Raw genomic sequence first — 57,671 nt, forward strand, 5'->3', positions numbered from 1 at the left:
TCGGTTTTATTTCTGATTTCCCTTATGGTTCCCTGTATCACTCTCATGTGTCTTACAGCTTCAACCACATTACCAGTACCTGCTTCACCTTTTGTCCTTATCATGGCAGCCCCTTCATCTATTCTTCTTAGTGCTTCGCCAAGGTTTCTTGCCCCGCAGACAAAAGGAATTGTAAATTTCTTTTTATCAACATGATATTTTTCATCGGCAGGTGTTAGAACTTCACTTTCATCAATCATATCGACACCAAGGGATTCTAATACCTGTGCTTCAACAAAGTGGCCGATTCTAACTTTTGCCATAACTGGTATTGAAACTGCGTCCATTATCTCAATAACCTTTGAAGGATCTGCCATCCTGGCGACTCCACCTGCAGCCCTTATATCAGCTGGGACTTTTTCTAGAGCCATTACTGCTACTGCACCTGCATTTTCTGCGATTTCGGCCTGTTCAGCGTTGACGACGTCCATTATGACTCCGCCTTTGGTCATTTTTGCAAATCCTTTCTTTAAAACTTCTGTTCCATGTAACATCGATTTTTCCTCCAAATGATTTTGTTAAATTAAATTTTTTTCCTAAATGCAAGAGTTAAAAAGCACCATTACTTAAAAACATTGTTTAGGTTAACATTATATAACAATTGTTATATTATAAATCTTTTTATAGATTATTTATTAATTTGATTTCAAAGATTAAATAGTTTAACGGAATCCTTTTTTGGATACTTAAAAATTACAAGTGTACCTGATCTAAATATTAATCCATTTTAAATCTTTAGGAATTAGTTCTCAGTTGCAACTATAAACTGGAGTCCCATCTTGATTTTATGATAAAAAAATTTCTAAACAGATGGAACTCATAACTGCACACAACTGCTGGTGACACAATTTTTTTCAAATTTTATATGTTTATTTTTTGACATAATATATTGATATTTAGTACTACAAATTTTTTGCAATGACTACGTTAAACAGTTAGTTCGTTATAGTTCAGTTTAACGAAGTATCTAAGCACATAATTTTCAAAATTTAATAGAATAAAATAAATTTAAAATTACCAAAAATCACTCACCAGAGATACATGTAGCCAGTAATTTACTTTAATTTTTTCAATTTTTATAATAATTATAAATTTCATCAGGTAAAAACTACCTTTTCATATTAAAGCTACATAAACTAGCATTTTTTTTATTTTGCAAATTAATAGATCAATTTCAATGTTACCCCCTATTAATAGTTAGATTTTTTGATATTGCCGTAAACTTAAAGTATTACTAATTATAATATAATTAATATATCGAATTAATTGATTTATATATAAAAAAGGAGATCTAACATGAAAATAGCAGATGAATTAAAGGGTAAAGAAGTTATAGATGCAGCCGGGAATAAAATAGGCGAAATAAGTGATGCAGAATGGAGCCCTCAAACCAACAGGGTTGAATCGCTGATTGTTACAGAAGGAGGGGCTTCTGCTAAACTGGGAATGGGCAAAAAAATAGAAATACCCTACAGCGAAATTAAAACCATAGGCGAAAAAGTGCTCTTAAACGGTGTAAGTAAATCTGAAAGTGTAGAAGAACCTCCAAGCATAGAAGAAATCAAAAGAAGGGAAGAAGAAATATAAAATTTCCTACTAACCCCACTTCAATTATTCTTTTACAAATTACATACCCTAAACTCAAAAAAGAGATAAATATCCCCATTACTTATTTTTACAATCTTCCCCTTTATTTTTATAAATTGTATTCTATTCATTTCCATTACTAAAAAAATACAGACAATATAAACTAATTTATGGATCTATCACAGTTATGAGTTAAAATTTTAAACTTAACAAAATAAAACTATTCTAGGGGGGAGATACTAACGTTTCATTTATCTAAGCTCAGATAGATTTTTAATTTAATCATATTAACCTTTCATTTAAATGATCAAACAGGGTTAACTATATAAAAAAATAGTCTAACTTGATAGTAAACAAGATTACAGAATATACTTCAATTTCCAGTTAGAAAATAGCGAAATATCATTGGAAATAAAAATTATTTAAAATTTAATAAGTCTTGGTCTAAGTTTTAGAAAGTACAATTTGTAATTTATATAGTTAAATAAAATTTAGTAATTTTCTAAACATTCGTCCTTTAAAACCCGGGCATCCTCATTTGCAGGATTTATAAGTATTGCCCTGTTAAAACACTCTGCTGCTTTTTCAAACTCATCAAGCTCCATAAGGGCTACACCTTTATTGCTCCAGATAATATCATTTTTAGAATCTAGCTTTAAGGCTTCGTCGTAACAATTTAAAGCTTCATCAAACCTTCCAAGCTCTAAAAGGGCATTACCTTTACGATTCCATGTTGATGCATCAGGTTCCTCTTCAAAGCATAACTCCAACGCTTTATCATAAGCCGTAAGCGCTTCTTCAGTCCTTTCTAATTCTGTCAAAATATTTCCCTTTGCATTCCATACATCCGGATTTTCAGGTTCTATTTCTAGAATCTTATCATAGCACTTTAAAGCATCTTCAAATCTTCCAAGCATCTCCAAAATAAATCCTCTCCAGTACAACACAGCAGAATTAGCTTTATTTATCTTTAAAGCCTTTGTATTGCACTTTAATGCTTCTTCAGGCTTATTTGAATTTAAAAGTGCTATTGCCTTGTTGTTCCAGACGAACTCATTCTCAGGATCATTTGCTAATGCCTTATCATAGTTTTTGATGGCTTCATCGAACTTACCTAAACGTGACAGATTGTCCCCCCTCTTATTTAAGAGATAAACATCGTCAGGGTCGTGTCTTAAAGCTGCAGTATAACACATTACAGAATCATTGAATCTTCCAGAATCAAACAATATATCTGCTCTTTTGGTTATCAAAGCTTTTTCATCTATTTTTTCGCCTTCCCATTTATCAACAGGATATTTCTTAAACCTTATTACCTGGAACAGTGAATCATCATCTGTATCATCAGGATACATCTTTCTAAATTCTGCTTCCAGCTCTGCAGCATTCTCGAAACCCTCTTCTCTTGCAAGATTATCATCTTTAATGATATCTTTAAACTCCATAATCTCTACGCCGGTTACTTCAGCTTCAAATAGCTTTTTACGCTCTTTAGATACGAGATTCCAGTAGCAGTGAAGACGATCCCCTGGAGAAAGTGGCTTTTTCCATAGTTTCCTTATTGTGGTAGTTTTTTTACCTGTTATAAGTTCTAGATGACTGCTTCCAAATAATAATATAGGCATATACGACCTCCGCCTAATAAAAAATAATAATTAATTAATTTATAAATTCATTTCCAAATTCTGCTGTTTTTATTCTCACTCTTTTTAAGAATGGTTTTACAGTCTCACCAATTTCTTTAAGTTCATCCCTTGAAGGAACATGAGTACCATGTAGTTTTTCATCTAATACTCTTTTATCTCTGAATTGTTGAATTGTATATATATCCGTTGTTATACTTTTTGCAATTTCAATTACATCTTGAGGATCCATTAAGAAGGGTACGTAAGTTGTCCTGCACTCAAGATATATTCCGCTGCAAATTTCCATACTTTCTTTAACTTTATCCCCTATATCTGATCCTATAATCTCTTCGTACTTATCAAAAGGAGCCTTAATATCTAAAGCTACATAATCCAACAGATCTATAAGTTCAGAAAGTTTATCAGGAAAACATCCATTTGTATCCAGTTTAGTTTCTAATCCCTGGTTTTTACAGTATTTCAAGATTTTTTTCACATCATCATACTGTATAAGAGCTTCCCCTCCAGTTATTACAACGCTGTCTATAAAATCAATGGAACTTTCAATTTTTTCAATGATTTCATCAAGTTCTACTGATTTTCCATTGTCTATGAGTTCAGGATTATGGCAATATGGACACTTTAAGATACAACCTCCTGAAAAAATAACAAGGGAAATTTTTCCAGGAAATTCCAGAGAGGATACGATCATATCTCCTATCATCATTTAAATTCCGACCTCAAATATCATTGATTACCCAATTAAATCTTCAAGTATTTTAATAAACCGGGCATCTTCTTCCATTGTTCCGACACTTACCCTTACCCAGTACTCATCCAATCCTTTAAATGAAGCACAGTCTCTTACAATGACTCCCCTTTTTAAGAGCTCTTCTGCAAACTCACTAGAGGTCATTCCAGTTTTTTCAACACCTACAAGCAAATAATTTGATTTTGAAGGGTAAACCTCAAGTTTATCAAATTTAGACATGTTTTCATATAAGAATTCTCTGCTTTGAATTCCAATTTCTATTGATTTTTGTATATATTCTTTATCATCCAGTACTGCTGATGCTGACTCATAGGAAAGCTTTGTAAGGCTGAATACTGGTTTTACCCTGTGCATGTATTCTATAAATTCAGGATTTGAGATTGCATAACCTATTCTCATTCCAGAAAGTCCAAAGACCTTAGAGAATGTCCTGAGCAAGAGTAAGTTATCATAATCTTTTACCATGTCAACATTGTTAACTTCTGAAAACTCAAAATATGCTTCATCTGCAACCACAAGGGCATCTGTACTTTCAAGTACTCTTTTAATATCTTCTTTATCTATTAATGTTCCTGAAGGGTTATTTGGAGTGCATAAAAAGATTATTTTTGTTTTTTCAGATAAAGCGGCTATTATTGAATCCACATCAAGTTCGTTTTTTTCCATATCCCATTTGGCATATACTGGAACTCCACCGTGGATTTTTAAAGTAAACTCGTAGTACATATATGACGGTAAAGGGACTATAAATTCATCGCCGGGTTCTATTAATGTTTTCCCGAGTACATCCAGAATTTCATCTGCCCCATCTCCACCTATTATTATATTAGAACTGTCGACTCCAGAGTATAAAGCTAATTTCTCCTTTAAGGGTTCTAAATTTGTTTCAGGATACTGGCTTATTAAATGGAGACTATTTTTTATTGCTTCTATAGCTTTTTTAGACGGGCCAAGTGGATTCTCGTTTGATCCGAGTTTTATGATTGTTTCAGGATCGATATTATATTTTTGTGCTATTTCGGGGATTGATTTTCCCGGAACATAAGGGTCAAGTTTTTTTACAGTTTCTTTTACTTTAACCATAGTGATCACCAGTTACTGTATTTGTGTGTATTTTAAACATCATGCGATTCAATGACCGCTTTATAATCAATTATTCATTTTTTGCCAGTTGCGCGTACCTTACAGCATGATCCTTAATGCCTTCTATTTCTTCATCTGTAAGCTTTCGGACCGCTCTTGCAGGAGCACCGATAATTAAACTTCCTTCTTCAAATTCTTTTCCTTCTGTAACTAATGCTCCTGCCCCAACAATACAGTTTTTCATGATTTTTGCACCATTTAAAACAGTGGCATTCATTCCAATCAGGCAGTTATCTTCAATTTTACACCCGTGTAAAACTGCAGCATGCCCTACAGTCACATAATCTCCTAATTCAACCGGATAATTCTTTGATGAATGTACGACGCAATTGTCCTGAACATTAGAATATTTCCCAATAGTTATAGCTTCTATATCTCCTCTTAAAACAGCATTGTACCATATTGAAGATTCTGCATCGATTTTAACATTTCCAATTATTTTTGAACCTTCAAATGTCTTAACACTTTTATTTACAGTGCTCATTTGGTTCACCTACTTAAAAGTTAGTTAATTCACGGCAATTCCATTTTAAACCATGTTTAAACATGCAAAAACCACAGGTTTTTACGGTTAAATAATTGAAAGATTATTTAAACACAGTTAAATCCAATTTTGATAAATCTACTTATATTATTCCATGACAAATGATAAATCTAATTATCATATTTTATAATCTTATATTCCTGTTTTACTAAAACAAGTGTATTTGAAGGTATATCTTCATAAATTATAGTACCAGAACCTACTGCTGAATTTATGCCTACTTTAACTCCGGGATTGAAACTGGAATTTATACCTGTTTTAACGTTGTCTCCAAACACTGCACCAAGTTTTCTCACACCGCAGTCAAATTTTTCGCCTTTAATTTTCATCTTGATATTTTTATTATCAAAACGCAGGTTTGCAATGTTTGTACCTGCAGCAACATTACAGTTAGCTCCAATTACTGAATCACCAACATATGAAAGATGATTAACGTTAGTACCATCCATTATAATTGAATTTTTAATTTCAACTGCATTTCCAACATTTACATTGTTTCCAAGATAGGAATATTTTCTCAAATAGGAATTAGGCCCAATATCACAGCCTTCTCCAATAAAAACAGGCCCTAAAATGTAAGTTCCAGACCTAATGATACTGTTTTTTCCCAGAACTACTTTGCCGTGGATTGTGACTCCTTCTTCAATTTCACCCCGGATATCTTCTTCCATTTCACTTATGAAATGTTCATTGACATTTAGAAGTTCCCATGGTCTTCCAACATCAATCCATTTATTATTAGATTTAAGCCCTCGTACTATCTTATTTTCGCTCATCTGAATTTTAAGGGAATCTGTTATCTCATATTCTCCTCTTTCAGACTTTTCTGTCCTGTCTATTGCATCAAAAATTGTTTTATCAAAAAGGTATATCCCTGCATTTATAAGGTTACTTGGAGCCTCTCCAGGAGCTGGTTTTTCAATAATATTTTTAATTATGTCGTTTTCTATTTCTACAACTCCAAATGAAGATGGATCTTCAACTTCAGTAAGCATGAGAATTGATGAAGCTTCCTCTGACTCATATTTTGCTATTAAATCCACAATAAGCTCGGGATCAACTATTATATCCCCATTCAGAACTATAAACTCATCATTAATCATATCGCAGGCAGAATTTATGGCATGTGCGGTTCCGAGTCTTTTTTCCTGAGTGATGTAATCAATGTTAACTCCAAATGAAGAACCATCTTCAAAATAATCTTCAATTGCCTCTTTTTTATAGCCTACAACCATTATTATATCTTTAATACCAGCATCTCTCAGCGCTTCTAAATTATACTGGAGTATTGGTTTTCCCCCAACCTGCAGCATTGTTTTTGGTCTTGTTAATGTTAACGGGCGCATCCTTGTGCCTTCACCTGCTGTAAGCAATACTCCCTTCATAGTATTCCCTCTATAAATTCTCTGGATTTATTTCTAATTGATTGAGCTATTTCTACAGTTCTACCCTCTAAAGTAATCCTTATGTAAGATTCGGTACCAGAAGGCCTTATTAGAACCCAGCTTCCATCTTTCATGGAAATTCTAACTCCATCTATGAAATTGACATCATTTACATCTTCAAAATAATCTGGAAGTTCCTCTTTGACTTTTTCCATTATCAGTGTCTTTTGAATGTTTTCACATTCTATTTTATCCCTCACTGTTGGATAACTGGGTATTTCATTTAAAAGTTTAGAAAGAGGACCATATTTTTCCACAATTTCTATAACCTTAAGTGCAGAAAGTATTCCATCAGGACACATGCAGAAATCTGGATGGAGCCATGTACCAGAAGGTTCACCACCAAATGAAGCATTGCATTCCACTATTGCCTCTGCAACATGAACATCTCCCACTTTAGTACGTACTACTTCACCGCCGGATTCTTTCATACATTTATCCACACAGAATGACGCGTCAACAGTTGTAACTATTTTTCCACCAATTTTACTTGATACAAGGGCTAAAAGCTTATCAAAATCCGCCATCTTTCCCTCATCATCAATTGCAACCATCCTATCTGCATCACCGTCGTGTGCAATTCCAAGATCCGCTCCGGTAGCTTTAACAACTTTCATAAGTTCAGAAAGATTTGCCTCTGAGGGTTCTGGCATTCTACCCGGGAAAAATCCATCAGGTTGGCTGTTTAAAGTTAAAACTTCACAACCTGCCTTTCTAAGAACAATTGGAGATACAAAAGAACCTGCCCCATTTGCACAATCGACAACGACTTTAAGGCCTCCTTTAATATCTACATTGTTCAGTAAATCATCCATGTACCCTGAGATAATGCTGCTGTTATCTTTAATATCCCCTATATATTCCCATGAAACTTTAGAGAAAGTCTTTTCATGGACTATTTTTTCTATTGTTCTTTCCTGATCCTGGGTGTAAGCCATACCTTTTGGATTCCATAGTTTTATTCCGTTGTACTGGGAAGGATTATGAGATGCAGTTATCATGATTCCGATATCTGCATTGAGTTTCATTGCTGCATATCCGACCAACGGCGTTGGAACCATTCCAAGCCGAATTACATCGCAGCCGCATTGTAATATCCCTGCGATGATTGCATTTTCAACCATCTTATTTGAAGTCCGTGTATCATACCCTATAACAGCTTTACGCCCTTTTCCACCAACATATGTTGCTGCTGCCATTCCAACATCTGTTATTAAATTTAAAGTGATTTCACTGCCTATTTTACCTCTGATACCTGATGTACCAAATAGTCTTGGAATCATATCTGTCATATAATACACCATTTTTACTTAATTAGGCTCCAAATTTTTCAGACTTGTTCATGAAATCCATCAATATATTCATGATATCTGAGCCTCTTATTCTGCATAATCCGCCATATGCTGCTGCCCTTTCATTAAAACTGTTAACATTATCCACTTTAACTTCAGGTCCCTTTATGATAATAGGAACGGGATCTCCTGTGTGATCCATTACAGAAATTGGAGTTGAATGATCTGCTGTTAAAATGAAATAAATATCGTCTATTTTCATTATTTCCTCAATTACGGCGTCTATTTTTTCGATGAATTTCACCTTTTCTTCCATCTGCCCGTCGTGACCTGCTTCATCTGCGCCGTCTATATTAATTAATATAAATTCATAATCATCATTCTTTGCTACTTCAACAATACTTGCAGTCATATTTTCAAGGTTGGTATCAATTCCACCGGTAGCCCCTTCAACATCGATTAAATCCATACCGGTTATTTTTCCAATTCCTTTAATAAGCCCTGTTTCTGCTATGCATGCGGCTTTTACTCCATATTTTTCTCCAAATGGAACAATATGAGGAACTGCACCTACTCCTCGAGGTAAAACCACATTTGCAGGGTTTTCTCCGTCATTTATTCTTTTAAGATTCACAGGGTGATCTTTTAAAAGATCATATGAAGTTTTAACGAATTTATTTAATATTGCTGCTGTTTTTGCTGCTTCAGGAGAATCATCTAAAGGAACAACTTCTTTAGGAGGTTTTCCTTCATGTTTTGGATCGGCATCGGATACTTTATCAGATAATCCTGCTCCCCTAAGTACAAGTACAGCTCGGTGTCCTGTAGATTCTTTAAATATTATTTCTATATCTTCAAATCCTTCTAATTTTAAAGAATTTATAGATCCCGCAATTTCTTCTGTACCTTCTCTTATTCTCCCGGCTCTCCTATCTACAATAATACCATTTTCATCTTGGGTTGAAAAGTTACATCTAAAGGCTATATCTCCAGCTATAACATCTAGCCCTATTCCTGCTGCTTCAAATGGCCCCCTGCCAGTGTAAACTTCATAAGGGTCATACCCCAATATTGAAATGTGAGATGTATCACTCCCTGCCCTTATGCCCGGGCGTATCGGATCCATGATACCATTTATGCCTATTTCGGCTAATTTATCCATATTTGGAGTGTTTGCAGCTTCAAGTGGAGTTTTATATCCAAGATCTTTTATAGGACGATCTCCCATCCCGTCTATTATCATTATAATTCCTTTCACACTATCACCCAACTATGTAAACATTGTGCGTTATACCTATTAAACTATAAGAATTCCTAAAATTGCCCCTGATACAGTAGCTAAAAGATTAACATGTTCATTTGTAAGATAGTTCCTTGATTCAAGTACGGCTCCCAGAATACTGTCTACAAAACATCCGAAAGTACCAGATATAACTGCTATTTTAAGTGCGGTGAAAGGATCTGCAGATATTCCTAAAAGATATGCAATAATACCTATAATTCCTGCACCTATAATTCCTGCCGCAGTTCCCAGCGGAGAGATTCCCCCATCTGTTCCAGGCGGGACTTTTTTAAAAGTAGTTATAAGCCTAGGATGCTTATCTACAACTCCTATTTCACTTGCAAGTGTATCTGAAGTTGCAACTGCAATGGAACCTATAAAACCAGCATAATTTCCAAATGCCGCCATAACAAAAGGAACTATTCCATTAGAAATTACATTTTTTACGCTTCTTGTCCCTTCGTAAATACCCATTTCCTTCTTGTATTCATGTTTATATTTGGTAAATATCAAGCCAAGAATCAGAAAAGCAAAAATTAAAAGAAGCCAGTTAACTCCAGCAGTAAAAATAATAATTATACCCATGATAATCATGAAAATGGATCCTAAAAGATCGAGGGCTCCTTTAAGGTATATTAAAAGCCCTACGATTACGAGTAAGATCACATATTCTAAATATATCATTTATCTCCCAGATATTTTAGTAACTAAATTGATTATGCTGGTTCTTCAGCTACTTGAGTTTTAATTATTTCAACTCGTTTTAAAGGATATATTTTCTTTGTTTCGTGGTATATACTGGATGCCATTTTTCCAGTTATTACCCCTTCCACAAATTCTGGGAAAGTTTTTCCATCCACTGCCTGTTGAATAAGGTTGCCCATAGTTTCCCTTATAAATTTCTGCTGGGATGCTTTTGCCCTTTTTACGGTTATTGCAATGATATGCACATTAACTTTGTAACCGTCTTTTGTAGTTACTTCTGAAAGGGTATCTATTCTACTTGTTCCCCTTCTTATCATGCTTCTAACATAATCTGTTGTTACATGGTGTCCAACAAACTTGGTGTTTGCTGTGTCTCCAGCCACGTTGTTAATCTGGAAGTAAAGTTTAACGTACTGCTTGCTGAAATCACCAGTTAATTCTCTCATTGATGATTCAACTCTTCTTTTTAAGAGTATATCAGGATCTCGTGCAGGTGTGGTTCCTATTTCTGCCTCTCCAAAATCTTTAGGAGTCATAATTTTATACCATTGTTTTTCCTTCCACGTATCACGCACTCTTCGCCTTCTAGCTTTAGCCATATTATCACCTTTATAAATTTATTTAGAAAATACTGTCCCTAATAGACTTATAGAATAATTCCTTTGATTTATTAATAGATTATAAAAAAGGATTTCAATAAACTATTGGTAATAGATTAAATTAAAAATTCACTTAATATACAATCTCATTCCTAGTTTATAAATATATGGAAAATACGTAACGATTAAAACAGAGTTTTTATAGTAATTTTCCATTATTTTTAATTTTAAATTTATTTTTAAAAATCCGCCCAGGTTATACATTACTATTTAGCAGGGCTGCTATTTATACTTTAAAAATCTATGATTTTTAAGGTTCGAAAATCGAAGATTTTCTCAACTTTAAAAAATCTGTCAAAAATCACAGATTTTTGCATGCCACGAAAATTTTCAATTTTCACTGGCTTCGATTTTTTAAACGTTTGGGAATGTGGTAACATTCGAAAACCAAGTGGGTAAAAATTTTCTAATTTTTTGAAATATAAAAAATATTTTAAAATAGAGGTTTTTTCATGAAGTTATAATGCTTAACAAATCTTTCAAGAACATCTTCTATGCTCCCTTCATCTTCTACAAGTTGAATTCCTGCATTTTTAATGCCAAATTTACCTTTCAAACCAGCTTGAACACATATAACAATTTCACAATCAATTATTGCATCTAATGATTTTTGCCACTGGTGTTTTTCACCCTTTGTTTTAGGAGATTCTCTTTTTTCTATGAAATTCATGTTTTTTTCATCAAATTCATAAACCATGAATCTCTGCGCTTTACCAAAATGATCCACATCATTACCATTAGATGTTGCTACAGCTATTTTCATAAATGATCACTTTTAATATATTTTAAAGTACCACTTTAAATTATTTATTAGATAGGTCTGCAAAATAATCCCGTACAGCTTTTCTTCCACTCTCAATTAATTCATCCATTTTCACAGGCGACATGTTAAAATCCAGCGCCCCTACACCAACAGCGTCAATAAAAACAGTTCGGTCTATATTTTCCTGTTTGCTAAAAATAGTGTCATAATGAATGTTTCTCATCATGCTGATCATGGCAGGAATATATTCCCATGCCCATTTAATTTTAGTAAATGGATGATTCATTACCCCTTCTTTTGTAGCAATGATAAAACCTAACGGATTAGAAACACTATCTAAAGGATAATTATCAGTTGTTCCACCATCTACAGCACAGGTACCATCCTTATATAAATCAACTGGTTTAAAAACTATGGGAATACTCATACTGGCATGAACCGCATCTAATACTGGGATATCAGGTGAATTATTGTAATTATGAATCATGGTCTGTTTCCGGGAGATATCACAGCAAACTACATTTAATTCTATGGCTGTTCCTGTATATAAATCGTTGAAAGTGATATTTTCAGAGAAATCTTTACCAGTTATAAGATCTGATAAAAAATTTCGGGCCACCGCCCCATCGCAAAATGCACCCGTGCTCAGTAAACGCCCCAAAAGACCTGCAAATTCTAATTTATGTGATTCATGGTTTTTTAATACTTCATTCATGTTTATACCTTTGCCACAATCAAGAAATTTTGAAAAATCTGTTTCTTTGATGATCTCAATTATTTCATCTGTTTCATATCGCAGCGCAAATACCAGAGCAATTATGGCACCTGCAGATGCCCCTGCAACTGTTTTAGCATGATTCAACACTCCAATTTTTTCAAGTTCGTCGAAAACACCAGCATAAGCCATTCCGATAGCACCGCCGCCGCTAAAAACAAGAGAATCAATTTCATGGACACTTTTCTTATCTTTATATTTTAAATTCATAAATATAAACTCCATTACAGTTAAAAATACAGTTCTAGCTTCAGATATGTTTGCTATTAACATAACCTTTTAAAGATTAAGATATATCTCAAACTAGTAAAGCAGATCATAACAGTTGAAAAAAATTAAATAGTAGATTTAAAATAATTATTCGCTTATTTTTTTAATTAAATTAGCCACATTAGATCCAAATCGTCTAATAGTCTGCATTCCCTCATTATCATCCTGCACATCTCCAGGAGCATGACCAAAAACCATATTCCAGTATGTTGAACCCGGAACAATCATATCATTGATAAAGAAAAACATCAACATTTCCTGTATTGTTGCAGTATGTCCTCCTCTTCTTGCAACAGCTATTGGGCCCCCTACTTTCCAGGATAAAAAATTATCAGTGGCCATTGAAACCATTCCGATCCTTTGGAGTGCAGACATTACATCCCCACGTGCAGTTCCGAAATAAACTGGTGCTCCTACAATAAAACCTTCTGATTCTCTAATTTTCACCATAATGTCATTTAGTCCATCATTAATCGCACATTCGTTTAATTCTTTGCATCTTCCGCATGCAATGCATGATTTGATACTTTTTCCTACAAATGAAATTATTTCAACATCTAAACCCTCATCTTCTATTGCACTTGCACATTCTTCAAGTACTTGATATGTATTTCCACTTGGTCTTGGACTAGCACATAGTAAAAGAACTTTTTTCATTAAATTGTTCCTCCTAATACATCTATTCACTCTTTGTGGATTTGGTCAATGGAGCTAATAAAGTTAAAGGTAACCCATCAGTAACCAATTCATTCTTTACTTGTTATTAGCCACTGCCCCAATCGTTCCGATAATTCAAGATCATTGTATTATTTAATCTTTGATTTTTATATAAGAAAATTTTATCTCCCCAAATTTTATATGCAACGCTACATAATATCGTAACACGATATATTTTAATGAATGAATATCCTATTAAAATCCCCATTAACAGATTAAGCTCATTAAATAGCCCGTTATGGATTAAAATACAATTATATCAAAGAGGTACTAAAATAAATGTTAAATACGGCAAATCAAAGTAAAACAGCTGAATCATCCTTTAAAAATCGTTCAAAGATATTGATAATAGTTTTAACAGCATCTTTTATGGCAGTTTTAGATTTCAATGTGGTGAGTATTGCCCTGCCAACAATAACCACCCTTTTTAATGTTCCTGTGGGACTTTCTCAGTGGATACTTACAAGTTACCAGGTTACAATGACTGTAACTGCACTTATCTTTGGTAAACTGGCTGATTACATTGGAAAATCCAGGCTGTTCATAATTGGATTTTTAATATTCACCGTAAGTTCCCTTGCATGCGGGCTTTCAACTTTCCTTGCAGAGCTGGTACTGTTCAGGATACTGCAGGCAATTGGAGCTTCCATGGTTTTAAGCATAAACCTTGCTATCTTAATGCAAATTTTCCCAGAAAATGAGAAAGGAAAAGTTATGGGCTATTTCACAGCTATAATAGGCCTAGGAATGTTAATAGGACCTACAGTTGGAGGTTTTATAGTTGATGTATTTGGATGGCCATACATCTTCTTTATAAATATACCCATAGGCATAGCCCTGATTATACCCGCCGTTAAATACTTAAAAATAGAAGAACATTTGACTAAAGAAAATGAAAAGGACTATCTTGGTGCGTTATTATTTATAATTGCTGTCGGGACATTTTTCATGGTTTTAAATGATCTTGCAAGCAAACCCGTTAATTTATCCATGTTTATCCTTTATTCTGCAGTATGTGCAGTTTCACTGGCAGCATTTATTGGGAGAGAATTAACAGCGAAAAAACCCATGCTGGAAATTGCGCTATTTAAAATACAAAGGTTCACACTGTCAGCTGTTAGTCTGGTCCTTTATTTTACAGCGACTTTCATTCTAGTGCTTATACAGCCATTTTATTTTGAAGGCGTGATGGGATTCAACCCGTCAACAGTTGGAATACTTGCTGCAGTAATGCCTCTAGCCATGATGGTTAGCTCTCCAATTAGCGGAAGAATATATGACAATTTGAAACTCCACAGCCATTCATGGATTGTTAAAAATTACCCCCTGGTCGGGATTACTGTAATGGGCCTTACTTATTTGATATGCGGCTATGCATTCTGGAACGTGAATCTGATACTGATAATCGCCATGTTTCTCATTGCCGGTGTTTGCCGTTCTATATTCCAGGGCCCCAACAACATAGATATCATGAATTCTCTTCCCCCTGAAAAAGGCAATATTGCATCAGGCATGATAAACACGACCACAAACTTTGGTCTGGCCTTTGGTACTGCAATGGGTGCAGTTTTACTAGCATCATTTGTATCATTTACTGGATACTCCGGCAATGTCCTGTATGTCGGAGCAAGCACTCTTGCAGGAGTTTGTGGAGTTATATTATATATCAGCGGAATATTGTGTCTTGTAGGGGGTTTACTCTCTTACAGGAAATAAACATGACCATGAGAGCTTTAAATATATAATTACGCATATTCACGAATTAAAAATTATAATAACACGGCATGGATGAGATAAAATTGAAAAAAGAAAATATAATAAAAATATGGAATTATTGGGAACATATAAATAAATTAATAAGGTTAAAACATCGTGAAACTGCCCAAAAATATGGTTTAACATTTGAACAGTTTCATCTGTTAATAGAACTAGATCATCATCAAGAATTAACAGTTACTGCTGACGTTCTACCTCCCACTGTGGGAGAAATTGCTGCAGGTATCGGCAATGCACCCCATACATTATCAGAAAGGATAAAAAGGCTCGAAAAAAAAGACCTTGTTAAAAAGATAAGAGATGAAAAAGATTTAAGGATAAATCGAGTTGTTTTTACTGATAAAGGCCAAAAATTAATCAATGATATAAAAAATGAAGCAGGAAACATCTTCATTTACAATGCACTTGAGGAAATGGATGATGAATCATTGAATAACCTTTTAAGCGGTTTAAAGCAGTTAAATAAAAATTTATCACAATAATCTATTAAAACTACATTTAAGAAGAAATTTAATCAAAAGGGAATATTTAATACGAGGATAAATTATGAATACAGAGAAATCTTGCAAGCAAACAAATAATATTGACAATAGAATACCTGCCCTGCTGGTGGCTACATTAGCTTCCTTTTTTACACCATTTATGGCATCTGCAATTAATATCGCTCTTCCATCAATTGGTTTAGAATTTAACGCAGATGCTATCCTGTTAAGCTGGATTCCAACAGCATATCTACTAGCATCTGCCGTTTTTGCAGTACCTTTCGGAAGGATAGCCGATATACATGGAATGAAAAAAATATTTACCTATGGTATAATCATTTTCACAGTAGCGACCTTTCTGTGCGGTGCAGCCCCCTCTGTAACCTCACTTATCGCTTTCAGGATTCTCCAGGGAATAGGCTCTGCAATGATATTTGTTACCGGTTTAGCAATTATAACATCAGTATATCCTCCAAATGAAAGAGGAAAAGCCATAGGCATAAATATTGCAAGTGTTTACATTGGTCTTTCTATGGGTCCTGTTTTAGGAGGAATACTGACACAGTATCTTGGATGGAGAAGTATTTTCTATGTAATTATACCACTTGGATTACTGGTAATTGCCATTACAGCATTGAAGGTAAAAGGAGAATGGGCTGAATGTAGGGGAGAAAAATTCGACACTGCCGGTTCGATTATTTATGGTATAGCACTGATAATGTTGATGTACGGATTTTCAATACTTCCTGAAGAGCTAGGTATAATCCTACTAATTCTAGGAATTATAGGAATTTTAGCCTTTGTAATATTTGAGTTAAAGGTTAAAAACCCTGTTTTTGAAGTAAGACTCTTCAAAAATATAACCTTCGGGTTTTCCAGTTTAGCAGCTTTAATAAACTACAGCTCTACCTTTGCAGTGGTTTTCCTGTTGAGTCTTTATTTACAGTACATAAAGGGCCTCGATCCCCAGTTTGCAGGGATAGTTCTTGTGGCTCAGCCGGCAGTCATGGCAATTACAGCACCAGTTGCAGGAAGATTATCAGATAGATTTTCACCAGGTTTAATAGCTTCAATAGGGATGGCAATTACAGCAATTAGCCTCTTCTGTTTCATATTCTTAAGCAACAACACAAGCCTTGAATTTATCATAATGGTTTTACTGGTCCTTGGATTTGGACTTGGATTATTTTCATCCCCCAACACCAACGCAATCATGGGATCTGTTAAGAAAAGGTTTTACGGCATTGCATCAGCCACAGTAGGTACAATGCGTCTAATTGGACAGATGCTCAGTATGGGTGTAGCCATGGTAATATTTTCAATATTCATTGGAAATGTTCAGATAGTACCCGGTAATTACCCTGCACTCTTAACAAGTATACAAATTGTGTTTACAATCTTCACAATCCTATGTTTTGTAGGCATATTCGCTTCACTGGCCAGGAAATAATCTTTGGCCATGCATTAAATTTTAAAATCATGGATTTATAATTGTTTTTCAATTTCCATTCCCCATATTTTTATTTTAATTTGATTATAATCCCTTAAAGCGTTTTTACTGTCTTACTATTTTTATTTTAGGTAAAATACTGATATTTTAATGATATATACTAATTTTAGCCATTAAAACATCCAATTTATTAAACTGATAGTCAACAACCATTGACATTTAGTAAAGTTTATATAACATTATGTAAAGTACTATTTACATGAGGAGATTTAATGAGGGGCATTTTTAAAATAAGTAGAAAAAGATTATTTGTAATTTATATAATTCTGGATACCCTATTTGTTGGAATGGGAATGGGCGTACCATTTTTCTGCATATTATTCGGATTTCCCGTGGGATGGTACTTTGCAAAAAGTTTAGAACTTCAAAAATTACAAATCAATGATATTTTAAGCAGAATTTTAAAATATACAATTCTTACATCCTCCGTTACGTTAGCATGGATGTTAATCATATGGGGACCTATGATTACAATGCTACAGAATCCATCTGCAAATTTTGCAGATTTTGGAATTCCATTAATCTTTTATGACCCTAAATTAAGCTTCATTGGATGGATAATCCTCATGATATTCATATCTCCATTCTTACAGCTGCTTACAACAGTTTTTGCCTCACATGTAGCTTTATGGAGATTATCTAAAAAATAAAGGAGTAAAAATGAGTAAAGGTGAAATCATGAATTCAAAGTCAGGAATAATCATGAAAATACTTTCAATTTTTGAATCCGGCTTATTTATAAAAATATTATCAGTTTTTATAACTGGGCTGTGGATTGCAGGGCTGTTGATGGCAAATATCTACATCATCATACTGGCAGTTCTACTTTTAATTGCACTGAGCGCCGTTTTATACATTCACAGAGATAATCTGAAAGAGATATTCCAGAAAGATAGCAAAGTCATTGTTGAAGACGAAAGAACACAATTGATTAACGAAAAAGCAGCCACAATGACTTTAGGAATTCTCATGGCAGTTATGATATATGCAGGCATTGTAATCGTTGCCCTCAGGAACAGCTATCCTCAATTTTTACAGGCAGGATATACTCTTTTTTTAGCATCAATTTTATGTTTTATACTTTACTTTACATCAAGAGCATATTACACCCACAAATACTAAAATATTCATATAAAGGTGATATAATGGAAAATTACAAGATTGTAAGAATAATAATTACCATATTCGTTGCTATGATCGCAGGAATATCTGTTGAACTGGGAGAAATTATCCCCGCCGTACTGGCCATCGTAATTGGCGCCATGGTATCATATATCTACAAAAAAAATACCAATGAAACTTTAGAAGATGAAAGGATAGTTAAAATAAGTGAAAAAGCCTCAAAAATGGCAATGGCACTCTTTTCCATTGCAATAGCCATTATAGGGTTGTTCTTTATTACCATGAGAAATCAGTACCCTGACTTTATCCAAGCAGGTTATACCCTTGCATATTCCGCTGTTGCACTTTTAGGTTTATATTATGTATTTTATGGATATTACAATAAAAAATACGGTTACTGATTCTTATGAAAAATAATCTTAAAGTATACCGGGCCATGAAGAACCTGACTCAGGAAGAACTTGCCAAAGAATTAGGCGTCACCAGACAGACCATAATTGCCATAGAAAAAGACAAATATGATCCATCCCTAATACTGGCATTTAAAATGGCTAATTTCTTTAAATCATCAATTGAAGACATTTTTATTTATAACGAAGAATAATCAACAGTTAAAAACATCAGTCAAATCATAGGAGCAATGATATGGTTAATATAAATGTCCAATGGAAACATTATTTTAAAACTAAATTATATGTTGTTTCATTTATTTTTGCCCTGGTTGGATGTTTCATATTATCCATTTATTTATTTGGCCAGTTTTTTGAAAAAGAACTCTTTGCTTTAGAAGGGACTGTACAATCTCCTTTCTTTACATGGGGAATTAGAATTTTTATAATTACAATGGTTATTCTATTGATTAAAGGAAAGGAAAGAATTCAAAAATTCTTCGTAATTAAAAGTGTTAGATGGGCCGTGTACGCCTTATATTTAACAGGCGTTTTAGGCTGGTTAGCATGGTTTTTAAGCCTATTTTTTAATTAAATTAGTATAAATGCAGTCAAAGTAACAAATTATCGAATATAAGTCGAATATCACCATTACAGGAGAATTTTTATGGAAACTTTAAAAAAATCACATGAATACAAACCATTTATAAAACTTTTAGGTAAAATAATAATCATACTAATCATCATACAACTTCTAAGGGCTTTTGTAATGGACAGCCTGTGGTATGTAATTAAACCCGGAGGAAATATAGTATTGTTCCAGATTTTAAATGGGATTTCATTCCTTATTGTCGGAATATTCCTTTTAGTATTGTTTAAGCCCTCATTAAAAACTTTAAGTTTGAATTTAGATGATGTTAGAAAAAGAACAAAAATAATTTACTTTGCAGGGCTGATAGCACTTCCAGTTTTCATAATTTTACCTGTTTTTCTGGGAGCTGAGCTTGACATTATCGTGCTGAGTTTCATATTCGGACTTATTGTACCTGCATTTGAAGAGCTTTTGTTTAGGGGATACCTGTGGAATAATATGCAGAATTCTCTTAAAGGAAAACATTCTGGATTAATTACATGGATTACCATTACTATCCTGTTTGGATTATGGCACCTTGGATATATAGATGTATTTCTGATTCATCCCAAAGAATTTGCATTGGTACCATTATTAATAAGTAAAATAGAAATTGGGCTAATATTAGGGGCCATTGTGGGTATTATACGCCTTAAGACCAACAAAGTATATGGATCTTTCTTATTCCATGGATTCTGGAATATTCTTGCACCATAATAGATGAAAATTGGAGGTTTAAATTAATGAAACAGTTGAAGTTTATTTATGATATTTATGAGTGGTACATATCCCGAAATCTCAAACCAGAAAACTTGCCCAAACATATAGCAATAATAATGGATGGTAACCGGAGATACACGAAAATAATGGGCAACATGGAAGTTATTGATGGGCATAAAAAGGGAGTGAGTACCCTTGAAAAAGTTATGGACTGGTCCATTGAACTGGGAATAGAAATTATCACTGTTTATGCATTTTCCACGGAAAACTTCAAAAGACCTCCCAAAGAAGTGGAGGGTTTAATGAAACTCTTCCAGAAAAATTTTGAAGACGTTGCAAAAAACCCTAAGATCCATAAAAATGAAGTCCGAATTAAAGCAGTGGGTAATCTAAATTTACTCCCAGAATATGTCAGGGAAGCCATTAGAACTGCAGAGGAATCCACAGCCCACTACCACAAAAAACATGTGAACTTTGCAATCGGTTATGACGGGCGTATGGAAATTATCGACGCTATAAAAAAGATTTCAAAGGAAGTAAAAGAGAATAAATTAGATATAAATGAAATAAACGAAGATATAGTAAATAGAAATTTGTATACTGCAGGTTTAGATGATCCCAACCTTATTATAAGGACAAGTGGGGAAGAAAGGCTCAGTGGGTTCCTATTGTGGCAGTCTTCTTATTCAGAGTTATATTTCTGCGATAGTTTATGGCCAGAGCTTAGAAAAGTTGATTTTTTAAGAGCTCTCAGGTCTTATCAAGAAAGAGAAAGGCGCTTTGGAATTTAAATGTCATTCAAATAAATAAAATTAAAGTTGAGAAAAAACCACCGGTTTTTTCGAACATTCGAAAATTTTTATAAAAATTTTCGATGTTTGAGGAACTTAGTTCCTCAACCGCAAAAAACGAAGTTTTTTGCATGCCCCGAACACTGTCAAAATTTTCAATTTTGACGCAACAAAAATCTTCGATTTTTGTTTGTTTCATGTTCGAGGGCCTTAAAACTTTACTACGTAAAGTTTTAAAGTATTTTACGTTTAGGTCTTTCAGTAGCGCACGGAACACTTTTATTTGGTATAACTATGTTTTGAGGGAGTTCAATATCCATTTTATCAAGAACTGCCCTTATATCAACTTTAGTACAGACACATCCATCCTTTAAAAGAGGCACACCCTGACACGGGAACTGAGATAAATTCATCATTGCCAAATTCAAGTCCTGATGACATGCGACACCTAAAACCCCTTTAAACTTATGTTGTTGAGCAATTTTCTTTAAAAAAGTGGATCCTGGTATTATAAACACATTGTATCCTTGATCTTCTGCTTTATTTTTTAAAACACCTATTACACATCGATTACAGTCAGTGCAGTGAAGACCAGTTGCGTCCAGTTTTGCCTCACATTTTGGATTTCTCAAGCAGTGCGGGAGTATCAAAATCTTGTCTTTATTTTCTATTTGTTTAAATGCCTTTTCATTAACCTTGTTTCTTACTTCAACACCTATTTGATCGACAATTTTCTCATCCAGGCCAACATTTCCAGCAAACTTTTTAAATAATCCATAAAACACATCTATAGTAAACAAGAGTAACTTAGGAAAAATAAGCCTTTCCTGTTTTATAAGAATCCTTCCAAGGATAAGCGCTATTGATAGCAGACTTAAAATAAAAATACCTGCAATAAACACTATCTGTCCAAAAATGGTGTAAAATTCGTAAAATGACATATTGATCTAAATCTAAGTATTTTATGTTATATTAAACTAATGGTTATTAAAATTAGCTAAAAAAGAGTTATTTAGATTGATTGTTCTTCTATTCAAAATTTTTCAACTTTGAATTTTTTAACAGTTCCTTCAACTTCAACACCATCTTTCGATGCTGTTATTTGTGTATCTGAAAGATCATCACATGCACATAATATATCCTGTTCTGGATGAGTACCCGGAACTATATTACAACTCAAATTAATGCGATCTCCTGCTGCTACAACCATCGGAAGCCTTCTAGAAGTTGGATGATTTTCTGGAAGAACAGTAATGGGAAAATTCATTTCTCTAAGTAAATAAAGCATACTCCTTATTCCTTTTTCTGCTTTTTCACTATTTTCAAATGCAGAAACTGCAATTATATCCTCTGGTTCAAGAAAAGCAACTATCTCTTCTTTATCAGGTGTGCCTATAAATATCTGCTTTTTTTCTCCAGCCTTTAATATGCCCAGTTCTCCAGATTCTCCTATTAAAAATAAAATTTCGTCTCCAGTTATTCTAATGCTTCTACGTTGTCTGACTGGCATGATGGACATACTACTCTTTTTCCAATTCCTTTAAACTCGTTTCCGCAATCCAGGCATCTATATCTTTTTGTTTTAAGCTTTTTCAGTTTAATATCTGCCATTGGTCCTCCGACTGTACACATATTATCACCAATTCTGCTTATGTAATCGGTGTTATTTATTATTTATGATAAATCAATTCCGTCCTATTTTCCTTAAATTTATAGATAACCGCCGGTTATTGGTTAAAATAATATTATTGATAATGTATTTATGGATCAAATTAGTATGTATTAATACTAACCAAAGTTCTAATTTAATAAATTAAAATTATTTCACAATAGAAACGGTGAGACTATTGAAAAATCTTATTTTTCCATTTTCGGCAATTGTAGGTCAGGAAAACGTGAAAAAAGCGCTTATACTAAACGCTATAAATCCAGGGATCGGCGGGGTCCTTATCAAAGGAGATAAAGGTACAGGTAAAACTACCGCAGTAAGGGCACTTGCAGATCTTTTACCATCACTAAAAGTTGTAAAAGGATGCCCATTTAACTGTGATCCTGATGATGAGGAATCTGCATGCGATACATGCAAATCAGACAATGCAGAAATTGAAGAGAAAAAAATGAAAGTAGTAGAACTTCCACTCGGTTCTACAGAAGACCGCGTAGTTGGATCAATAAACATTGAAAAGGCATTAAAAGAAGGTACTCGAGCTTTAGAGCCAGGAATACTGGCAGAAGCCAATAGAAATATACTTTATATTGATGAAATCAACCTTCTTGACGATAATTTAGTAGATGTCCTGTTAGACGCTGCTGCATATGGGATAAATATTGTAGAAAGGGAGGGGATCTCAGTATCACATCCCTCCAGATTTATACTTGTTGGAACAATGAACCCCGCTGAAGGTGAGCTCAGACCGCAGCTTTCTGATAGAATTGGCCTGCATATCATAGTGCACAGTATCATGGACATAAAAGACCGTGTTGAAATAATGGCAAGAAGAGAAGAATTTGAAAGAGATCCCGCTGCTTTTAAAAGAAAATTCAGTACATCACAAAAAGAGATACTGGATAATATCTTAAATGCCAGATCATTACTCAAGGATGTTAAAATTTCTCCAGAACTAATGAAAATAATAGCACATGTCTGTGTTGATATGGGTGTTGATGGACACAGGGCAGATATTGCAATACTTAAAACATCAAAAACCATTGCGGCCTATAACAAACATTTAACAGTGGATTATAACGACGTTGAAGAAGCCGTGATGCTTGTACTGGGAGAAAGGCTTCAAAAATCTTATGATCAAAAAAAGATCAAGGAAAAGCTTGAAAAAGCAATTTCCGATACAGAAGATGAACAAAAAGAAGATGAAAACGAAGCCCAAGAAGAGCAGGATAATAGTGAAGGAGATTCTGAAACTGCAGAAAATCAAGACGAAAAAGCCCAGGATGATGAAAATCAATCCCAAGAAGGGCAAAATGAAGATGATAGTGGTTTAAAACCTGAAACTGAAGAAAATCAAGAAGAAGTCGATGATGAGGAAGATCAACCCCCTGAAGAGCAGGGTAATGTAAACGTTGCACCCCATCCTGCGGAGCAACCTGAAGATCCTGAAAAAGAAAAAAAAGGAATCATGTTGAAAAGTATTGAAGAAGAAGGAACACCTGTAGATTCCGATGATGATGAAGTCGATATAAAAAAGCTCCTTAAAATGAAAGGTAAAAAAAAGAACAGGTTGTATGGAAAACGGGTCGATTCCAAAACTCAAAAAGGGAAGTACATAAAAAGTAAAATTCCTAAAAATGTCTCAAATGATATCGCAATAGATGCTACTTTAAGGGCTGCTGCTATTAAATCAAACGGCAGCATTAATGTTAAAAATGAGCATATACGTCATAAAGTCAGGAAGCATGGTGCAAGAGCATCAATAGCCCTTGTGGTAGATATAAGCGGATCTATGTTTTCACAAAGGAAAGCAAATAAGATTAAAGGTATTTTAAATCAATTGATTGAAGATATAAACCACCACAATGATAAAATAAGTGTTATTGGGTTTAAAGGTCAGGAAGCTGAAGTTATAATCCCAACAACAAGAAGAGCTTCTTCATTTAAAGAACAAGTTGATAATATACGTGTTGGAGGCACCACTCCCCTTGCAGCAGGCCTTAAAAAAGGGTTAGAACTTCTTAAAAAGGAAAAAATTAAAGAGGAGTTCGTTCCCATGATGATTGTACTAACAGACGGTATGCCAAATGTAGGTATCAATAACAGACCTGCAGAAGATGCCCTGAAAATTGCTGCAGACTTAAAAGAAAATGAGATACATACTATCATTGTTAATTTTGAGAGATCAGTTAAATACGGGCGAAATATGAATATGGAACTTGCACTGGCATCTGGCGGCCGTTATTATGATTTAGAAGATATTAAAGACACAAAATGTGTTGTATCACAGATTGTTGAGCAGGAAAGATCAGTTCTCTAATTAAAAAAAATCTAATTTTATTTTTGTATTTTATTAATCTCCCAAATTTCAAAATTTTCAATAATTTATCTTTTATTGATGTTCTCTAAGTATAACTGCTTTATGCTCCTGAACGGGCATACCTGAATCGCGCCAATGTCTTTGATCCCCATAAGAACACCACGATCAGAGCTGTGATAGCAATGAGCCCATAGCCAATAGTCCCGTCGCCCAGTTCGAAAGCTGAACGAGTACCTGGAAATATGCTCCTTCCAGTATTGGTCACGGCATGAAAGAGTATAGCCGCAAAAACACTTTTTCCAGTGTTGTTATAGAGCCATACAGTTAAAATCCGGAAACTAACGGCCAGTATAACTCCGCCCCATATAATCAATCCCAGGCTCTGGCCGATTGAAATCTCCGACGGGAAATGCCATGCCCCGTGGATCAACCCAATGATGATGCTGGCTGTCAGTGCGGTGTATCTTGCTTGCATAGGATCAGTGACGTATCCAGTATAGCCAATTTCTTCACCTGCAGCAGCAAAAAAGAGCGCGATAAAAAGAAGCGGTGTCAGAAGGGGAGGGTTCCAAACATTTGGAACCGGTAGCCCGGCAAAACGCATTAATATATAGGTCAGTACGTAGATAAAAGGCATTAAAAAGATAATTGGAACATACCAGACTTTTTTCGTGATCCTCTTATAATCGAAGGCTCTTTTTAAGAGATTCTTTATCCCTAAAAGTTTCTTTTCCCGGTACAAAAGGATGGATGCTGCTATCATTGGGGTAAAAGTGGCTACAATGTCTGTCACGGGAAGATTATCCACTGGAAGCTTAATGGGAAAAATGAAATTAATCACCCAAAGGGGAATAGAAAAAGCATAAACTAATATAAAAAATTTTAAGGGGGATCTTTTAGAGGATGTGCTCTTTAATTCTTTTCTTTTTTCCGTTTCGGTCATATTTACTTTAAAATATTCAAATCTTATTTCTGCATTGCATCCAACAGTTCATCCAGACTATTGTATGAATCATTGACTCCCTCTTCCATATCTGACTGGAGCATTCCATCACGATCTTTAACAGACTGAAATACAGATTGAGCAATTAATCTTGTTTTATCATTAGATAAAGCTTCAAATCTGGCTGTTTGGAGAATGACGTGCCCCGTTTCAGGAAGCCCTTCAAATTCAAACGTGCCGATGATTCTTTCTGGAGCGAGAACTTCGTGGTTTACCCCATGAAATGCAAACTCTGTTCCTTCTTGATCTTTTTGAATGTATCTCCATGACCCTCCATTTCTAGATTCAAACTTTTCAATAGTTGTTAAAAGTCCCCACGGCCCTATCCACTGCACATAAAGATCAGGATCCGTGAATGCTCGAAAAACGAGTTCACGTGGAGCATTAAACTCCCTTATAATAAAAAATTCCTGTTTTTCAGGTTCTGCAATAATTTTTGTTTTGTTATCCGCCATTTTTTTCATCTCGTTATATAGAATTCCCTACATTTACTATGCAATTTTAACTTTTTGCCAGAAGTTCGGCGAGTTTATCTAAGGATTCGTTCCAGCCTTGCTGCATATCCTTTAGTTCAGTCTCACTGATATTTTTGACATCAGAATGTCTCACAATTAGCTTAGTTCTGCCATTTTGTTCTTCAAATGTCACCTTGATTTGCATTTCCATTGGAAATTCTGCCCCCATTCCATAGTATGTCGCTGAAACTTTGTTACCATCCTTATCTGCAAAAGAATCTGTCATGACCAGCCGTTCTGGTTCAACAATCTCCATGTAAACACCTTTGCTGCAGAAATCTTGCCCGTCAGGTGCCCGCATACAGCTGAAGTATTCACCTCCCTTTCGGAGATCTATCTTAGAAACAGGTGTTGTAAAGCCTTTTGGCCCCCACCACTGCATGAACATGTCAGGATCTGTCCATGCTTTCCATACAACTTCACGCGGCGCATCTAAGTCACATGTGAGAACTAATTCTTTTTCATCTGCCATTTGTTTCAACTCCTTTTTTTTGCTCGCTATCTATAAACTTAATAATCAATTAAAGTCATATAGTAATAATAAGTACTTCAAAAATTATAAACTTATCTTAAATCAAAATTAGACCATTTATTTAGAGAATTAATTAATGGTAAATTTAATATAACAAAAAATCATAACTACTAATGTCTTTTGTTTTTGAATTCAAACTGAAAATAAAAATAGCTCTAAGCTAAAATAATATTAAATGTGTTTTGAAAATGAAAATCGTTGTTTATCATGCAGAAGAGTGCGACAGGAAAAAATGTACTACAGTTAAACTTGGAAAACAGGGAAAAGTTAAAGTAGTCACAAAATTAAATCAATTACCTACCGGTGCAATTGTTTTAGATCCCTACTCCCCAAAATCATTATCTGTTGAAGACAGGGAGACAGTGGTGGAAAAAGGGCTTGTAGGACTTGATTGCTCCTGGAAAAGGTTAAATAAAGTTCCTTATAGAATAAAAACAGGTAAAAACAGCAGATCACTACCTTTCATGATTGCTGCAAATCCCACCAATTATGGAAAGCCATGTATATTATCTACTGCTGAAGCAATTGCAGCAAGTTTTTATATAATTGGATTTAAAGATATAGCTACCGATATTATGTCGGGGTTCAAGTGGGGACCACATTTTCTAACGCTCAATGAAGAGCTTTTAGAAAGTTATTCTAAAGCTAAAAGCAGTTTAGAAGTTGTAAAAATTCAAAATGAATATATAAGTTAAAATATATTTATATAAATAAATGAACTAACGAGTATATCAAGAACTCAATTTTAAACTGTGTTAAAACAGATGATAAAGGAGGCTAATAATGGCTAGATTTGAAGAAGCAGAAAATAGAATATTCAATATCAAAATATGCTTAAAATGTAACGCAAGAAACCCACCAACTGCAAAAGTATGCAGGAAGTGCGGATACAAAGGTCTAAGACCAAAAGCTAAAGAACCAAGAGGATAAATAATTCCTTAAAGTTCAATTTAGTGGGGGGTTAACCTCCCATTTATATTTATAATATCCATTTAATTAACTATTTTCTTGATGATGCTAATGAATGTCGAAAACTACATTAGAACTACACTTAAGGATCATAAATTACACTTAACACTTTTAGATCCAGAAGAGCAGAGCCCTGAAGAAGCTGTAAGGATAGCTAAAGAAGCAATTTCAGGCGGCAGTGATGGAATAATGCTTGGTGGATCCACAACAGAGCCTGAAGAACTCGATGCAACCGCAAAAGCGCTGCGTGAAAATGTCGACGTCCCAGTTATTCTTTTTCCAGGTAATATAAGCGGCGTAAGCAAACATGCGGATGCCATATTTTTTATGAGTCTTCTAAATTCAGCAAATCCATACTGGATAATAGGTGCTCAAGCGTTAGCAGCTCCAGGTATTAAAAAAATGGGAGTAGAAATCCTTTCTATGGGTTATCTCGTTGTTGAACCCGGCGGAACTGTTGGATGGGTTGGAGATGCTAAATTAATTCCAAGGAACAAAGCCGATTTAGCAGTAGCATATGCAATGGCTGCAGAATGCCTTGGAATGAAAATAATCTATCTCGAAGCTGGTTCTGGAGCTAATGAACATATTCCTGAACAGATGATTGCAGGGGTCAAAAAAATGACTGACATAATTGTAATTGTGGGTGGAGGAATACGCGACGGAGAAACCGCTGCAAAAATTGCAAAAGCAGGTGCAGATATTATCGTGACTGGAACTGTAGTTGAAGATAGTTCTAATGTTAAAGATAAAATTGAAGAGCTGGTTAGTGGAATTAAATCAGCTTAAAATTATTCATTTTTTATATAAATATGCTTTTTTTCATTTAATTCTTACTTTAATTTCATATTTGTTGATTATTAACTATTTATATGGTTTATTATTTTTGATTATTTAAATATGTCAATATAAGAGATTATATCATGTAAAAATCCAATATTATCTATTACTTATATTCTATTTTAAAGAGAATTTCAAATAGAAATAAATAATTTAAATAATATAATAAAAACGGTGAAAATCATGGCAGAAAGCACTTGCGAAGTAGAAGGATATGATATGATATCTAAAGAACTTAAAGAAAGACTCGGTTTAGACAAATCTCCAGTAGCAATAAAATTCGTTTTAAGGGAAGAAGACATTCCAGAGGGAATAGAAAAAATAGACGAAAACATAAGGCACTGCGAAATGGTCCAGAGGGCAGCTCAGGGCGCCATGTTCTATGCAACAAATGATGAGCAGATGTGTAAAGGTGGAGCATCTGCTATTGGGCTTATGGAAGCTCCAGAGAAGATAAAATCAGGTGAATTTTACCAGAGCCTTGGAAGGTTCTCCAGTCTTGGAGCTGCAAAGCGTACGCTCGATGAAATACCAAAAATAGACCCTATGATGAAAGCTGTAATCTACGCACCTTTAGAAGACATTAAATATAGTCCAGATGTAATTGTAATAATATGTACACCTGTTCAGGCAATGAAACTTGCTCAAGCTATGGTCTATACTCGCGGAGGTAAAGTAGAAGCAAGCTTTTCAGGAATTCAATCCATATGTGCTGATGCTGTGGCCGGTCCGTTCACTAAAAATACCGCAAATATAACCATGGGGTGCAGCGGTTCAAGGGGATATGCAGATATAAAAGAAGACGAAGTAATTGTCGGTATGAACGGTGAGAATATAGGGTGCGTTGTAAATGCACTTGTATCCATGAAATAATAACTGATAAATAAGTTAAAGGGGGATTAGATGGCCGAAACAAAAATATTTGAAATATTGGATGAGGCTAAAGAACTGGATGCAAAAATGGCAAAATATAAAGATGTAGCAGATCAAGACATGATGATGGTCTGGATGGACAACATACTGAAACTGGTAACCAAGCTTGGAAAAGCAGAAGAAGAACTGCAGGAACGATTTGAGATGTTGGAAGACAGTTTAGAAAAATAAATTTACTTTTTTTATTTTTCTCTAGTGTTTCAATACGTTTCAAAATAATAGTTAATTATATATCTTTTTAATATCAGCCATCACTTCATCCACTAACATGCCCTCATTAGATTCAACGGCTGATCTTTTAACGGTTTCAAGATGGTACAGAATATGCTTGACTATCTTCTCTTTTTCATTTTTATCATGATTTTTATCCAGCATACTGGCTGTAGAATTCCAAATTGCCTTTAACCCTTCCCTGAATGTCCCATAATCATATTTCATCAAAGAAGCATTCATGATGTCAATAATCGGCTGTATAGGGTCATCTTTTTCTATTAGTTTTTCATCTGCACTGGCAGCTGCTAAAACATTTTCCAAAGTAACTCTTTCTGTAAGCTTGCCCATTACAACAGACGGTTTCATAAGGTCTAAAATATTCCACATATACGGTATCAAAGCTATAAATGCAAACATGCTGATGTAGTATGCAAAAAGAATGTAATTTTCAAGGTCTGAAATCCTGCTTTGAGTGTCAACTATGAGTTTCAGTAAAGTTACACAGTATGCTATGGCAAAAATGTAAACCACAATCAAAACCCAGAGGTCTGGAGTTCTTTTGAAGATATCAATTACCCTTGAAGAAGATGATGCAGCAAGCTGCACTGCTACTAGACTTAAAGTAACGACTATAGCCAAAATAGTAGCTTCGCTTTCAATAAGGGAGCTCAATATATAACGGGCACTGTCTACATCTGTATAAAGTAGCTTAAAATGATAAAAGAAAAGATATGAAACCAGTGTAACCATTATAAAAATAACTAAATAGTCAATCCACGCAACCAATCATTTTTAAATGAAACATTAAAAGCCATATATTATTTATAGTTCATTATAAATCACTTTCTTTTCTCTAAACTGCAATCTAAATTTTTATACCATACCCTCCCTTTCATCATGAATGTTTTTTTCCTTTATCAGTTTATTAATTTTGTCTAAGGAGGACTGTGCAGCTAAGCTTGTTTCTTTAACCTCCAATTCCTTTGCTCTTTTTCTTATATGTTCAAGTGATTCTTTGGCATGTTTTAATATACTATGGGCAGCTAAAACGCTTGATTCACTCCATACAGCTATCCTTCCAATTTCCCACAGATATCCTGCTATATCATTTGTATTTTCATTAAAATCACCTTCTAAAGCAGCCATTCCTAAATTAGATAAGTAATTAACGATTCTTATAGTTGTTTTAGGAAGATCATTTCTTGCTGTATATCTCCCCATATTCCCCATAGAATTTACCGCATTAGAAACGGATTGATCTAATTTTTGATCTATTGATAACTTCCCAATCCCATAGATGGTTCCCCCCATCCAAACTGTTTCTTCCAGTCCGCGCTGCGCATGTTTAGCTGCCTCTATTGCAATAATTCCAAGTGAATTAACCGTTACACTGGTTGCAAAATCAAGTTCATTTTGAGCAGCACCTCTACCAATTTCTCCTATTAAATCTGTTACTGATACCCGTATATCAATCATTTCCCGACTTATAGCACGTCTACCAATGTTTTTAATTGAATTAACTGCTTCACCCACTACACTCTCAATTCTATTTTCCATTGCAGTTTTTCCAATTAGATATATAGTGATTATTACTTCCATAACAGAATCTTCGTCATCACGGCTTACTGCTAATTTTCCAACTTTTTCCAGATGAGTAAATATATGTTTTACTACAATCCCTTCTTCCCTTTCAAATCTTCCATTTTTAAGTGTAGTAATCATATAATTTTCCAGTACATTCAAGCCGTACCTCATGGTTCCATAATCATATTTCATCATCGAACTGTGTATAATATCAATTACAGGTTGAACTGGATCGCTTTCAGTATCAATAACCGGCCTCATTATATCTGAATAAATATATGAGTAGCTGATATCGTTTGAATCAGTGCCAATGATTTTTTCAGATTCCTGTACACCTGCTAGAATATTTTCACTGGTTATTCTTTCAGCGAATCTATCTATTACTGTTGAAGACTTCATAATTTCGATAGATCCGAAAAGATAAGGTATTAATGAACCCAAAGCAAAAATAGCCAAGAAATATGCAGTCCATACCACAATATCAAAGTATAAAATGTTGTTGAAATAAACAAAATCTATAAAATAGAGTACAGTTAACGCATAGCCAATAGCCGCAATATAAATTCCCACAACTATCCAGATTGCAGGGGATTTTTTAAATATGTCTATAACTCGTGTAGAATAAGAAGAAGCTGTAAGTTGAAGGACAATCAAGCTCAACGTTATAACTAGTGCAATAATAGTAGCTTCACCCTCAACTACCGCAGTCAAAGTAAACCGAACACTTTCAATTGAAGTATATGTAAATAAAGGAGAATATAAGTATAAAACTGTTGAAAATACCGCTACAAAAACAGCGAAAATAGGAAAATAAATCTTCAGTCCTTTGGATAAATCTGTCGCATGAAACATTTGGGCACCACTATATTATTTGATTTTGATAATTAAAATAATATTCGTGATACAATGTTAATTAACCTGAAATGTTTTTTTCCAGGATATTGAAGGGGTTATCATGTTTAAAAGTTCCATATCCTATAAAGACCATATAAAACGTAATTTTCAATTTAATTATAAGATCCCGTTCTTACATTCTTTAAATATTTTAAGCATTATGTAAAATTAAATCTAAAATAAGGGGAGAAGATTAGTCCCTCAAGCCCAATTCAGTTACTTTCTTCTCAGCATCAGCTTTGTCTGGAATAAGGTAATATATTCCATTAACACGCTGGCTTTTCCCTGTAATTATCTCAGTCGGAGCATCATTTATGTCAAAATCTAGAAGAAGTTTTCCAAGCCTTACTGAATCATAAATAGGAACATTTGTATGAGTATTTTCACTCAACTGGCTTAAAATAGAGGGCAATTTAGGCAAATTAGAAGTTTCTAATGACTCCCTGATAATTTCTGCAATAATCTTTTGATGTCTCTGCACTCTTCCAAGGTCTCCTTTACTGTCCTGTCTAAAACGCGCGTAAAGCAAGGTTTGATCTCCATTAAGTTTATGTAAACCTGCTGGTGCTAATTCCGACCTATATGCGGCGATTTGTGGTTCGACATTGACATTAATTCCACCCAGAGCATCTACAATACTTTTGAACTCTTCAAAGTCTATCACAACATAATAATCTATATGTATGTTCAAGAAATTTTCTACAGTAGTGGTTGTCAAGTTAATTCCACCATAACCATAGGCAGCATTGATCTTATCCATACCATGTCCAGGTATTTCTACTTTACTATCTCTGGGAATAGAAAGAAGGGAAACTTTTTTTGTGTTCTTATCAATAGAAAGAATTGTTATAGAGTCAGTATTACCTGAATAAATTGAATTTTGAGCATCTCTACCTAATAACAGTATATTTATCTTACCACCAGTTTGTTGATCTGTAAGTTCAAATTCAACCAGGATAACTGCAGTAATTGAAACCAATATCAATATTATAATTATAAGAGCTTTTTGCCACCTTTTCATTTTTACCCCTCTTGCTTATCATATGTTAAAATTCGTTGATTTACGGCGTTAAATAGTTGATATTCATTTTGCAAAGACTTCAAATTATTTTACAATCAAATAGTTTTATACTATTTTTAATTTTTTGTAAAAAAACTCAAATAATGAATCATTTTTCACATCCCAAATAATCATTATACCTATTAATGTTTACAAGTTCCAGATCATCCTTTGGAGGAACTCCGTAAAAAATAGTCCCTTCTTTAAGTATTTTTCTCAAAATTGGGTTTAAATTATCTTTATTTCCAGTTAAATATTTTTTTAAAATATTTGTGTGGCATGCAAAGGGCATACCAAGACCTTCGGCAGTATCCAAATATCCGGATTTCCCCCTTGCAAGAATTGAAACTGTATTTCGGGGTTCTGGACTATTGAATATCCCATTTATAATATTTTTAAAAGTTTCAGATGATACCGTAGGTTGATCCGCTGCAACACAAAGGCAAAAATCATCTCGGGCCTTTTTAACTCCATTTAAAAGAGATTCCGATAATTCAACATTAACTTCAGGATTTATAACTATTTTAACTCTTTCATCATCAAATTCATCCAGTACTGATATTATTTCATCACTGAAATGCCCTAAAACAACGATACATTCGTCAACACCGGCATTTAACGTATTTTGGAGTGTTTGTAATATTATTGGATTTCCACAAAAATCAAGGAGAAGTTTATGCCGAATTTCCATTCCACGAGATCTAAAATCTTCCCTCATTCGCCTATTTTTACCTGCCGCAGTTATAATTGCTGATACCATTCAAATCACATTTAATATTACAAATCAGTTATTCATTAAACACTGAATATAAAATTTAAAAGTTATAAATAAGAGAAAAAAAGGAAATTTAAAATTATTCCTTTAAATCAATTAGGAACAAGTTCAATGATCTTAGTATATATGTTCATACTAGTTCCAGACCCTTCAGTCCACATTACTATCTTAATTGGGTAATCTTTAGTATTTGTAATTGTTACGTCTGTTGCAGGGTTATACCCAATTTTCATTGCATATTCCCCCCATTGCAGGCCCGCTGGAAGTCCTAATCCCGCTTCAGATGATGCGGCCCTCAGTGATCTTGCTGAAGGGCAAGTTCCATGAGATGCCCAGCCTCCAGGAGCCTCAGGATCAGGAACTCTTGCAAATCCTACAGTTTCCTTTCCTGATGAAGTTGTGTGTGGTGGAATTATGGTTCCATCCCATGCTTCTGCAAAGGAATGTGCATTATATGCCCTCTTGACGTTATCATACTCAGAATAATAACCCACCGTATCTGCTCCAGTTCCAATGACCTTTTCCGTTACAGATGTTGTATAAACCTCTATTGGTCTTCCTGAAGCATAGTTTTTCATATAATTCAGCACATTAAGTCCAAAGAAAGATTGAATATTTTCTGGTGTGACTAAATTCCTTCCATCGTTGAATCTTGAAATTGCATAGTCCAGTGTTATACTATCCCCATTACTAGCGCTTTTATACCAGTCCTTAATGGTATTTACGTTTACATAATTATGAGGCACAGTACCATTGTTGATCTGATCGTAAGGTACTACTTTTATAGTATTTTTTCCTTCTATTATCTTCAAGCCGTCATTTGTCTTAACTCCAAATGTATAAGGAGTTTTATATCCATAAACAAAATTACCAGGATAAGTAACAGTCAATTTATTATCTGTAACCGCTAAAATTCCAGGGCCTGTGAATCCCTGTGCAGATCCTTCTTTGGATATACCAGAACTTGTAAGCTGATCAGTTGGAGTTTTAACTGTACCCGTAACCACAGCATCTATAACATCTAAAAATTCCATGTTACTTATATAATACCCCAAGTATTCAGGATGATAAAGTAAAGGAACTTTTCTAATTTTACTATCATCTGTAACCTGAGTTCCTGCTATAACTGTATCACCTACACTCAAAGAAGTGATGTCTGTTGGCCCCTGTTGTGGACAGTAAGTTCCCACGATATTTCCAAAGGGATACATGGCCAGTGCCAGCAAAATAAGTATAGCTATGTTAATTTTTGAATTTCCCAAGTATTTCTGAAGAATATTTAACTCCCCCTTCCCCTATTATCAGAATGATATCTTCTTTTTTCGCTTCATTTATTGCTAAATTTAAGCTCTCTCCCACCTGTGCCTTACTTGCACCTAAAGTTCCTATTTTAGAGCCCTTTTTGCTAGATTCTGTCAATATAACATGGTTATTAACATTAATCTCAGATGAAGCTTTTCTACTAGCATTCGATGCTACTACTATAACATCTGCATCTTTTAATATTTTTGCTATTTCTATATCTCCCGCAATTCCACTTTCAGAGGATACCGTATTTACAACGATTAATCTTGAGGTTTCTGGTTTTTCTCGGATTAAAGTTTGAATTATTGCTTTAACACCCGCAGGATTATGGGCATAATCTATTATTACCTGCTTTCCAATATCGACTTTCTGAAATCGACCTTTTACACCTTCAAAAGATTCAATACCTCTCACAATATCATTAAAATCAATATTAAGTGCTGAAGCTCCGCTTGCTGCGGCAAGGGCATTGTAAACATTGTGAACACCTGCCTGTCTGAGTTTAACTTCTGCAGTATTTGATCCTATAACAAGTTTAAAAGAGTCATTCTTTACATCAAATGCTTTAACATCAGGTTCAGGGCGTTTAAATCCACAAGAACATTTATAAACTCCAAGATGACCCAAATAATATAGTGAATATTCAAGTTTTTTGCCACATAGCGGGCACTCTCTTATTTCAGGATAAGCTTCTATTTCCAAAGCCATATCTTCAATTCCATAAAAAAAGATTTTATTAGATGTATCCTTACTAAAACCAGTTACTACAGGGTCATCTGCATTGAAAATTAAACAGCTGGCAACATCTACAATCTCTCTTTTACAGCTTATATAATCCTGGAAGTTATGGGATCCACTTAAATGATCCTTAGAAATGTTGGTTATAATCCCTATGCTTACCTCGGATTTAAGGGCGCAGTTTTTAATTTCATCAGGATTTCCATGAGTACCTATCTCTAAAACAGCGATATCTCCATCAAGTCTTGCCTGAAAAGAAGGTGTTAATTCCGTATTTCCCTGCATTTTCAGTTTATGTTCAGGAGTTCTATATCCGCTGAGATTTAATATATTTTTAAGCATCCATGTTGTGGTGGTCTTTCCGTTGGTACCTGTTATTCCAACCACAGGTTTACCTACTTTACATGTGCTTAAAATCTCATCCACACTTATTATATCTGCGCCTGTAACGCTCTTTATTTTTCCAATCAATTTGCTATTTTGAAGTAAACTTGGAGCAACTACAATTACATCTGCATTTTTCAGGATGGTTTCGTCATGTTCTCCAAGATTGAGTTTTATCCCCTCTTCTTCAAGGATATTTATCTGCGGACTGTCTGTTGAAAGATCAGATACCGTGACGTCAGCACCGTTATCCTTTAAAACCCTTGCCATTAAACTCCCAACAGTTCCACAGCCGCCGATAACTACTGCTTTGAATTCTTGTTCTTTCATAAAAATAAATCCGTTTAGCTGGTTCACTGAAATTCAAGTTTTATCTTTATACTCTTTAATACCTTTATATATCTCTGATTTTACATTGTCATATGCATTAACAACACCGGGGCCTATATGAATTATTGTATCTCCCTCTTTTGCAATTTCCAATGCTTTAGATATTGAATCTGCAATATTAATTGTTTGGTATGTTTCTACACCATCAGCCCCATCCACTACTGTCTCCGCTGCTTCAGGATCTATTACTTCAGTAGTTTCATTTTTTGCGCTTGCAATAACCACATCAGCATACTTTCCAAGCACAGTGCCCATTTTAAATTTATCACGAACTGTAAGTGTATCAGGATTATCTACAGATATTATAAGCTTTCCTTCAAGAGCTAAACCATCTAAAAGACGTTCTGCAGCTTCAGGATTGTGGGCTGCATCCATGAATATATTTACACCGTTGATCAAGTCAATTTTCTCAAATCTTCCAGCTACTCCCGAAAAGCTTTCCATTTTATCTTTAATATAATCTAAATCAAAATCTAAAATCATATCTACAGTAAAAGCAGCCAGTGCATTTTCTATATTGCATGCACCTGGTGATTTAAGATTTATTCTCATATTACATGGATCTCTATACTTCCTTTCAAAGTTACCACAGTTACAGTATACTTTACCACAGTTTTTACAAACCACTGTTGGAATAGTTCCAGTTTTAATGGTAAATTCAGAACCATAAAGGCCTTTAAGCTCAACATCTTCTGCCAATATATCAAAGTCTATATTATTTTTATGATGATAAGTTTTACCTTCACATACAACTGTTCGGGGTTCATTAAAACCATAATATATGACTTCTTTATCAAATTTAGGGGTCAATATACTTATGATTGGATCATCACCATTTGCAATTAAAATCCCGTTTTTATGGAGTAAATCTTTTATAGCCACATTTCTCTCCACGTATTCTTCATATGTATTAAATTCATCCATATGATCTGGAGTAAGATTAGTTAAAACCCCTGCACAAATTTCAAGCCCGTCTAACATCCTTATAGTACCATGAGGAAGTTCAAAAACTGCAAAATCTTTATTTCCAGTTCCGTTTTCGACTATAAAGTCAACTAAACCTTCAATAACAAGCGAGTTCTGCAGGGATGAGAAAAGTAATGTTTCATATCTATCAGATAATGTATAATTTGTCATGTTGGTGGTTGTGGTTTTACCATCTGTTCCAGCAATACCAATCATAGGGATCTTTATAATAGAATTTATCATTTTTCCAATGTCCCTTGTACCAATTTCCATGATCTCGTAGTTCTCTTCACACTCATTAATAAATTGTCGAATTTCAGAATTTTTAGGGACATTTGGAGAAACAAAAACAACATCCGCCCACATTGCATGTTCATTTACATGCGATCCAAGTTCTACAGCTATTCCTTTTTCTTTAAGCTCTTCAATTCTCCTTCTGGCTTTTTTTGGTAGCTGTTCAAATTCCTTAATATCTGAAATAATAACCTCATTGCCAAGGTAATTTAAAAGATGTGCTGCAGGCCTTCCTGCGTTTCCTGCGCCTATTATCAGTACTTTTTTGCCCCTAATCACTGTATCATCCTTTGTTAATCTCCGTAGTGTTTCCTGTATTTCTATAAGTTTAGTTTGGCCATTTCCACCTATAAATATATTTTTACATTTGTCACTGCACTCCACTGCAAAGTCAACAACGTCGGCTGTATCTTTCATTATTTTAACAGTCCCACTATAACCTTCATTTTTTAACTTTTCAAATGCAATATCCGTTGTATTGTCTAATCCAGGGAATAAAACTATAGTTTCTGGATTAACTTTGACTACTTCCTTTAAAATTTCATATCTACAGGTTTCATTCTTTCTGGGCGTACCAATTATAGCCACATCAAATTTTAACTCATTAAGCACTGCTGCAGTTGCATCAACATTATCTGTTTTTCCAACCACAAAATTACATCCAGATAAATTCAGAGTTTCTGATCTTCCATTAACGCCTTTAAATTCACTTAATGTTTCATCAATATCGCTTTGTGGAATCTCTAAAAATTGTGCAACTTTTTCTGCGGCAGCAGCATTTTGAAGGTTAAATTTACCGAACAGTTTAAGATCTCTGTATCCATTTCCAAAAAAGAACGTTTCATTAGGATAGTCTTTAATTCCAGATAAAAATTCATCTTGTCCATTTAATATGGCTGTTTTCCCTTTTAAGAATCTACCTAACGAGTTTCTATAATTCTCAAGAGAATTATGGAAATCCATGTGATCATGCCCGATGTTTGTTACAACTATCAAGTCAAAATCAAAGGCATAAGAACAAAAATCAAGAGTCATATCACAAACTTCAACTATCAAAATGTCACATTTTTGTTTAGAAGTTTCCAGTATGAGTTTTGTGTATCCTCCAAATCCGCCACCAGCATTTCCACCTATGAGTACATTAAAACCTGCTTTTTCAAGTATTTCCTTAATCATAAAGCAGGTAGTTGTTTTGCCATTGGTTCCTGTTACTCCTATTGTAAAAATAGATTTATGATCTGCCAGAATGTCTGATAAAGACTTCTTACGAGATCTTATTTTTTCGCCGATCTTACTACTCCACAAGCTTGGACTTAAAACTACGGCATCTGCAGAATTTATTTTATCAAAATCATGATATCCAAGATCAAGATCTATAGCAGAGTTATGTTTTAATTCCACATTTTTTTGCATATCAGAAGCATAAACTTTATATCCATAATTAATAAGGGATTTTACAGCATTTTTACCTTCTGTTCCCAATCCGACCACTGCAACTTTCATATTACCTACCGATATTTATAATCCTAAAGGTTATTATGACTATCTAAAAATGGCTTCTAAAATAATTTAAATAATATAGATATTTAATTGTAACGCTTGAATTTCTCCGAGCTCTGTGAATCGAAAACAGCCGATCCCGTAAATTCATAAATAAGTATCCATTCTTATTATTAAACCCTAATTTATCTATAGAAAGCCATAAGATCATTTTCAATATTAGTTACCTCAAACAGCCATATTTACTTTTTCGTATTAATTTTTTTGTTATTTGTAATAATAAATTTTTTGATAATTCTATTATTCAAGTAATTTGATCTATACAAACTAGAATAATCAATTTGTATTTATTACAATCATATATAAATGATTTTTAATTAATATCATTTGATAAATATATCGTAAATATAAAATCAATGAAATGAAATTATTATCTCCTAACATAAATAATTTCAAATAATTAAAGCATTTTATTTCGCTAAATACCCCCAGAATTCCTATTAAAATTCAATAAAAATAATAAATCAGCAATTATATAACAATGTATTAACAATATATGAACAATAAACTAACTTGTTTATTTAAAGTCATTACCTAATAAATATCCTTAAGCTTATCTGTTAATCCAAGGATTTAATGATAAATAATTATAACAAAAAAATGATTTGATACAATCAACAACGAAAACATATCAAGGTGACATCATGAAAAATCTATCCAAAGAAATAGTAGAACGCATTGAAAACATTTCAAGGCCAGTTAAAATAATGCACGTATGTGGCTCCCATGAACATACAATAATGCAGCATGGAATAAGATCATTGATTCCAAAAGAAGTAGAAATAGTAGCAGGTCCAGGGTGTCCTGTTTGTTGTGTACCTTCAATAGAAGTTGATGAATGCCTGTATCTTGCACGAAAAGGCGTTACCATTACAACATTTGGAGATATGCTGAGGGTTCCTGGAACAACAGGGACACTTGCAGATGCAAAGGCTGAAGGTGCTGATGTAAGAATAGTTTATGGAATAAACAATGCGGTTGAAATTGCAGAAAAGATTGATAACGATGTCGTATTTATGGCAGCAGGTTTTGAAACCACTGCACCTACCACTGCGGCAGAAATAGTTGCAGGGCTTCCGAAAAACCTTTCAATTTTATCCTGCCATAGATTAATACCTCCTGCACTCAAATTTTTAATTGAATCAGGAGAAGTAAACTTAAATGCCCTTATAGAGCCCGGACATGTTTCAACAATAATAGGAACAGAACCTTATGAACTATTTTCTAAAAAATATGGCATTCCCCAAGTTGTTGCAGGCTTTAATCCACTTGATGTCCTGATTTCAATTTATATGATATTAAAACAGATGGATGAGGGCAAAGCTGTAGTTCAAAATGAATACAAGCGAGCTGTTAGAGAAGAAGGAAATATAAAAGCTCAAGAGCTTATGGATGAAGTTTTCTATATTAAAGATAAAGAATGGAGAGGTTTCCCTGAAATTCCGGACTCTACATATGAAATAAAGGATGAATTTGCAGATTCCAACGCAAGGGAAAGATTTGATATTCAAGTAGAACAGGGCGAAAAAGTCCCAACTGGTTGTATATGCGGCCCAATTCTGAGAGGAATTGCAAGACCAGAGCAGTGCAAACTTTTCAGGAAAGAATGCAATCCTATGAACCCAATCGGCGCATGTATGGTCAGTAAAGAAGGAACATGCAATATAGCATTTAGATATGGATCCGGATTATAATCAAAATCTCTAATTATAATTCGAGCCTAATTTCCAGGCTTCAATCCAATATTTTTAAATAATTGGAGTAATGTTCTAATGAAAGCAGTTGCTGTAGACATAGATGGTACGATTACTGATAAAAATCGGAAGATATGTGTAAATGCAATAAATGCACTGCGAAAAGCAGAAGATGCAGGTTATCCGGTTATATTAGTGACTGGAAATGTACTCTGCACAGCGAAAATGGTATCCACAATGTTAGGTACATCTGGAGGAATAGTCTGCGAAAATGGTGGAGTTGTATATACCACAAAAAGAAATTTAATTCTTGGCAATGTTAAAAAATGCAGACCTGCCTATGAATTATTAAAATCACAATATGATGTGGAAAAAACAGAATTCTCAGATCTTCGGTTATCTGAAATTGCGATAAAACGTACTATCGATGTAAATACTATAAAAGAGACTGTAAAAAATTTTGATGTTGTGGTATACGACACTAAATTTGCAATACACATTACAGACCCTTTAGTTAATAAGGGAAAATCACTTAAAATCGTTGCAGAAGATATTGGCATAACAGCTGATGAAATACTTGCAATAGGCGACAGTGAAAACGACCTTGAGTTCCTGGAGGTTGCAGGGTTCAAAGTTGCTGTTTCAAATGCAGATGATGAGCTTAAAGAAAATACTGATTATGTAACAAAAAAGGCCTACGGTGATGGGGCTGCAGAAGCAATTGAAAAATTTATTTTAAATAAATAGTATTATTAAGATGTTAAATAACATAACAGGAGATCTTATATGATAAATACTGCAGAACGCGCGTTAAATCTTGCTTTAAAAGATTCTGATTATGCAGAAGTGTATATAGAAAGAGAAAAAAGTATTGATGTAGACATCCAGAGAAATGAAATTAGTTTTGCAAAAGAAGAAATTACCTACGGATTAAGCGTAAGAGTAATTTTAAGAGGAAAAATGGGATTTTCTTATACAACTAATATTGATAAAATTGATGAAACCGCGAAGAATGCAATATTCAACGCGAAATCTAATATTGAAGATGAATATTTTGATTTTGCCCATGAATCCAAATACAGCCAAGTTAAAGGTACTTATGATAAAAAAAATGAAGCAATGGATATTGAAAGTTCCATCGATTTTGCAAAAACTATGATAAACACTGTTGAAGAAGAAAAATGTGAACCAACCTCCGGAGGATTTTCTGCAGGGAAAACAGAGAGCTTAATCTTAAATTCAAATGGTGTAAACCGCAAAGAAATAGGAACATCATTTTCAGGGTTTATAGCAGTAAATGCCGAAAAAGATGGAGAAATATCAACAGCATACGAAGGGGACTCATCAAGGCTCTTTGATATTAATCCAGAATGGATTGCAGATAATGCATGTGATATTGCAAAAAATTCTTTAAACGGCAAACCTGTAGAAACAAAAGATATGGATGTAATATTAGATTATCGTGCATCTGCAGGTCTTCTTGGAACATTTGTGGGTGCTTTTAATGCAGATAATGTTCAAAGAGGCAGGTCCGTCTTTGCAGATAAAATAGGAAATGAAGTTGTTTCGCCTTCATTAAGCATTTATGATGACGGTACATTTGAAGGAGGACTTGCTTCCGCAATAAGTGATGGAGAAGGAACTCCTACCCAAAAAACTGCTGTAATTCAGGACGGAATCCTAAAAAGTTTCATTTATGATATATATACATCTAAAAAAGGAAATACAGAAAGTACGGGTAACGGTATGAGGTCTTCATTTGCAGATATGCCTTCAGTGGGCTTAAGTAATTTTGTTCTTGAATTTAAGGATACCTGTGAAATGGAAGATATTAAAGAAGGAATACTTGTTACAGATGTTTTAGGTGCACATACAGCCAACCCAATTTCAGGAGACTTTTCAGTTGAGGCCAACAATGCATTTAAAATAGAAAATGGAGAAATTAGTTACCCTGTTAAAAAAGCCATGTTATCTGGAAACATATTTGATGTTATGAAAAATGCATCAAGCGGTTCTAAAGAAATCAGACAACGTGGACCCTTTGTTATTCCACGTGTTTTAGCTCCGGGTTTAAGAGTTGTGGGATAATCACGCTCTAACCACCCCATTTTTCCAATATTCTATTTTTAATGTTATTGCCATTTGAGTCAAAGATATTAATCTTTGGAACATAAATAAGATCAATGCGCCCCAACACTATAAAAAAGGAACTTTCAACTTATTTTAAAATTATGCTTAATCTAAGACCATCCAAGGTCAAAGTAGCTTCAATGATAGAAGCAAAGAAAAGTGAAGATATTAACTCTCTTTGGAGAGAACATGGACATATTCAAAACGAACTTAAAAATATATCCCATACAGTATCCTTTAATGGCCTGGAAAAACCCGATTTTTCTTATCTTGATTTAAAAATAAAGATTGCAGAAAAAATATTTGAAAACTGTTATTTTTGCGAGAGGAAGTGCCATATTAACCGAAATATAGAAAAAGGGTCTTGCAACGTGAAAAATCCAAAAATCGCATCTGAATTCATGCATATGGGCGAAGAAGCTCCTATCGTGCCCAGCCACACTGTATTTTTTACAGGCTGTAATTTTGAATGTATTTACTGCCAAAATTTTGATATAAGTCAATTTCCAGAATCTGGAATAGAAATAAACGAAATACAGCTAGCCAAACTAATTGATAAACGGAGAAAAGATGGTTCAAGGAACGTGAACTTTGTTGGAGGAGACCCAACCCCTAACTTACTCTATATTTTAAAGACAATGAAAATCTGTATTGAAAACATCCCTGTGATATGGAACAGCAATTTTTACATGAGCGAAGATGCCATGAAACTTCTTGACGGTTTTGTTGACGTATTTTTAAGTGATTTTAAATATGGACCAGAGGGGTGCGCAGGAAAGCTTTCTAAAATTCCAAATTACTGGAATACCATAACAAGGAATCATAAAATGGCGAAAAAGTCTGGGGATATGATCATAAGGCATCTTGTACTTCCAGGCCATGTTGAATGTTGTTCAAAACCTATTTTAAAATGGATAAGTGAAAACTTAGGGAAAAAAACCGTTATTAACATTATGAGTCAGTATCGTCCAGTTTATAGGGCCTGCGAATCTGAAAAAATTACAAGATATCCGAGCCGCCGAGAACTTGAAGAAGTGGTTACTTATGCAAAAAACTTAGGTTTTATAAATTTAATTTGAATATAACCTTTTTATAACTTTTAGCTTCTTTTTAATGTCATAATATATATTTATTTTATACTAAATCTAATTTAAGCATTTAGAGTTTAAAATTAGCCTATTTACATTCATATTTATACTAAAATTTTTAAAAAAGCAACATAAACATTAATGATTAATTTATGTAAAAACTAGTTAATATATATTTCTTTAAAACATATTATTTATCTAATAAATATTCTTAAATTTACAAACGTAATTGAAGCTACTAAAATTCCAAAAAAGTCATTTTAACACAAATAGAATGCATGCAAAGTTTAGTTAAGAATTATAACAACACTAGCGGAATTATAAAAGTAATGAGTATGACCTCTTTTGTTATACAACATTTAAAATAAACTGATTTATCCAAAATAATAATTGAAAGAGCTCACCCCACATATCCTATTTCAATAACCACATAATGTGCCTTAAATACTAAAAAGAGCTTTAAACATACTTTTTTTGAGGATTAAAATCAAAATATTTATATGATATAGAATATTAACTATTTTCTACCCATAGAAAAAACCTTAATTGAATTTTTACATGTTTGTGAAATTGATAAATTTCACAACCGGAAAAATTAAAAAAAATTTTCCATGCCTACAAAATCTATGATTTATGGCCGTAAAAATTCAGAGAATTTTTCCATGATTGGGCATTGGAGGCGTTATAATTAAGAGAAAACTGCCTTTTGCAGTTCTACTAATACTTGGCTTATTCCTGGCAAGTATAGCTGGCGCAAGCGCGGCAGATGTAGACACTGCACAATCACAGGCTGTTAATAACAGCACTGTGCAAGAAAATGCTGGAATACACACAAACAATACATACAATGAAAACGAATCGGTTGCAACGCAAAATTCGACCGAGGAAAACATAACGGAGGGTACGAGTACTGCCACATCAAATGCAAGTACCAACCAAACCACCGTTAAAACAGAACCAGTTGCACAAGATACAGCAAATACAAGTGCTGATCAAAATGCAACAACTTTCACAGTGACTTCAACAAACTCCACCAGCAAAAATTCAACAGATACAGAAACAAACACACAAAACGCAGCTTCAGCTGCAGTAAACAGCAGTCAAAATTCAACAAGCACAAAAACTAACACAGGGAATAATACGACCAGTACTCAAACTCAAAGTACTGGGTATGATACTATCAAAAATAATGGTAGTTATCAAAAAGCAGCTGCAGGGGAAACAAAGGTTATCTCCAAAAGCTTTACTGTAAAGCAAATCAATAATGCAGCAGCAAGAGTTAAAGCATACGTTGAAACCAACCACAGACTTCCAAATTATGTGGCAATTGGTACAATCCAAGTGCAAATGTCTGATTTCCTAAAATTACTAGTTGCAAATCTATTGCAGCTAAATAACGGAAAAACAAGTTCAATAACACTAAAAAGTATAAATAGTGCAGCGAAACCTAGCGAAAATGTTAAAAGCGGCACTATAACTAAAGCGGGTTATTTGGACCTTGCTAAAAGAGTGAATGCATTTATAAATGCAAATGGTATCTTACCAAATTATGCAACAAGCAGTCTTGGCAAACTAAATTATAAATCTTTAATTTACATGTTTTCCAAGGTACTTGCTTTCTACAATACAAATAGTAGATTGCCAAGTTATGTTACTGTTAAACCCTGGAGTAAAGTTGGAACTTCAGATACCTCAACGTCAGATTCATCAACACCAGTACCTGCATCGCTGCAGCAGTATCTCAAAGCAACAAAAAACTGTGAAGTAACCAATTCACAGATTCAAGCACTGGCAAAATCAATAACAAGCGGTAAATCGTCCACATATGCTAAAGCATCGGCGATATTTAACTGGGTACGAGATAACATAGGCTATAAATTTTATTATAACAGCGTAAAAGGAGCCGTAGGTACATTAACATCGAAATCAGCGAATTGCTGTGATACTTCTAATCTACTGGTAGCTCTTGAAAGAGCTGCAGGAATACCAGCACGATACGAGCACGTTTATGCTAAATTCTCAAGTGGCACATGGTATGGGCACGTTATTGCTCAAGTTTGGGTTAATGGTAAATGGTACTACGCAGATGCAAGTAGCTCCAGAAATACATTTGGTGTTATAAATAACTGGAATACAACAACAGCAACAGTATACGGTACATATGCATCCCTATCTTTCTAATAGAAAAATAAAAAGATGCTAAAGCCGTTGCAGTAGGAGTAATATGGATATAATGGCACTTTGTGCCGAAACCATGCAAATTCCACTAGCAACTTAGGTGCCATATCTGACAGCTGAAAATTGTTAATAGATCAGACAACACTAAAATTTGGATAAACACTGGTAAGTCGACATAAATGCTTTAACTAATAAAAGAATGTTGGAGACACTAAATTTAGTGTATTCCTCTAAAATCAGTTTAAACTGGAAAAATCTCCAAGAGATTTTATGCTCGAAAATTCATCAAAAAATCTACAGATTTTTAAGGATTTTCGTCAACCCCAAACACGGTGTGTTTGAGGGTCCTATTTTCTTTTTAGTTTGAAAAATTAGAATCTATACAATCTTCTCTAGTTTTTAACACACTTGTCTCGACATATTTACAGCATCTAAATTTTCAATTTTGTATTAATCTTGTTTGAGTCATACGTTAACACTGAAATTTTAGTATTAACAAATGCAGAATAATAATTAAACTATACAAAAAATAGTTAATACTCAGTTTTTTTAGTAAATTTTTTAGCATAATATATAATAATTAATTAATAAAAATGAATAAAATTCTTAAAATTTCAAATAACTTCGTTTAACCAAAATAGAATGTTAATAGAGTTTATTTAATGATTACTCCAATTATACCCCAAGTATAAAAGTAATGTACATGCCTCTTTTTGCCAAATAATGTTTAAAATAAGCGGATTTAGTGAAAATAATAATTGAGAGAGTTCATCCCAAAGATCTTATTTCAATAACCGCACAACATGTCCTAAATTGTAAAAAGAGCCCAATAAGCGCCTTTTTTTGGTATTAAAATCAAAAGATTTATATGGCATAGTGCATTAACTACTCCCTATCCATAGAAAAACTCTCATTGAGTTTTTTAATGATTGGTAATCGGAGGCGGTATAATTACGAGGAAATTGCTTTTTGCAGTCCTATTAATATCCAGTCTTTCTTTGACGGGTATAACTGGCGCAAGCGCGGCAGACGTAGGAACTGCACAAACACAGGCTGTTAATAACAGCACTGTGCAAGAAAAAGCCAATATACAACTAAATAATACATGCGACACAAAAAAATCGGTTGCAACGCAAAATTCAACCGATAAAAGTGTAAAAACAGTGCAGAATACAAGTACGGCTACATCAAGTGTCAGTACTAATCAAACCACCGTTAAAACACAAGCAGTAGCACAAGATACAGTAAGTACAAGTGATAATCAAGCTACAGCAACTTCAACAGTGACTTCAACAAATTCCACCAGCAAAAATTCAACAGTTTCAAAAACAAACACAAATAACATACAAGCAGCAGCAGGAGAAACAAAAGTATCTAAAAACTTTACTGTAAGTCAAATCACAGATGCAGCAGCTAGAGTCAAAGCATACATCGAAACCAACCACAAACTTCCAAACTATGTGACAATTGGTACAACTCAAGTTGAAATGCCTGAATTCTTAAAACTACTGACTGCAGGTTTACTACAGATAAACAACGGAACAACAACATCAATAACACTCAAAGACATAAACAGTGCAGCAAAACCTAGTGAAAGTGTTAAAAGTGGTAATATAACTAAAACAGGTTATTTAGACCTTGCTAAAAGAGTTAACACTTTTATAGATGCAAATGGTGCTTTACCAAATTATGCAACAAGCAGTCTTGGTAAATTAAATTACCAATCTTTGATTTACACATTTTCAAAGATAATGGCTTTCTATAAAACAAACGAAAGGTTACCAAGTTATGTTACAGTTAAACCATGGAGCACAGTTGGAAGTTCAAGTACATCGACTTCAGGTTCAACATCAACATCAGTACCTGCATCATTACAACAGTACCTTAAAGCAACAAAAAACTGTCAGGTAACCAATTCACAGATTCAAGCACTGGCAAAATCAATAACAAGCGGTAAATCGTCCACGTACGATAAAGCAGTGGCAATATTTAACTGGGTAAGAGATAATTTAGGTTATTCCTTCTATTATAACACCAAATACGGTGCTGTAGGCACCTTAAGCAAAAAAACTGGAAACTGTGTTGATACAGCTCACCTGTTAATAGCTCTTGAAAGAGCTGCAGGAATACCAGCACGATACGAACACGTTAAAGCCAAATTTACAAGTGGTAACTGGTACGGACACGTTATCGCTCAGGTATACGTGAACGGTAAATGGTATAATGCAGATGCAACCAGTTCTAAAAACACTTTTGGTGTTATTAAAAACTGGAATACCGCAACAGCGACATACTACGGTACATACGCATCTCTATCTTTCTAAACTAGAAAGAAATAAAAAAGAGGGAAAAAATGATTAAAAAATCTATAGTTGCAGTAGTGGTAATGCTGGCTGCAGCGGCACTGGTATTCGGTGCTTCTGGAAACCACATAAATTCCACTAACAATTCAAAGGGACAACAGTCATCTGTTACTGACAGCAGTTCATCCAGTAACAGTGCATCAGATAGCGACAAAGCATCAGATAACACAACTAAACCAAAGATAACTTCAGAAGAAGCCCAAAAATTAGCCCAAAAATACATTGACGTAGACGGAGCAACCGCAGGAACACCTAAATTGATCAAAACTGATGGTCAATACATATATGCTGTTCCTGTTATCGACAACGGAACAAATGTCGGTGAAATAGACATTAACGCTATAACTGGCAAAAACGTTGGAGGCGCAGGCGGGGCACCTTAAGGTGTTTCCCAAATTGATTACACTGAAAAGATCTCTTATGAGATCTTTTACTTTTTTATTTTAAAATTGCCCAATTCATTATCTTCTTTAAAATTTATTATCACACTTTTTAAGGCAGGAAAGTCTGTAAAGTTTAAAAAAATAAAATAACTTGATAGTACATAATTTTAAATATTTGAGTCCATAGTTTATTACATAGTTATAAATAATTAAAGGAGTTAACATACCTAAACACGATAAAGCAGATAAAATATTTTATCTCAATTTTATAAATAACACATGGTGAAGTAATTAGATTTATTAAAACCACAAATAAGTGATAAGAATGATATGCGATAACTGCGGGGCAGAAATAGATAACAAAGAAACATACTGCCCTAACTGCGGAATGGAACTTCCAACTTCTAAATCCTCAAAAAAGAAAAGTTATAAAAATTCACAGCAGTTTGATAGTTTCCAGTCAAAGAAAAAATATAGAAATTACCCTAAAGAAGAACATTTTGAGGGGAAACGCTCAAGAAGAGAGACGGATCCATCTGATTTTGCATATGATATCCCTCACCCAAAGGCAGATTATACAAGTTATAATGAAGAAGAAGATTACAAAAGAAAGCCTTTAAAAAGGAAATATTACGGCGGTCCTTCATCTTCTAAACGCCATGATTCACCATATCAAAACGATGTTGATTATGAAAGTTATTATGATCATGGAGAAGAAGAAGTTCATGAAACAAAGAAATCCAGAATTAGTTTAGGTACAATATGCCTCTTCATGATCATGATACTTCTACTTGGATTTGTTATAGGGCTGATACTGTTTTCAAATACGCAGATAACTCCTAGCGTCCCTGGTTTCAATAGTTAGTATCAACTCCCAACTTATTTTAAAATAAAATTTAGCTAGTATCATTATATCTAAAAATAAAGCTAGCTAAACCTGACGGTTTAACTAATACCATCCAGAAATTGAAAACTTACCTTCAAGAATTCTTTTTTTAAGTTCACCAGTGAGTTCCCGTGCCCTTTTAATATCAGACTGCCTGCATATTATAGGCACGTCTATAACTTCATCATCCATTTTGAATTTCAGTTCACCACGTTTCATTTCGAATGCACCATGTTGACAGGAAGAAGCACACATGCCACAACCAAAGCACTTCCCTTCATTTAAAGTGCCTTCGTATGCTCCAGTAGGACATCTTTCACGTACCATACATACCCCACAGTTTAAACATGCTTCAGGATCGTAAACTGGCCTTTCATCATTATCACTCCAGACAGAAGCGTAGTCTGTAAACCCTAAAACTTTATGTCTTCCACGTATATCTGCAACAGGTAACTGTATATCTTTATTTAAGATAAAGGTGTTCTTCAAAATTTCATCATTTAGAATTGGGATTGCAGCAGCTACACTGTTGAAAACTTCTGGCCCTGCTGCTGTTTTAAACCCGCCGAGGTAATGTGGATCCATATCGACCATATCTGCAGCTATCATCAAGTTTGGTTTTTCAGGAGCACTTCTTGTCCCACTGCCAAGAACAATTCCTTCAGATCCACACAACAGCACTTTAGTTCCTGTTTTTATTGTTTTCATCCCAGGATCATTTTGCAGTGGATTTAATTCGCCGCAGCCTGAAAATGAAAGCCCTTTAAATGGCCCTTCCATATCTACAGCATTAAATATAGATGCAACAGGTTCTTCAGTTGGGTTTAAAAATGCAGTGTAATTTTTAAATGCCAGACGAGTTCCAACCATCCGTGCCATGCCCATTTCATTAATATTTGTAGTTGATTTTATAATTTCACCGTTAATGGACTCAACTTCAATTTCTATATCTTTTCCTTCTACAATATCCTTAAATAAGAATCCTCCACCATATTCTTCATCATAAATACTGTGTGAGGTACCATAAGCTATTAAATCAACAGACCCAAGCCATTCATTTGGACATGGACCTGAAAATCCAGGGACTCCATTTAAAAGGACTTTTTTTGCTTTCTTAAATGATCCCGGCTCCCCTGCAGGAATATGAAAGACTGCAGCTGTTCCAGACATTATTCCACAAGTTCCTGCAGTTACAACATCAATATCTTCTGCTTTTGGTTCCTCTCCATCCCTTACAAGATTACTAACCTCTTCTGCTGTTAGTACAGTTGCTTCTCCGCGTTGGATTTTCTGATTAATTTCTTCAATGTTACGAATATTCAAAATATGACCCCTCGATTTTATAACAATAGTTATATTAAACTAATTTCTATAAAAATATATTCTAATCTATTTCAATCAAACTATATTTATTTTATTAAAATTAAAAAAATAGGAATTAAAATGAGTATTATCCAGTAAAAAGTAAAATAATAGCTATTTATCTATTTAGGTATGCCCATATATTTTCGGACCCCGCCAGCTATGATCCAGAGTATAATTGCACCAAATAAACCATATTTAAATTCATACAGATTAAATACTCCTCCCAAAAGAATTATGAGCCCTAAAACACCTACAATGTACATTATAAAATCAATCTGCCTGTCTTCCATTTTTTGTCCTCCTTAATCTTATTTATAAAGTATAAACTTAAAATATTCTTATTTAATCATTTATAGAACAATATATAATTTTTATGGGAAAATATAGTCTATTAACTATTTTTGGTAATTATAAAGAGAATACATTAACTTTATGCACCAAATTATATCCTCAATCTATTTTTAAATAGATGCTATTTTTCCATAGGCTGTTGTAAATATTCCAATAAAACATGCCACTGCAAAAACCTTAAATGCAACCCTTATGCTCCCTAAGAGATTGAAATAGGTATCAGGAGTAATTTGGACCTTTCCAATTAGCAGTGAAAAGATTAATATAATAATTCCAAAGCTTAAAACCTGCCCGCTAAGCCGCATTGTACTGGCCGTTGCAGAAGCTACACCATAATTCCGTTTTTTAACAGACCCCATAATTGCGTTGGTATTAGGGGAAGAAAATAGAGCAAATCCTGAACCAAGCACAAGCTGTCCTGCTATTATATAAGGTAGTCCTGTAAAAAATCCAACATAAATAAAAAATGAGAGACCAACAGCCGTTAATGCCATTCCAATTGAGGCCAGTATCCTTGGATCAATCTTATCCGATAATTCTCCGGCAATTGGAGATATAATTACCATTATAAGTGGCAGAGGGAGAAGTACCAGTCCTGCTCTTTGAGGAGAATATCCCAGTATATACTGCAAATAAAGGCTTAATAAAAAAACTGCACCAGTAGTTGTGCTGTAGTTAATCAGCGCCGCCAAATTAGAGAGAGCAAATATTCTGTTTTTAAAGAAAAGATTCATATCTAGAAGAGGGTTATCCACTCGCATATCCACAATAATAAAGACTAAGACCCCTACAATCCCCATTACTGTTAATATTATCCCTAAAGTTCCAGGGAGGGATGAAAATCCATACATCAAGAAAAGGAGCGCAAAACTATATACAACTGCACTTTTAATATCGAATTTTTCTCCCATACATTCAGCCCACTCTCCTTTTAATCTCAAAAGAACAAATGAAATTACAATTAAACCCAGCAGTACATTTAAAAAGAAGATACTCCTCCAGCCAAGATACTGAGTCATGATTCCCCCCAAAAATGGGCCAATTGAAAGGCCAAAATAAACTCCTGCAAGATTAATTCCCAAGGCTTTTCCCCTTTCAGCTAAAGGAAATACAGAAGTTAAAATTGCCATCCCCGTGCCAAATATCATTGAAGCCCCAATTCCCTGAAAAGCTCGAAATAGAACCAGCAGCAGTGCAGATGGAGCGATACCTGCGAGAAATGAAAAAATAGTATAGGTAATTATTCCATATGTAAATATCCTCTTTAGTCCATAAATATCGGCAATTCTCCCAAATGGGAGTGTAAAAATAGCTGATGCCAGCAAAAATGATGCTGAAATCCAGCTGAGTAAAACCGCATCTGCAGCAAACTCATTTCCAATGGTTGGAAGTGCAACGTTGAGTGAAGAACCCATAAACGGTACAAGAAAAGCAGCTAATGTGGCAGCCAGTAATGCAGTCATTTTAGTTACGTCATTGGCCTTGTTTTCCATAGCAGTTCCTTCTTAAAAAATCTAAAACAGTTGAAATTAAAATAAAAATTACAGCTATTCTATTAACCACTAACTATTAATCTTTCGTAACTAACTTATTTCAATACATAACTAAGCCAAAATTATTTAAAATACAACTATTGCATCTTTAATTCTTATAACTCCCCTAAAAAAAAGATAAATTTTAAATTTTCCTAAACTATAAAATTTCACACCCTGCATTTTTATTTCATCCAATTAACCCATATGAGAATACCTACCTAACGTACCCGCTGTTACCCATACAGCGAGTGTGCCCAACAGTACATATATCAATGAATAGTGAAATGTGCCCACCATTAAAAATATCAATCCAATACTGCCTATAACTCCCATTACAGTTTTCCCAACAGCACCGCCTATAATCCATAGTATAAAAGCAGCCATTAATCCATAACTAAGATTATAAAGGTTAAATACTCCTCCCAATAAAATTATAAGCCCCAAACCACCTAAAAAATAAGTTAAGGCATTTTGTTCATTTCTCCGCATTATCCTTCCTCCAATCAACACCATTAATGTCGTTACGTATCATAAAAAAGATATTCCAAAACCTGTTGAATTATTACAAAACAAGACATATATAACCTTTATGAAAAAGTACAGTATTAGTATTATCAATAATGTAAATGGAAATCTAAAATTATGCAGATTTAAGTTTGAACTAAAAATAAGTGTTTAAATTAGTAAAAAAGAAATAAAATTCAAATATTAATTAAAAATAGAAAAAAAGATTAAATCTTTTTTAATTCAGTAACTGCAAACTCAAGCGCTTCCTGCATTTTTTCAGCTTTTGGCCCTGCACCCTGGGCAAGATTTGGCCTTCCGCCCCCACCGCCGCCGAGAATTGCAGCAGCATCTTTTATGATGCCGTTAATTTTGATACCGTTTTCAAGCGCTTTTTTAGAGACTGCACCAACTATTTTACCTTCACTGCTTCCCAGAACAGCAACATCAACTTTTCCCTGTTTTTCTGTTAAGTCAGTTGCCATTTTTATAAGTTCGTTCATGTCAGAATCAATTATTTCACTTAAAACAACTAAATCACCGATTTTTTCAGTTTTGTTTAAAATTCCCTCGGTTTTAAGTGATGCAATTTCCCCTTTAAGTTTATTAATTTCATTTTTAAAGGATTTCCACTCATTGAAAAATCTGTCACAGGTTTTAGGAAGTTGCTCTGATGTGACTTTGAATACATCTGAACTTTCTTTTAAGATATTATCGTTACGCTGTGCTGCTTCGATTGCAGCTTCACCCGCTGAAAATTCAATTCTTTCTACACCATCCTGAATTCTTTCAGTCTTGGTTATTTTTATAAGTCCAATATCTCCAGTTTGATTACAGTGAGTCCCTGCACATGCCTGCACATCAATTCCGTCAACTAAAACTGTCCTTATGTCCATTCCTGGGACAATTCCACCTTGATATAATATGAATCCATATTTTTTCTCGGCTTCTGCCCTTGCCATCCAGTTTGTAAGTACAGGACGGTTTTCCATAACGAATTTATTTGCCAGCAGTTCAATTTCCTGAAGTTCTTCAGGTTCTATTCGTTTATAATGAGTAAGGTCAATCCTTGACTTTTTAACCCCTTTCTGAGCTCCTGCTTGCCATATGTGATCTCCAAGGATCTTTCTTGCTGCTGCAACGATTAAGTGAGTTGCTGTGTGGTTTCTGGTTAAAGCCATCCTTCTGGAAATATCAATTTGACCAGTTATTATCTGACCTTTGTAAGGATGCACTTTCTCAATATCCTCTTCAGCCACCCTGTGTAAAACAGTGTTGTTAACTTTTTCAGCGTGTAAAACTTTTATTTTTTCACCGCGGATCTCTAAGTATCCTATGTCAGAAGGCTGACCTCCCCCTTCAGGATAAAATACAGTTTGATCCAGTACTACATTATTTTCATAGGTTCCAAGCACATGCGCCTCAAACTGAGTATCAAACGGCTTCTTGTAAAATAATAAATCAGTTGCTGGGAATTCAAGCTCGATTTCAGCTTTTTCTTCCTGAGCTTCTTCTTCATGCTCAGCAGCTACCAATGTATAGAAATTATCAGGTACTTTTACCTCAAATTCCATCTTTTCAGAGATTTCCTTGGTAGTCTCTGGAGGAATTCCATGGGATTCATAAAGTTCTTTAAGGGTTTCAAAGGGCATCTCAGTTTTATTCTTTTTCCTGAGTTTTTTAACGCTCCTTTTAACAAGTTCTCTACCTTTTGAAACAGTTTTATCGTACCTTTTATCCTCTAAATTAATTACATTAATTATATGATCCTGACTTTGCCTGATTTCAGGATAGGTCTTAGACAGAAAATCAAGCTGTATTCTCATTATATCTGCCAGGGACTCTTTTAATCCCAACTCTTTTATGAAACGGATTGTTCTCCTCAGGACAAGTCTTGCAAGATATCCTTCTTTAACATTGGAAGGAATTACACCGTCTGCAAGCATGAATGCAAGGCATCGTGTATGGTCTGCAATTACATAAATAGCTTCCATTGGTTTTGTAGCCCTTTCAAGGTCATCTAAAGATATATTAAGTCTATCTGCAACTTTTGACCTTAATTCTCTCAGGTCTGCAAATGTTTCAATGTCCATCATACCTGCAACTTGAGCATTCTCTGCTAAGATTCTCTCATCAACTTCAACACCAGACAGTTCCTTTAATGTCTGTATTACGGGTCCAAATGAAGCATCATATGCAGTTGGTGTTCCCTGAGATATCCATGCAAATCTTTCAAGTCCATATCCAGTATCTACAACTGTAAGTGGAATTTCTTCAAGTTTTCCATCAGGTAAAGTTTTATATTTAATAAAAACAAGTGTTGCGAGTTCTACTCCCCTGACACAAATTTCATAACATGGCCCGGCGTTTCCTCCACCTTTCCACCATGATTCAATGTAAGTAATTTCTTCAGGGTTGATTCCAATAGATTTAATGAAGTCATGACAGTATTTTACTGTTTCATCTTCCCAGTAAATCTGTTCTTTATCAGTATTAAAAGCATGATGTGCACCCATTGTAAAACATGTCATGTGTCTGCCGGTCCTTCCGACATTATCCACATCGTTAAGTCTTATTGATGGCTGTGCAACTACCAGTGGGTTTGCAGGTGGTTCTACAGCTCCTGATGTTACCCATGGTTGAAAATCGTAAATTGATGCACCTACTAAAAAAACATCATCTCTCCACCGCTTTGCAAGAACAGGATATCTCTTTATAGGTGTATGTCCATGTTGGGCAAAAAATTCAGTAAAAGCTTTTTGAATTTCGTAAAGATCATATTTTTTATCTGTGGCAGGATTTCCAATAAATGTATATTCATCGCAGGGTGCGTCCCCACATGTCTTTCTATCTCCAATTGACCAGAAATCGTTTCCACAGGTAATACAAGTTTTTTTAGTAAATCCTAGTTCTTCAAGTTGGCGAGACATAGTAATCATTGATAAAAGTTATTAAATTATAGTAAATTACCAAATATTTTTATACAACACTTTAAACGGTGTTTTTATTTTTAAATATTAATCTTTATAAATTGAATAATTTACATTTTTGACTTAAAATAGCAGTATAATTAAAATAAAAAAATAGGAGAAAGCCAAAAATGGCTTTGAAGTTTTGGAATTATCCGAAGAGAGCACCGAGACCTGCTGCGGCTTCTTCTTCTTTTTCTTCTTCCTCTTCTTCTTCCTCTTCTTCTTCTTCAGCTGGAGCTGCT

At 34.3% G+C, this 57,671-nt stretch carries 57 protein-coding genes (2 of these 57 only partly in view); 25 read left to right on the forward strand and 32 right to left on the reverse strand.

Translation table 11 applies throughout. The features are described from left to right. A protein-coding gene (pdxS, locus tag AAGU07_RS05765) for a pyridoxal 5'-phosphate synthase lyase subunit PdxS (RefSeq protein WP_342458190.1) crosses the window boundary here: on the reverse strand, nt 1-533 show its 5' portion. It extends 349 nt beyond the left edge of the window; 533 of the gene's 882 nt are visible here — the first part of the coding sequence; its start codon is at nt 531-533; its stop codon lies beyond the left edge, outside the window. An 802-nt stretch (nt 534-1,335) separates the two neighbouring features. Between pdxS and AAGU07_RS05770 the strand changes: the two genes are divergently transcribed. After that, nucleotides 1,336-1,626: a PRC-barrel domain-containing protein gene (locus AAGU07_RS05770; protein WP_342458191.1), complete on the forward strand. Its 291-nt coding sequence runs from the start codon at nt 1,336-1,338 to the stop codon at nt 1,624-1,626. Nucleotides 1,627-2,117: 491 nt separating this feature from the next. Here AAGU07_RS05770 and AAGU07_RS05775 read toward each other — a convergent pair whose 3' ends face one another. From AAGU07_RS05775 to AAGU07_RS05830, 12 genes are all read right to left on the reverse strand, one after another. Further along, the gene (locus tag AAGU07_RS05775) at nt 2,118-3,251 is read right to left on the reverse strand and encodes a tetratricopeptide repeat protein (protein WP_342458192.1); all 1,134 of its coding nucleotides are present in this window, start codon (nt 3,249-3,251) and stop codon (nt 2,118-2,120) included. A 34-nt stretch (nt 3,252-3,285) separates the two neighbouring features. After that, nucleotides 3,286-3,978, reverse strand: a complete 693-nt coding sequence (locus AAGU07_RS05780) for an anaerobic ribonucleoside-triphosphate reductase activating protein (RefSeq protein WP_342458193.1) — start codon at nt 3,976-3,978, stop codon at nt 3,286-3,288. A gap of 27 nt (nt 3,979-4,005) precedes the next feature. Beyond that, nucleotides 4,006-5,106 carry a histidinol-phosphate transaminase gene (gene hisC, locus AAGU07_RS05785; protein WP_342458194.1) on the reverse strand — a complete coding sequence of 367 codons (1,101 nt, stop codon included), beginning with the start codon at nt 5,104-5,106 and terminating at the stop codon, nt 4,006-4,008. Nucleotides 5,107-5,176: 70 nt separating this feature from the next. After that, nucleotides 5,177-5,650, reverse strand: a complete 474-nt coding sequence (locus AAGU07_RS05790) for a gamma carbonic anhydrase family protein (RefSeq protein WP_069584435.1) — start codon at nt 5,648-5,650, stop codon at nt 5,177-5,179. A gap of 170 nt (nt 5,651-5,820) precedes the next feature. Continuing rightward, complete coding sequence (gene glmU / locus AAGU07_RS05795) at nt 5,821-7,095, reverse strand: bifunctional sugar-1-phosphate nucleotidylyltransferase/acetyltransferase (RefSeq protein WP_342458195.1); 1,275 nt, start codon at nt 7,093-7,095, stop codon at nt 5,821-5,823. Continuing rightward, on the reverse strand, nt 7,092-8,447 hold the full coding sequence (gene glmM, locus AAGU07_RS05800; RefSeq protein ID WP_342458196.1) for a phosphoglucosamine mutase: 1,356 nt from the start codon (nt 8,445-8,447) through the stop codon (nt 7,092-7,094). The genes glmU and glmM overlap by 4 nt, the downstream gene beginning before the upstream one ends. A gap of 22 nt (nt 8,448-8,469) precedes the next feature. Then, on the reverse strand, nt 8,470-9,705 hold the full coding sequence (locus AAGU07_RS05805) for a 2,3-bisphosphoglycerate-independent phosphoglycerate mutase (protein WP_342458197.1): 1,236 nt from the start codon (nt 9,703-9,705) through the stop codon (nt 8,470-8,472). Nucleotides 9,706-9,744: 39 nt separating this feature from the next. Continuing rightward, complete coding sequence (locus AAGU07_RS05810; protein WP_048080277.1) at nt 9,745-10,413, reverse strand: TIGR00297 family protein; 669 nt, start codon at nt 10,411-10,413, stop codon at nt 9,745-9,747. Between the two features lie 32 nt (nt 10,414-10,445). Next, nucleotides 10,446-11,033, reverse strand: a complete 588-nt coding sequence (locus AAGU07_RS05815; protein WP_048080278.1) for a 30S ribosomal protein S3ae — start codon at nt 11,031-11,033, stop codon at nt 10,446-10,448. A 493-nt stretch (nt 11,034-11,526) separates the two neighbouring features. Beyond that, nucleotides 11,527-11,856 (reverse strand): NifB/NifX family molybdenum-iron cluster-binding protein, encoded by a 330-nt coding sequence (locus AAGU07_RS05820; protein WP_342458198.1) that lies wholly within the window; start codon nt 11,854-11,856, stop codon nt 11,527-11,529. Between the two features lie 40 nt (nt 11,857-11,896). Further along, nucleotides 11,897-12,841, reverse strand: a complete 945-nt coding sequence (locus tag AAGU07_RS05825) for a patatin-like phospholipase family protein (RefSeq protein WP_342458199.1) — start codon at nt 12,839-12,841, stop codon at nt 11,897-11,899. Between the two features lie 147 nt (nt 12,842-12,988). Next, on the reverse strand, nt 12,989-13,558 hold the full coding sequence (locus AAGU07_RS05830; protein WP_342458200.1) for a flavodoxin family protein: 570 nt from the start codon (nt 13,556-13,558) through the stop codon (nt 12,989-12,991). Nucleotides 13,559-13,897: 339 nt separating this feature from the next. Between AAGU07_RS05830 and AAGU07_RS05835 the strand changes: the two genes are divergently transcribed. The 10 genes from AAGU07_RS05835 to uppS all read left to right on the forward strand — a co-directional run bounded on the left by AAGU07_RS05835 (nt 13,898) and on the right by uppS (nt 21,039). After that, nucleotides 13,898-15,334, forward strand: coding sequence for an MFS transporter (locus AAGU07_RS05835; protein WP_342458201.1), 1,437 nt, complete (start codon nt 13,898-13,900; stop codon nt 15,332-15,334). Between the two features lie 83 nt (nt 15,335-15,417). Next, nucleotides 15,418-15,876 (forward strand): MarR family winged helix-turn-helix transcriptional regulator, encoded by a 459-nt coding sequence (locus tag AAGU07_RS05840; protein ID WP_342458202.1) that lies wholly within the window; start codon nt 15,418-15,420, stop codon nt 15,874-15,876. A 64-nt stretch (nt 15,877-15,940) separates the two neighbouring features. After that, entirely contained in the window at nt 15,941-17,326 is a 1,386-nt protein-coding gene (locus AAGU07_RS05845; protein ID WP_342458203.1) for an MFS transporter, read from the forward strand. A 272-nt stretch (nt 17,327-17,598) separates the two neighbouring features. After that, nucleotides 17,599-18,036, forward strand: a complete 438-nt coding sequence (locus tag AAGU07_RS05850; RefSeq protein ID WP_342458204.1) for a hypothetical protein — start codon at nt 17,599-17,601, stop codon at nt 18,034-18,036. 28 nt (nt 18,037-18,064) lie between these two features. Next, the gene (locus AAGU07_RS05855) at nt 18,065-18,508 is read left to right on the forward strand and encodes a DUF2178 domain-containing protein (RefSeq protein ID WP_342458205.1); all 444 of its coding nucleotides are present in this window, start codon (nt 18,065-18,067) and stop codon (nt 18,506-18,508) included. A gap of 23 nt (nt 18,509-18,531) precedes the next feature. After that, nucleotides 18,532-18,909, forward strand: a complete 378-nt coding sequence (locus tag AAGU07_RS05860) for a DUF2178 domain-containing protein (RefSeq protein WP_342458206.1) — start codon at nt 18,532-18,534, stop codon at nt 18,907-18,909. Nucleotides 18,910-18,914: 5 nt separating this feature from the next. Next, nucleotides 18,915-19,112, forward strand: a complete 198-nt coding sequence (locus AAGU07_RS05865) for a helix-turn-helix transcriptional regulator (protein WP_342458207.1) — start codon at nt 18,915-18,917, stop codon at nt 19,110-19,112. Between the two features lie 41 nt (nt 19,113-19,153). Then, nucleotides 19,154-19,492, forward strand: a complete 339-nt coding sequence (locus tag AAGU07_RS05870) for a hypothetical protein (RefSeq protein WP_342458208.1) — start codon at nt 19,154-19,156, stop codon at nt 19,490-19,492. A 72-nt stretch (nt 19,493-19,564) separates the two neighbouring features. Further along, on the forward strand, nt 19,565-20,245 hold the full coding sequence (locus AAGU07_RS05875; protein ID WP_342458209.1) for a CPBP family intramembrane glutamic endopeptidase: 681 nt from the start codon (nt 19,565-19,567) through the stop codon (nt 20,243-20,245). 26 nt (nt 20,246-20,271) lie between these two features. Next, nucleotides 20,272-21,039, forward strand: coding sequence for a polyprenyl diphosphate synthase (uppS, locus tag AAGU07_RS05880; protein ID WP_069584449.1), 768 nt, complete (start codon nt 20,272-20,274; stop codon nt 21,037-21,039). A gap of 233 nt (nt 21,040-21,272) precedes the next feature. Here the strand turns inward: uppS and AAGU07_RS05885 are convergent, their stop codons facing one another. From AAGU07_RS05885 to AAGU07_RS05895, 3 genes are all read right to left on the reverse strand, one after another. After that, on the reverse strand, nt 21,273-21,980 hold the full coding sequence (locus AAGU07_RS05885) for a DUF116 domain-containing protein (RefSeq protein WP_342458210.1): 708 nt from the start codon (nt 21,978-21,980) through the stop codon (nt 21,273-21,275). Between the two features lie 92 nt (nt 21,981-22,072). Further along, complete coding sequence (locus AAGU07_RS05890) at nt 22,073-22,549, reverse strand: hypothetical protein (protein ID WP_342458211.1); 477 nt, start codon at nt 22,547-22,549, stop codon at nt 22,073-22,075. After that, the gene (locus AAGU07_RS05895) at nt 22,516-22,671 is read right to left on the reverse strand and encodes a hypothetical protein (RefSeq protein ID WP_169740425.1); all 156 of its coding nucleotides are present in this window, start codon (nt 22,669-22,671) and stop codon (nt 22,516-22,518) included. The genes AAGU07_RS05890 and AAGU07_RS05895 overlap by 34 nt, the downstream gene beginning before the upstream one ends. A 206-nt stretch (nt 22,672-22,877) precedes the next feature. On the opposite strand from AAGU07_RS05895, the gene AAGU07_RS05900 reads away from it, so the two are divergent. Further along, nucleotides 22,878-25,025, forward strand: coding sequence for a VWA domain-containing protein (locus tag AAGU07_RS05900; protein WP_342458212.1), 2,148 nt, complete (start codon nt 22,878-22,880; stop codon nt 25,023-25,025). Nucleotides 25,026-25,125: 100 nt separating this feature from the next. Here the strand turns inward: AAGU07_RS05900 and AAGU07_RS05905 are convergent, their stop codons facing one another. From AAGU07_RS05905 to AAGU07_RS05915, 3 genes are all read right to left on the reverse strand, one after another. Further along, complete coding sequence (locus tag AAGU07_RS05905) at nt 25,126-25,788, reverse strand: CPBP family intramembrane glutamic endopeptidase (RefSeq protein WP_342459347.1); 663 nt, start codon at nt 25,786-25,788, stop codon at nt 25,126-25,128. Nucleotides 25,789-25,991: 203 nt separating this feature from the next. Continuing rightward, complete coding sequence (locus AAGU07_RS05910; protein WP_342458213.1) at nt 25,992-26,483, reverse strand: SRPBCC family protein; 492 nt, start codon at nt 26,481-26,483, stop codon at nt 25,992-25,994. Between the two features lie 46 nt (nt 26,484-26,529). Further along, on the reverse strand, nt 26,530-27,015 hold the full coding sequence (locus AAGU07_RS05915; protein ID WP_342458214.1) for an SRPBCC domain-containing protein: 486 nt from the start codon (nt 27,013-27,015) through the stop codon (nt 26,530-26,532). 248 nt (nt 27,016-27,263) lie between these two features. Between AAGU07_RS05915 and AAGU07_RS05920 the strand changes: the two genes are divergently transcribed. From AAGU07_RS05920 to AAGU07_RS05940, 5 genes are all read left to right on the forward strand, one after another. Beyond that, nucleotides 27,264-27,770, forward strand: coding sequence for a DUF367 family protein (locus AAGU07_RS05920; protein WP_342458215.1), 507 nt, complete (start codon nt 27,264-27,266; stop codon nt 27,768-27,770). Nucleotides 27,771-27,858: 88 nt separating this feature from the next. Beyond that, nucleotides 27,859-28,005: a 50S ribosomal protein L40e gene (locus AAGU07_RS05925; RefSeq protein WP_048080299.1), complete on the forward strand. Its 147-nt coding sequence runs from the start codon at nt 27,859-27,861 to the stop codon at nt 28,003-28,005. 90 nt (nt 28,006-28,095) lie between these two features. Next, a complete protein-coding gene (locus AAGU07_RS05930) occupies nt 28,096-28,833 on the forward strand; it encodes a geranylgeranylglyceryl/heptaprenylglyceryl phosphate synthase (RefSeq protein ID WP_342458216.1) in 738 nt (245 codons plus the stop codon). A 234-nt stretch (nt 28,834-29,067) separates the two neighbouring features. Continuing rightward, nucleotides 29,068-29,757: a DUF169 domain-containing protein gene (locus tag AAGU07_RS05935; RefSeq protein ID WP_342458217.1), complete on the forward strand. Its 690-nt coding sequence runs from the start codon at nt 29,068-29,070 to the stop codon at nt 29,755-29,757. Nucleotides 29,758-29,787: 30 nt separating this feature from the next. Further along, nucleotides 29,788-29,988, forward strand: coding sequence for a hypothetical protein (locus AAGU07_RS05940; protein WP_342458218.1), 201 nt, complete (start codon nt 29,788-29,790; stop codon nt 29,986-29,988). Nucleotides 29,989-30,039: 51 nt separating this feature from the next. On the opposite strand, the gene AAGU07_RS05945 is transcribed toward AAGU07_RS05940, so the two are convergent. The 7 genes from AAGU07_RS05945 to AAGU07_RS05975 all read right to left on the reverse strand — a co-directional run bounded on the left by AAGU07_RS05945 (nt 30,040) and on the right by AAGU07_RS05975 (nt 39,923). Beyond that, a complete protein-coding gene (locus tag AAGU07_RS05945; protein ID WP_342458219.1) occupies nt 30,040-30,780 on the reverse strand; it encodes a DUF2254 family protein in 741 nt (246 codons plus the stop codon). A gap of 123 nt (nt 30,781-30,903) precedes the next feature. Beyond that, entirely contained in the window at nt 30,904-32,466 is a 1,563-nt protein-coding gene (locus tag AAGU07_RS05950) for a DUF2254 family protein (RefSeq protein WP_342458220.1), read from the reverse strand. 235 nt (nt 32,467-32,701) lie between these two features. Further along, complete coding sequence (locus AAGU07_RS05955) at nt 32,702-33,529, reverse strand: LCP family protein (RefSeq protein ID WP_342458221.1); 828 nt, start codon at nt 33,527-33,529, stop codon at nt 32,702-32,704. Nucleotides 33,530-33,677: 148 nt separating this feature from the next. Next, nucleotides 33,678-34,328 (reverse strand): NTP transferase domain-containing protein, encoded by a 651-nt coding sequence (locus tag AAGU07_RS05960; protein ID WP_342458222.1) that lies wholly within the window; start codon nt 34,326-34,328, stop codon nt 33,678-33,680. Between the two features lie 107 nt (nt 34,329-34,435). Then, the gene (locus AAGU07_RS05965; RefSeq protein ID WP_342458223.1) at nt 34,436-35,605 is read right to left on the reverse strand and encodes a hypothetical protein; all 1,170 of its coding nucleotides are present in this window, start codon (nt 35,603-35,605) and stop codon (nt 34,436-34,438) included. Then, nucleotides 35,586-37,100, reverse strand: a complete 1,515-nt coding sequence (locus tag AAGU07_RS05970) for a Mur ligase family protein (protein WP_342458224.1) — start codon at nt 37,098-37,100, stop codon at nt 35,586-35,588. Before AAGU07_RS05970 ends, AAGU07_RS05965 begins: the two co-directional genes overlap by 20 nt. Nucleotides 37,101-37,133: 33 nt before the next feature. Next, nucleotides 37,134-39,923 (reverse strand): Mur ligase family protein, encoded by a 2,790-nt coding sequence (locus tag AAGU07_RS05975; RefSeq protein WP_342458225.1) that lies wholly within the window; start codon nt 39,921-39,923, stop codon nt 37,134-37,136. 701 nt (nt 39,924-40,624) lie between these two features. Here AAGU07_RS05975 and hypD point away from each other — a divergent pair. From hypD to AAGU07_RS06015, 8 genes are all read left to right on the forward strand, one after another. Next, nucleotides 40,625-41,674, forward strand: a complete 1,050-nt coding sequence (hypD, locus tag AAGU07_RS05980; protein WP_342458226.1) for a hydrogenase formation protein HypD — start codon at nt 40,625-40,627, stop codon at nt 41,672-41,674. Between the two features lie 78 nt (nt 41,675-41,752). Further along, entirely contained in the window at nt 41,753-42,421 is a 669-nt protein-coding gene (locus AAGU07_RS05985) for a phosphoglycolate phosphatase (protein WP_342458227.1), read from the forward strand. A gap of 39 nt (nt 42,422-42,460) precedes the next feature. Further along, nucleotides 42,461-43,762: a TldD/PmbA family protein gene (locus AAGU07_RS05990; RefSeq protein WP_342458228.1), complete on the forward strand. Its 1,302-nt coding sequence runs from the start codon at nt 42,461-42,463 to the stop codon at nt 43,760-43,762. A gap of 182 nt (nt 43,763-43,944) precedes the next feature. Next, the gene (locus AAGU07_RS05995) at nt 43,945-44,883 is read left to right on the forward strand and encodes a radical SAM protein (protein WP_342458229.1); all 939 of its coding nucleotides are present in this window, start codon (nt 43,945-43,947) and stop codon (nt 44,881-44,883) included. Nucleotides 44,884-45,558: 675 nt separating this feature from the next. Next, the gene (locus AAGU07_RS06000) at nt 45,559-47,073 is read left to right on the forward strand and encodes a pseudomurein-binding repeat-containing protein (protein WP_342458230.1); all 1,515 of its coding nucleotides are present in this window, start codon (nt 45,559-45,561) and stop codon (nt 47,071-47,073) included. Nucleotides 47,074-47,999: 926 nt separating this feature from the next. Continuing rightward, a complete protein-coding gene (locus tag AAGU07_RS06005) occupies nt 48,000-49,394 on the forward strand; it encodes a transglutaminase domain-containing protein (protein ID WP_342458231.1) in 1,395 nt (464 codons plus the stop codon). A 29-nt stretch (nt 49,395-49,423) separates the two neighbouring features. Then, nucleotides 49,424-49,816, forward strand: a complete 393-nt coding sequence (locus AAGU07_RS06010) for a PepSY domain-containing protein (RefSeq protein WP_342458232.1) — start codon at nt 49,424-49,426, stop codon at nt 49,814-49,816. Between the two features lie 325 nt (nt 49,817-50,141). Further along, a complete protein-coding gene (locus AAGU07_RS06015) occupies nt 50,142-50,681 on the forward strand; it encodes a zinc ribbon domain-containing protein (protein ID WP_342458233.1) in 540 nt (179 codons plus the stop codon). 84 nt (nt 50,682-50,765) lie between these two features. Here AAGU07_RS06015 and AAGU07_RS06020 read toward each other — a convergent pair whose 3' ends face one another. From AAGU07_RS06020 to rpl12p, 6 genes are all read right to left on the reverse strand, one after another. After that, entirely contained in the window at nt 50,766-52,025 is a 1,260-nt protein-coding gene (locus AAGU07_RS06020) for a methanogenesis marker 16 metalloprotein (RefSeq protein ID WP_342458234.1), read from the reverse strand. 161 nt (nt 52,026-52,186) lie between these two features. Next, a complete protein-coding gene (locus AAGU07_RS06025) occupies nt 52,187-52,357 on the reverse strand; it encodes a hypothetical protein (RefSeq protein ID WP_342458235.1) in 171 nt (56 codons plus the stop codon). A gap of 171 nt (nt 52,358-52,528) precedes the next feature. Next, on the reverse strand, nt 52,529-53,911 hold the full coding sequence (locus tag AAGU07_RS06030; RefSeq protein ID WP_342458236.1) for an MFS transporter: 1,383 nt from the start codon (nt 53,909-53,911) through the stop codon (nt 52,529-52,531). A gap of 237 nt (nt 53,912-54,148) precedes the next feature. Then, entirely contained in the window at nt 54,149-54,442 is a 294-nt protein-coding gene (locus tag AAGU07_RS06035) for a hypothetical protein (RefSeq protein ID WP_342458237.1), read from the reverse strand. A 242-nt stretch (nt 54,443-54,684) separates the two neighbouring features. Then, the gene (alaS, locus tag AAGU07_RS06040) at nt 54,685-57,387 is read right to left on the reverse strand and encodes an alanine--tRNA ligase (RefSeq protein WP_342458238.1); all 2,703 of its coding nucleotides are present in this window, start codon (nt 57,385-57,387) and stop codon (nt 54,685-54,687) included. 190 nt (nt 57,388-57,577) lie between these two features. Next, nucleotides 57,578-57,671, reverse strand: partial view of a 50S ribosomal protein P1 gene (gene rpl12p, locus AAGU07_RS06045; protein ID WP_048080322.1) — the final stretch only. It continues 209 nt past the right edge of the window; only the last 94 of its 303 coding nucleotides appear in the window; the start codon falls outside the window, past its right edge — the gene reads right to left on this strand; it ends in the stop codon at nt 57,578-57,580.

The sequence above is a fragment of the Methanobacterium sp. genome (assembly GCF_038562635.1).
Taxonomy (GTDB): Archaea; Methanobacteriota; Methanobacteria; order Methanobacteriales; family Methanobacteriaceae; genus Methanobacterium_D.

Bases quoted from the DNA above. Each gene is read 5' to 3' on its own strand.
- AAGU07_RS05985 (WP_342458227.1), top strand. From the start codon at position 41,753: ATGAAAGCAGTTGCTGTAGACATAGATGGTACGATTACTGATAAAAAT.
- AAGU07_RS05845 (WP_342458203.1), top strand. From the start codon at position 15,941: ATGAATACAGAGAAATCTTGCAAGCAAACAAATAATATTGACAATAGA.
- AAGU07_RS05935 (WP_342458217.1), top strand. From the start codon at position 29,068: ATGGCAGAAAGCACTTGCGAAGTAGAAGGATATGATATGATATCTAAA.
- AAGU07_RS05850 (WP_342458204.1), top strand. From the start codon at position 17,599: ATGAGGGGCATTTTTAAAATAAGTAGAAAAAGATTATTTGTAATTTAT.
- AAGU07_RS06015 (WP_342458233.1), top strand. From the start codon at position 50,142: ATGATATGCGATAACTGCGGGGCAGAAATAGATAACAAAGAAACATAC.
- AAGU07_RS06025 (WP_342458235.1), bottom strand. From the start codon at position 52,357: ATGGAAGACAGGCAGATTGATTTTATAATGTACATTGTAGGTGTTTTA.
- AAGU07_RS05950 (WP_342458220.1), bottom strand. From the start codon at position 32,466: ATGTTTCATGCGACAGATTTATCCAAAGGACTGAAGATTTATTTTCCT.
- AAGU07_RS05925 (WP_048080299.1), top strand. From the start codon at position 27,859: ATGGCTAGATTTGAAGAAGCAGAAAATAGAATATTCAATATCAAAATA.
- AAGU07_RS05975 (WP_342458225.1), bottom strand. From the start codon at position 39,923: ATGAAAGTTGCAGTGGTCGGATTGGGAACAGAAGGTAAAAATGCTGTA.
- AAGU07_RS05770 (WP_342458191.1), top strand. From the start codon at position 1,336: ATGAAAATAGCAGATGAATTAAAGGGTAAAGAAGTTATAGATGCAGCC.
- AAGU07_RS05910 (WP_342458213.1), bottom strand. From the start codon at position 26,483: ATGGCGGATAACAAAACAAAAATTATTGCAGAACCTGAAAAACAGGAA.
- AAGU07_RS05940 (WP_342458218.1), top strand. From the start codon at position 29,788: ATGGCCGAAACAAAAATATTTGAAATATTGGATGAGGCTAAAGAACTG.
- AAGU07_RS05775 (WP_342458192.1), bottom strand. From the start codon at position 3,251: ATGCCTATATTATTATTTGGAAGCAGTCATCTAGAACTTATAACAGGT.
- AAGU07_RS05865 (WP_342458207.1), top strand. From the start codon at position 18,915: ATGAAAAATAATCTTAAAGTATACCGGGCCATGAAGAACCTGACTCAG.
- AAGU07_RS05790 (WP_069584435.1), bottom strand. From the start codon at position 5,650: ATGAGCACTGTAAATAAAAGTGTTAAGACATTTGAAGGTTCAAAAATA.
- AAGU07_RS05870 (WP_342458208.1), top strand. From the start codon at position 19,154: ATGGTTAATATAAATGTCCAATGGAAACATTATTTTAAAACTAAATTA.
- AAGU07_RS05855 (WP_342458205.1), top strand. From the start codon at position 18,065: ATGAATTCAAAGTCAGGAATAATCATGAAAATACTTTCAATTTTTGAA.
- AAGU07_RS05915 (WP_342458214.1), bottom strand. From the start codon at position 27,015: ATGGCAGATGAAAAAGAATTAGTTCTCACATGTGACTTAGATGCGCCG.
- AAGU07_RS05875 (WP_342458209.1), top strand. From the start codon at position 19,565: ATGGAAACTTTAAAAAAATCACATGAATACAAACCATTTATAAAACTT.
- glmU (WP_342458195.1), bottom strand. From the start codon at position 7,095: ATGAAGGGAGTATTGCTTACAGCAGGTGAAGGCACAAGGATGCGCCCG.
- AAGU07_RS05890 (WP_342458211.1), bottom strand. From the start codon at position 22,549: ATGCCAGTCAGACAACGTAGAAGCATTAGAATAACTGGAGACGAAATT.
- AAGU07_RS06030 (WP_342458236.1), bottom strand. From the start codon at position 53,911: ATGGAAAACAAGGCCAATGACGTAACTAAAATGACTGCATTACTGGCT.
- uppS (WP_069584449.1), top strand. From the start codon at position 20,272: ATGAAACAGTTGAAGTTTATTTATGATATTTATGAGTGGTACATATCC.
- AAGU07_RS05895 (WP_169740425.1), bottom strand. From the start codon at position 22,671: ATGTGTACAGTCGGAGGACCAATGGCAGATATTAAACTGAAAAAGCTT.
- alaS (WP_342458238.1), bottom strand. From the start codon at position 57,387: ATGTCTCGCCAACTTGAAGAACTAGGATTTACTAAAAAAACTTGTATT.
- AAGU07_RS05945 (WP_342458219.1), bottom strand. From the start codon at position 30,780: ATGGTTACACTGGTTTCATATCTTTTCTTTTATCATTTTAAGCTACTT.
- AAGU07_RS06035 (WP_342458237.1), bottom strand. From the start codon at position 54,442: ATGCGGAGAAATGAACAAAATGCCTTAACTTATTTTTTAGGTGGTTTG.
- AAGU07_RS05920 (WP_342458215.1), top strand. From the start codon at position 27,264: ATGAAAATCGTTGTTTATCATGCAGAAGAGTGCGACAGGAAAAAATGT.
- AAGU07_RS05905 (WP_342459347.1), bottom strand. From the start codon at position 25,788: ATGATAGCAGCATCCATCCTTTTGTACCGGGAAAAGAAACTTTTAGGG.
- hypD (WP_342458226.1), top strand. From the start codon at position 40,625: ATGAAAAATCTATCCAAAGAAATAGTAGAACGCATTGAAAACATTTCA.
- AAGU07_RS05930 (WP_342458216.1), top strand. From the start codon at position 28,096: ATGAATGTCGAAAACTACATTAGAACTACACTTAAGGATCATAAATTA.
- AAGU07_RS05820 (WP_342458198.1), bottom strand. From the start codon at position 11,856: ATGAAAATAGCTGTAGCAACATCTAATGGTAATGATGTGGATCATTTT.
- AAGU07_RS05955 (WP_342458221.1), bottom strand. From the start codon at position 33,529: ATGAAAAGGTGGCAAAAAGCTCTTATAATTATAATATTGATATTGGTT.
- AAGU07_RS05990 (WP_342458228.1), top strand. From the start codon at position 42,461: ATGATAAATACTGCAGAACGCGCGTTAAATCTTGCTTTAAAAGATTCT.
- AAGU07_RS05860 (WP_342458206.1), top strand. From the start codon at position 18,532: ATGGAAAATTACAAGATTGTAAGAATAATAATTACCATATTCGTTGCT.
- AAGU07_RS05835 (WP_342458201.1), top strand. From the start codon at position 13,898: ATGTTAAATACGGCAAATCAAAGTAAAACAGCTGAATCATCCTTTAAA.
- AAGU07_RS05810 (WP_048080277.1), bottom strand. From the start codon at position 10,413: ATGATATATTTAGAATATGTGATCTTACTCGTAATCGTAGGGCTTTTA.
- AAGU07_RS06010 (WP_342458232.1), top strand. From the start codon at position 49,424: ATGATTAAAAAATCTATAGTTGCAGTAGTGGTAATGCTGGCTGCAGCG.
- AAGU07_RS05970 (WP_342458224.1), bottom strand. From the start codon at position 37,100: ATGAAAGAACAAGAATTCAAAGCAGTAGTTATCGGCGGCTGTGGAACT.
- AAGU07_RS05885 (WP_342458210.1), bottom strand. From the start codon at position 21,980: ATGTCATTTTACGAATTTTACACCATTTTTGGACAGATAGTGTTTATT.
- AAGU07_RS05780 (WP_342458193.1), bottom strand. From the start codon at position 3,978: ATGATGATAGGAGATATGATCGTATCCTCTCTGGAATTTCCTGGAAAA.
- hisC (WP_342458194.1), bottom strand. From the start codon at position 5,106: ATGGTTAAAGTAAAAGAAACTGTAAAAAAACTTGACCCTTATGTTCCG.
- AAGU07_RS05825 (WP_342458199.1), bottom strand. From the start codon at position 12,841: ATGAATTTAAAATATAAAGATAAGAAAAGTGTCCATGAAATTGATTCT.
- AAGU07_RS05830 (WP_342458200.1), bottom strand. From the start codon at position 13,558: ATGAAAAAAGTTCTTTTACTATGTGCTAGTCCAAGACCAAGTGGAAAT.
- glmM (WP_342458196.1), bottom strand. From the start codon at position 8,447: ATGACAGATATGATTCCAAGACTATTTGGTACATCAGGTATCAGAGGT.
- AAGU07_RS05995 (WP_342458229.1), top strand. From the start codon at position 43,945: ATGATAGAAGCAAAGAAAAGTGAAGATATTAACTCTCTTTGGAGAGAA.
- AAGU07_RS05815 (WP_048080278.1), bottom strand. From the start codon at position 11,033: ATGGCTAAAGCTAGAAGGCGAAGAGTGCGTGATACGTGGAAGGAAAAA.
- AAGU07_RS05960 (WP_342458222.1), bottom strand. From the start codon at position 34,328: ATGGTATCAGCAATTATAACTGCGGCAGGTAAAAATAGGCGAATGAGG.